This window comes from Neobacillus sp. S1227 (assembly GCF_055385255.1).
Genome location: NZ_AP038276.1, coordinates 5,327,582 through 5,385,252, shown reverse-complemented (window position 1 = coordinate 5,385,252; position 57,671 = coordinate 5,327,582). Strand labels below are relative to the sequence as shown.

Genomic DNA, 57,671 nt, shown 5'->3' with positions numbered 1-57,671 from the left:
TTATTGCCGGGAATCTTGCTGATGGCGATTGCTTCCGGTGTCGCGTATACTTCCTTGCGGCTGTTTACGGATGTAAAGAGCGGGCTGATGGCGCGTTTCATTACCATGCCCATCAAACGCTCATCGGTATTATGGGCTCACGTGTTGACTTCGCTTGTTTCCAACGTGCTTACCGTGGTGGTGGTTATCCTTGTAGCGCTCTTGATGGGCTTCCGTTCCAGCGCCGGTATCCTGGATTGGCTCGCGGTTGCTGGGATACTTGGGCTGTTTACACTGGCGCTGACATGGCTGGCGGTCATTCCCGGTTTGAGAGCAGGGTCTATGGAAGGAGCGACAGCCTACTCGTACCCTTTGATTTTCCTGCCGTTTATCAGTTCGGCCTTCGTCCCCACCGAAACCATGCCTAAACTTGTCCGTACATTCGCTGAGAACCAACCAGTAACTTCAATCGTCAATACCATTCGTGCCCTTTTGTACGAAGGGTCTGTTGGCAGCGATATCTGGACCGCACTTGCCTGGTGCGTCGGCATCATGGTCATCGCGTACTTCTTCGCAAGTAAACAATTTAAAAGCCAGGTAGGGTAAGAACCATTATCGGATTAGCCAAGAAGGATTGACGCTTTTTTCGTTGAACTTATTATACTTAAGGGGCTAATTCAAGCAACGGGCAGGTTCAAAAAGAAGGAGAAACTAGTTATTTCTCGAATATATATTATCCATATTTTTGAACGTAGAAAAATAGGCAAAGAGTAACTCATTAATGGGTGAAATGATTCGGATTTATTTGTTCAAACAAACGGGCGCAAGAATTGAACAAAAATGGACTGGAAGGTGGGTGTTTTGATGTATCAACACGAATATGGATGGGTTCGGCAGACTAGAGGAACTCTGTTAGATTTTTGTGGAAAAATAGATCCTAATCATTTTACTCATTCAAATGGTTTCGGTTGGCAGAGTGTAAGAGACACATTGGTTCATATAGCAGACTGCTATGTTGCGTGGCTTGGCTCATTTGTTTTATTAAAGACCAAAAAACCACTTACTCCAAGAGAGAAATTACAAAATCTCAGTATAGAGGAAGTAATAGCACGCTTTGAGCAAGTGGATTCAATCGTAAATGAATTATTAGAACAGCATGGACATAATTTAGACGTGCTTATTGAGAGAGAAATCCCCTGGAGAGAAGCATCCGAACTAGTATCAATTACTCCCCGTAAATTGCTCATGCACACCATCACTCACGAGTTTCATCATAAGGGACAAATAGCAGCCATGCTCCGGCAGATGGGGTATGAGCCCCCAAACACAGATGTTTTAGGAACAGAAGATTAATTTTTTTCTACAAGTATTTTGGGCGATGTTTAATTGACATTGCCTTTTTCGTTGAGTATTGTGAAGATACTCTTATAAGAAGGGCATTTTTACTAAGAAAAAGGTTAAAGAATCTTTTCATAATTAATAAGAGTTAGGTATTCATTAATTTGTTGCTCCCCTGTTTTTTTATAGCCGAATTTTTCATAAAAATGGCGATTTCTACGGTTATCCTTAGGTGTATCAAGTGACCACTTTTTAACTTTAGGAAATTGTCTTTCCAACTCCTGTAATAATTTCGATCCCAATCCTTTATTTTGGAATTCAGAGCCAAGGAAAATACGATACAAATAATGATGATCTTTTGTTTGTTTTACAAGACAAATTCCGCCTGCAAGCCTGCCATCAACGAAAATCGAATAGTGCAAAGAATTTTGCATTCTATAACAAAAGTATTCCAGTGATTCCGTTGCAGGACTTGTATGATAATCCTTATATTTGATTAAATCTGAATGAAACGCTTCTTTTTGAAGCTTTAACAATTCGTTTGCTTCGGCAAGCTTTGATGGTATGATCTTAAACTTCAATTTCCCCACCTCTAACGCCATTTCTGCCATTATATGAACATCTGTCACATTGTTTAATTAAATGATAAAGTTCGAGGATTCAACACGTATTTCACCGTGATTCCTTCTTTCTTATTCAAGTAAAGGCAAGGTTTGAAAAAAAGGATTCATCCTACAAAATGGTGCACAAATTGTCGGAGGAACATATTCAACTCCTGTTATTCTATTGTTGAAGGGAGGTCATAAAATGGATTCGCTTAAGAGCATGAATGATGCAATGAGATATATCGAAGATAATCTTACTAATGAAATAGACTTCAATGTGGTGGCAAGGATCGCTCATTGTTCGGAATATCATTTTAAGAGGATGTTTTCTTTTCTGGCAGGTATTACCTTATCAGAATACATCCGCCGCAGGCGACTTAGCTTAGCCGCATTTGAGCTTACCAATAGTGATATAAAAGTAATTGATGTTGCTATTAAATATGGATACAACTCACCGGACTCTTTTACTAGAGCCTTTCAAAATTTACATGGTGTAACACCATCAGAAGCAAGACGAATTGGGCAGCATTTAAAAGCTTATCCAATCATGACCTTTCAATTGTCAATTAGAGGAGGAATTGAAATGGATTACCGAATCGAACAAAAAGAGGCATTTAACATAGTTGGTATCATGAAAAGAGTTCCAATTATTTTTGAAGGAGAAAACCCGGAAATTACAGAAATGTGGAAATCGTTGACTATGGAAAAAATAGAGCAATTAAAGAAACTCTCCAATGTTGAGCCAAAAGGCATGATTCAAGCATCTACGAACTTTTCTGAAGGACGTATGGAAGAAAAAGGTGAGCTTGATCAGTATATAGGTGTGGCAACCACAGAAGAATGTCCTGATGACTTTGCAAAACTTGAAGTTCCGGCGTTAACATGGGCGGTATTCGAATCAACTGGACCATTTCCTAATACGCTGCAGGAAACTTGGGGGAGAATTTATTCTGAGTGGCTTCCATCCTCCAACTATCAAGTAACAGAAGGACCCGAAATTTTGTCAATTAAAACTAAAGATCTAACTTCACCTTCCGTAACATGTGAAGTTTGGCTTCCAATTTTGAAAAAGTAAATTTGGATAACCCTATTGAGGGTATTATCCAAGGGCAAATTGGGACCATTTTAGCAGTTTATGATGACAACTGTGCTCCCCTCCTTAGGGGAGTCAAGGTATCAGACAAACAATGGTTTCAGGGGTATGCAGCTGTCATTAAGGCACTCGCAAAACTGTATCAACATGCCGATTATAAGAGCGGACTGACTAAGCTTAATAGGATGCTGGCCAGGGGCACAGATTGTAATGGTGCCCGGCATCACTCGAAACGGGCTAGGTAGTTGGCTTTAGTCATTTTTGGATTCCTATACTTACCCATAGAAAATATAAAAAGAGGAAGCCAGACGCTTCCTCTTTTTTAAATTTGTATAAGATTTTATTGTTTCAATGAAGGAAAAGATTATTTCTGAAACTTCCCTTTTAAATAATCGTATATAACTTTATGGAAGAACTAAGTGATCAATTCTCCACTGGTTGTTCGAACCTAGAAATACTCAACAAATATAAATGCTTGAAATTGGGAAGTGTCAAAGTAAAAGGTGAAACAAAAAGGAGATTTTCATGATTCCAGATTGGAAACTGGCAGATGAAGCACTCAGGAACATTGAAGTGAAAGGTAATGAAAATAATCAACCGGTTAACATTATTGGGATTGCTGAAGGTCTGGAATGTATTGGAATCGGAACAGATGCAGCCGTTTTTCGTTATCAAATGACACCGAACTATGTATTTAAAGTGTATTCCCCTCAAGCATTAAAGAAAAAAGAAATGGAGAAATATGTCTATGAGCATTTAAAGGGGGCCCGATTTTTTCCACAGCTTTATGGGAGCGGAATCAACTACATCGTTTTAAGTTTCGAACAGGGAGTAACCTTTTATGATTGTCTATTGCAAGGCATTCCAATTACCGAACAAGCTGTTCAGGACGTAGAGGAGGCTCGGGAGTATGTCCGTAGTCAAGGATTGAATCCGAGAGATATTCACCTGAAAAACATCCTTTTGCAAAATGGAAGAGGAAAAGTTCTAGACGTATCAGAATATGTCAAAAAGGGAAACGACCGCCGTTGGGAACACCTTGTATGGGCATATAAAAAATTTTATCCCTTCATTTCTGGCATTCAAGTGCCTTTATGGATCCTAGAAACAATAAAGCATTGGTATTTCAGGATTGGTTTAGCGGGTTTGGTGTTAGGTGGATTTTCCAAAAGGGTAAGCCGGCTTTTATTCAAACAGCGCAAATAACCCGGGACCGGTTCTATCACAGGATACTGCTTTTCACGGTTGCAATAAAAAAACAGAATAAAAGCAAGAGATAAAAACTCTTGCTTTGTATGATTTTTAATGGCTTGTGTTAGGACTCTCTGCCATCATCAAGTCATTCTTGTAGGCGGCCATCGCCAGTTCATACCTCACCTTTTTGCCCGCTTCCACGTAATCCTCTTCCTTCACAAGACCTGATAATGAATATCGGTGTCCCCTGAACTCCACGTTCAGTTCAGTGATTTGGTTGAATTGGAAACTCTCCATAGGAACACCGTTTTCATCCTTCAACAGATATTCACCATATTTCTCGTTGCACGTTTGTGCCACTTCCTCCATTACCTTAAAGGCATCGTCCGGATTTTGCTTATAATCGAGGACAAGACTTTCGTTCACCCGGCGCCTTCCCCGGTTCCCATTCTGAAGTTCCGTGATGCTGCTATAGGAGACCGTATAAAGGTATCCGTCATACTGTCGGATATTCAAGTAGCGCATGCTGATTTCCTCGATTTCCCCCCGACGGTTTCCGTTGATGATGACATAATCCCCAAGATGGATCTGGCGCTCAAACAAATAAGTCAGCCCCATAATGTAATCGCGGATGATATGCTGAAAGATCAATGCTAAGGCACCTGCCACCACGACCGAACCAGTGACAAGTCTTTCTAGGTCAAAGAAATGGCTAAGCACATAAATAAAGAAGAACACCAGTCCCAATACCTTTGTCACCTGGTTGGCGAAATGCATCAAGGTCTCTTCCCGCTTTTCATCCAACAAGCTCGTTTTGTCAAAGAAAAGCTTGATGGATTTGCGGATCAAATAAATCGTGAATATAATCAGCAGTGCCACCGTTAAAATTTTTACAGGCAACTGCTGGAACAGTCCCAAGAAAGACATCCTATCAACCCCTGCTTTTTTTACACTATACCATAGGAATGCGGATGAGGAGAAAAATCTTCCTCTCTCAACAGACATAGTTTCGGGTGCCAGGGGAGTGAAGCATGGTGACGGTTTTTCTGAATTAATCATGGTAGCGTGACTTGGGTGAGTCGCTGCAAGTCGTACCTTTCATGTTTTTGCGAACTACGACATAAACTTTAGAATTTATAAGAGGAATTGATTACTTCTTGTTGAAATTAATATACAAAATGTGAAAAGGTGGAAATTATATGAATTCAACGATTTCTCCAATTGCCTGTAAGGTTAATAATGTATTTATTCATGTAAGTGATTTAAAAAAATCCGCGGAATGGTATAGTGATTTACTTGGGTTACCATTTAATGAGGAAGAAGTTAATTCCCCTGTTTACAATGTCCCTGTAACTTCAGAAACAGGACTTACTTTAGATGATCACACATTTGACCCCGGCTTTAACTTGAAGCCCTCAGACCACGTTTTATTTAATTTCTTCGTCAAAGATATAGATGAAGCATACGAGTTTATTAAGAAAAAAGGAATCATCGTTGTTAAAGAAATAGAGCGCATAGGTGATTTTGCTTATTTTAATTTCAAGGATTTAGATGGTAATGTTTTAATGATCTGTAATTGTTAAATGTTCTGAGCAAGGGTAAAGTTTTTTTACCTTTGCTTTTTTATTTGGCTCACCTAGTTGGGAGGAAAAATATGATTAGCTCCATGTTTTGGCTGTATCCAACCAAACGATTATGAAAACGACAATTTTTTTGCAGCATCTTGGGGATAAAGCCTTTTATGGCGGGAAGAGTGGTTCTTTTATACAAACATTTAATTGGAATTAGTTTTATAGAATTTTGTCGGACATTGTCTCTCCTTTTTTAAAACTAAACTTTAAATGTTCCGTACTCTTGTCTCACTCTTGTCGAACTAGATCAAGAAAGGGAAGTCAAGGTATCAGACAAACACCGGTTCAGGGGCAAAACAGGGTTCCTTATTCAAAAAAAAAAAGGATAAAAGTTCGGCAAAATAATAGTAAGTAGTTCAGTCTTGACGTGCAAAATGCAAAAATTGCGATGGGAATAACCATAGATTGGGGATGGTAATGTGTTGGAAAATACGAATGGAAATATAGTAGAATGCCTTGGATGTGGACTAAAGTTGAATAATCAACATATCGCTTTATTTGGTAGTTACAACGCTTCAGGTGAGTGTTATCAAAAATACAGTGAATTAAGTCATTATACAATCGGCAAACAGGATATTGATTTTATTCATCAGCACGCTATTGATACCTATTCGTCTCAACATTCGGGCAATGGTATGAAGCCCATTACGACTGCTTTCTCGTTAATTGGTTTATATTATGCCATTGAAAAGGGATTTAAAGGCAGACAGGTACAGCGTGTACACACGCTTCTCAGTCGTCAGAAATATAATTGGAAGGAATTGCAGGCACCCGATCTATCCGTTTATTCATTGACCGTTCTTGATGTTTTGAACCAACCACCGGGGGAAAGCCGGGACAAGATGATTCGAGAATGGATGTTGAATGTGTGGGAATGTTGGGGACATCAACATGATTGGGTTAAAGAAATATGTGAAACGCTCTTAAAGTAATTTATTTTGATCCTACTTTAAGTAAAATTTCCATTTATTTGGATATACTTTCCGATTTGGTGCAGTTACTTTCCTCTTTGATGAATTTACTTTCACTTTTGGGCCAAATACTTTCCAATTTTCTAGTTTTACTTTCCAAAGTTCTTCATTTACTTTCCAACCTCTTTTTTAGCAGAATTTTCCATTCTATACACCTTCTATGAAAAGAAGTGGCCATCCTATAAAGAATCCCTCACCTTCAAAGAGTGAGGGAAGAATCCATTTTTAGATAAGCTGATAATATAAACCGAGTTTCGTATCATACCATAACAGTTTGCCATGTTTGCGTTTCGGGATACGTGTTTGTAAGCCCCACTCGGGATACTGTTTGATAATTTGTACTTGTTCACCTGTAGCAAAAGCAATAAATGAAACATAATGTTCTTTTGTCATAGGGTGCTCGCTAGAAATAAACCAATCATTATCCATTTCTGAAATGGATAACTTTTCTTCGTCGGTTGCTTTCTTCGCTTCTAATGGTTCCAACTTTCTTCCGCAGCAAGATACGGTCATATTTCCGGTTGCTAATCCAATATTATGACAGGACGGGCAGACAAAATAGTGAGACTTTTTCATGTTTCCTCCTACAAATTCATTAGACGCTAATTCACCATCTAAGATATTTTCGATATTTACACCGAGGAGGATTGATAAACTAGGCAGTAGCGTGATGTCTGGACAGCCATACCCACGCTCCCATTTTGATATCGTTCGATCAGAAATATTCATTTGATCGGCTAATTGTTTCTGTGTTAGTCCCTTTTCCTTCCGCAAATTTAAAATTAACTCTCCAATTTTACGATTATCCATCTATTTCTCCTCCTGCTCTACTGCCATGATAGAACTTTACATGTTCTGAATCAACAAACGCTCCGTAGAGTTATACGAAGGACGAAGGGAGGGGCCTCCTCTTTTCCTCCGTTTACTATTGTCATTTTCTTAAGTAAAATAGTTTATAAGCGAACAGTTTATTCTTGAACTATTTAATTAAGGAGTGACTTAAATGGATTTGAATTTCAATGACCAGAAAGTTAAACAAGTACAGGAAGTTTATCAATCATTATGGGCTATTAACAAAACCACTGCTAAATTTACGAAAAAGACTGCCGAGAGTTTTGGGCTGACATTACAACAATTATCCATTCTTAATACTTTATTTGCGTTTCCTGAATTAACACAACAAGAGGTAGCTGAAAGGCTTATCTCATCAAAAAGCACCATTAGTGTCGGGGTGGATAAACTAGTTAAAATGGGTTTGGTTGAAAGAAAATTCTCCGATGAAGATCGAAGAGAGGTAAAGTTAAAGTTAACGATCAAAGGGGAAGAAGTGTCGAAGAAGTCAACTAAGAATTCAATTTCTTATAAAGCCATGCTTACTGCATTAGAAAATATGCATGATGAAGATATTCAATCCTTACTTCGTATCCAGAAAGAGCTGCTAATTCTTCTTAACGAAAGTGGATACTAAAAACAGTTGTTTAAAGAATTATGCGTGGAGGCACTTATTTGTTTCATGCTGTTTCCAGCCATTTTAAAAGTTTTTTGTATGTCTGCCATTTTGTCAGAGTTAAGTTTGTTTTGAGGCAACTGGACCTCAAAAGGTCATTCAACATTTCGAATTAAATCTTTTTAAGAGCTGGTTACATGGGAAATATAGGGCGAGAAAAGGCGCAACTAGCGGATAGATTTGCTAGTCGGGCCTCTTTTTTTGTGGCGGGAGTATTTTTCGCTTCAAAGTATCTTATGTTTTAACCGATATTGACCAAAGGTTTTTCTAATAGGGAGTAGTAAAATTCTTTTATCTCACTCTCGGATACAGGTTTACTCCAAAAGTATCCCTGACCCTCACGACAATTTTGTTGTTGAAGGTAGGATAATTGTTCTTTGTTTTCGATCCCTTCGGCTAAAACATTATAACCCAAGTGCTTCCCCATGAAGATAATCGTGTTTACTATAATCTCACTTTCATGATCTAGATCATCAATAAACGATTTATCAATTTTTACGGTATCTATTGGCAATTTCTTTAAATAATTTAGTGAGGAATATCCGGTCCCAAAGTCATCGATCGCAATTCTTACCCCTAACTCTTTTAATTCATTGATCATTTTGGATGACTTTTCGATATTCAAAAGCGTCCCTTCGGTGATTTCAATTTCGATCGAACGAGGTTCAACCTCTGTTTCTTTCAGAATTTCTCTTAATTCATTGACAAAATGTTGGTCCCTTAGCTGAACAGGAGACACATTTACTGAAACTCTTTCGAAAGCAACGCCGTCTTCTTGCCACCTTTTTATTTGTTGGCATACGGATTCTAGAACCCATCGGCCAACTGGGACGATTAGACCCTGTTCTTCCAGAATCGGAATAAACTCGTTTGGCGGCACGGGTCCTAACTTTTTACTTTTCCAACGCAATAACGCTTCCACACCAACTAGCAGGCCCTTTTTTAAATTCATTAAGGGTTGGTAGACAATGTGAAATTCACCTTCTTCGAACCCCTTTTTTATTTCTTGTTCTAGTTGATAATATCTTTCAAATTCATTATTTTGATTGTCCGTGTTAAAGCAATACGTATTACCGGCATCCTTTTTCGCGTAATACATGGCGATATCAGCCCGTTTTATTAATATGTCAAACCCCTTTTGGAACTCTTCGATTGTTCCGCACAGTTTACCCCGACTTATACCAACACTCGTTGTCAGGATGAGCTGCTTTCCGTTCACATAAAAAGGAATGCTAAGTTCATCGATGATTCTCTTTACTAAAGAAACGATCACCTTATTATCGTACGTTCCATTTAGGCAAATGATAAATTCATCTCCACCTTGACGTGAGATAAAATCCGATTCCCTAACACAGCGTTGCAATCGTCTGGCCGCCTCGATTAAAATCATATCGCCAATGTGGTGTCCAAAGTTATCGTTTATGGATTTAAAGCGGTCTAAGTCTAAAAACATAACCGTAAAAGCATCAGCATTTTCCATAAAACGTTCTTTCACCCATTTATTTAGCATGTTTCGGTTAGGCAATAGGGTTAGAGCATCATAATAAGCCATTTGTTTGATTTCTTCTTCATACTCTTTCAGTTTTGTAATATCGTGGCGGATGGCAATGTATTGATAAGGCTTCTTTTTCTCATTTAGGAATGGAACAATCGTTGTATCTACCCAGTAATAGGTCCCATCCTTCGCCTTGTTTTTAACTTCACCCCGCCAGATTTTCCCAGAGCCGATAGTCCGCCACATATCCTTAAAAAACTCCCGTGTATGAAAACCGGAATTTACAATACTTTGGTTGCTTCCTTCTAATTCCTCTCGGCTGTATTTCGAGATTTCACAAAATTTATCATTGGCAAACTGAATAATCCCCTTGCTATTCGTAATCGCAACAATCGAGGATTCATTTAAAGCTAGTTCAATATCTTTCAATTTTTTTTGTGCCGTATTCAGTTCGGTTTCATAATTCATCTTGCATCCCCCCTAGATGCTAGCTAGGTCTTAAATATCTGTAATTATATGTTATCCATTATAAACCGCCACATTACGATTAGATTAAGTGGCTTTTTTTTACAATCTGGAAAGTGAAAGTCTCTTTACACTGTTAAGACAGTGTAAATCCATCAACCTAATTTTAAAGCATTTTTTAACCTGAATCTGTGGACATATTGTGAAAGAATGACAGGGGAAATCATGACGGATGAAGGGGGGCGGTATAGGGAATTAAACTCAATCGTTGAAATACTAGCAGAGGGTAAAAAAACCTGGTATATTTAACCAAGTTTTTGTCGGTATTTCTGAAAGGCTCTGTTATTATTCATTATTGGATTTTCGTGGAGGTATGAAGATTCATAGGCGGAGAATTTCCGGCTAATGTATTAAGAGGAAGCTTAAGAAGCAGAGATAAACGGAGATATTCCGATTAACTGCTCTAAATAACACAAAATCCAAAGATTTAGATGATTTAACCGGAAAAACTGCCTTTATTCTTAGGGAAATATGAGTATCTCCCAATATAAACGGAATTTTTCCGTTTATTTTTCAAACTCAGTAAAATCAACATTCAGTTATAACAGAGCCTTCTGAAAAAAACTTATCACCAAACCAGCCGGTATTGGAATCAATGACAGTGGTAACAGTCACCTGGAAAAGTGTCCCATTTCCATTGCTTCGCGGATTCTCAGCTAACCAATATTTGATGCATGAGAACCGTCCCCATGCATCATTCTAGGAATGCACCGCTGCTTTTTCATCCTCATAGACCTCTTCTACATGTTCACGCTGCTCGATAATTTCAATAAACGGTTCGACGAATTGAGGGTCGAATTGCTTTCCGGAACAGGCTCTTAGTTCAGCAATGGCTTCCTTAAATGTTTTCGTTTTTTGATAGGGCCGTTCGGTTGTCATGGCGTCGAAGGAATCGATGATGCATAAGATCCTGGCTAATTTCGGGATGGATGCACCTTTTAGGCCATAAGGATAGCCGTTCCCATCATATCGTTCATGATGGAGTTCAATTAAAGGTATAAGCTCTTCCAGCTTCTTATTGGTTGAGATAATTTCCTTGCCCCAGGTAACATGCTTTTTCATCATTTCCCACTCATGGGACTCCAGCTTTCCTTTTTTATTTAAAATATCCCGCGGGATCTCGAGTTTGCCAATATCATGAACGAGAGCTCCAAGGATGAGGTTCTTTCTTTCACTCTCAGATAGGTTTAACTTGCGGGAGAAATCAACCGCGTACTGGTACACTCGTTTACTGTGGCGATAGGTATGCACATCTTTCGAAAGGAAAATTTTCAGCTGCTGCTCCGCTTCATTGATTTCCTTGTCAATCGAAAGGGATTGCTGAACGGTATATTCGGAATGCTCATTGAAGAGCTGGACCATATTTTTCCCTTGACCCTTTGCAGAATACATGGCCTGGTCGGCTTGATTTAGCAGCTCAGAGATACTATAGGTTTCCTTCGAGCATTCAGCAATACCGGCTGAGAAGGATAGGCAGCCATAGGCAAGTTTTTCAACCCCTTTAAAATGAGTATCATTGGTTTTCTTTCTGACTTCATTTATAAAGGAGTGGGCCTGATGAAGACTGGTTCTCGGCATGAGAATGGAGAACTCTTCTCCACCGTAGCGGGCAACCGTATATCGGTTCGATTGTGCTTCTTTTTTTAAAAGAGCACCAAACTCCTTCAGCAGCTGGTCACCCTGGATATGCCCGAAAATATCGTTATATTTTTTAAAATCATCAAGGTCAAGCAGCGCGACACTTAAAGGCTGCTCCGTGTCCTTGGCACTCTTAACTTCTTTTTCCAATAGTTCTTTAAAATATCCGTGATTATTTAAACCGGTTAAGTAATCTTTGTTGGCTTTTTCAGAGATTTTCTTAAATAATTCAAAATGCTGTTGAAAAGCTACCGATAGTAAAACGGTAATACAAGTGAATAGAAACAGACCAAAGATGGGATGGGAACTCATTAAAGTAGCCAAAACTAGCGAAAGCATAAGAGTACTAACATAAGGGGCAATCGCCTCTTTCAGCATTCCTGTTAGCACATTCATTAGATTTTCATCGGCGACTAATAAAAAGTAGATTCCCAGTAAAAGGAGATTGACTGCAAAATAAACACATAAAGAAACAGCATAAGGAATGAAATTACTCGGTTGAATTGAACCTGTTGTTCCACCCAAGTAAAGAAAGACATAATGTGCAGTTATAATCATTACGGTGTAAATCGAAAAATTAAAAACGTGTTTCCACCAAACCATTTTTCTCCGGGTGAACATAAAAATAACTGAATAGATTAGTAAGACATATAGGGTTAAATTAAGGCCGAATAAAAACAGGCTTGCCAAAAATACGGAAGAATCCATCGAAAGGGCATTGCCCTTTGGTGGAAGGAGAATATTATAATGATTAAGCAGCAGGATGGCCCCAACTAATGCATAAATGGCTGTCCAATCATGACTGCTGTAGTTTTCATAGTCAATTGATAATAAAAATACGATTATACTGCCTAATGAAGCTAGGGAAATGTATCGATTAGCTGGAGTTTTAATAAATCGCACAATACTCACTTCTCATATATAAATTTTTAAAGAGAAGTTATGCAGTATAACTTCCCCTCGGTAAACATTATTCACCAAATTTGAATCCTGATGTTAATGCAATAATAACAGAAGCAATAATAATTGCATTATAAAGTAATCCAGTAATTTTAAGGCCTTGAGCTTTTTTCATTGTGTTTCACCTCCTTTCAAAGAATTGGAGGTGATTTCACTATTTTTTTTATTTGGCTGGAGCATTAAATATTGGATAAAGAGGAACGCGCCAATATTCATCACCACATCGCCGATGCTAATGACTTGTGTACGTGGATAGGGGGGACCCAATGGGATGATATCGCCTAAAAACCCAAGTATAGTAGAGTCATTTAATAGAATATGTTTCGCGTATAAACCGTCCTTAAGGGCTTGGATATACATGGGATCCAGCACAGCGGCGGCCTCTTCCGATACCGGCATTCTTCCCCCGTTTACCACCATCACCAAAAAGTTCAAAAACACACCGATAAAAATTACGATAAACCCTTTGTGATGCCGGTTTAAGAACAAAAATAGCAAACCAATGATATATACAACCATATAAATAGATTCACTGGCTTTTCCAAGTATCTTGATGTCATTCTGATAGACAAAGGTGAAAATTTGAACAATCAACAATAAAGGAAATATCCAACCCCACTTCAGCTTTAACTGGGCCAGCCCCTTCAGATTCCCTTTCCTTATAAATCCAACAATCAAAGCCAACAAAATCCCATCATACACCATCTCGTCATGCCCACCCATATTCAATTTAATTAGCCCATTTACAGAATCTATGAAATTTAGGTAATATTTTCTTCTATTATACTAAAATATACCCACGACTAAATACAACAATTTTTTATAAATTTCAACAATTAATGTAACAGATGATGTTGGGGGCGGTCCTTTTGCCTCATTTCCCTCTTTTTGAGGGAACCTTCCCCGTGCATCATCGAAATGAAAAAGCCCGCTTTTCGACAAAGCAGGCTTTTTAGGATGAAATGTGTCACTTTACAAAATGTTTATCGCTGTCAAAGATGGGTTCGCTGGTATTGGGCAAATACCAAAGTGTTTTAAGTTTGATGCCCTTTTCCGTAAACATTGCGGTCAATTCTTCCATAAAGATGCCGCGGGTGGGATCGCAGGAAGGGCTGCTTTGGATGCCAAGAATTCCTGCCATTTCATAGCCGTTTTTCAAGTAGTCCTCAGCTTGAAACAAAACAGGCTTCAGAATTTCACGGCAGTGCTTTCGGTATTCCAGCGTATTATATTGGTCGTACGTCATCGGCGGCCGGTCCAGTCCTAGAAAGGTAAATTCGGGACAGGGAAGCTGCAGCAATCCATAGCCCTGCTTCATTGCCCATTCTACAGCTGAAATAATCGCCCCTGCAGCTCTGGCCTCATCCGGAATGACGGTATTCTGGTTTAATATACAATGGGAAACGATAAGAATCTGTTTGCTACGCTGCATTTCGGTTCTCCTTCTTTATCAGTTTTGCAAAATACGGCAGCCTGGTGATCATGAACATAACGAGCAGGCAGGTAATGATTTTATCAATAAAGTTCCCGGTAATTCTGGAAATAAACGTGGACGCAAACACACTATCACCCGCAGCCCGGAGCCAGAGCACTACTACATCCATCCCGCTGCCATTCAATCCACCGAAAACGGCCACGGCAATTGGCGTGCCGATTAATGGGGCAACAACCGATAAAATGAGTCCTGTTATTAATGCGACATACCATTTGGTGAAATCAAACCTTTTCGCAATATATCCTACCACTAATGCGATTGCTACATTCACAAGGCCGAAGAAAATAGCGGAACCGCCAGTTGTCACGCCGAGCACCACGTTCGTTAAGGCGCCCGCCAGCGCTCCCCACCAGGGACCGAATAAAACGGCAATTAATACGGTGCCGATTGTATCCAGAAATAAAAGCGGAATTTTTAAAGATGAAACGACGGTACCTAAAATCACATTTAAGGCAATCCCCATCGCCGAATAGGTTAAAATCATTGTTTTGCTGGTTTTCATAGTCTCCACTCCCTTTTAAACTATTTAAATAATAAATGGGCAAACTCTTTGATTAACGGCCGATTTTCAGCAGCTTTAAGGGTGGCAAAATAAAAGCTGCGCTGAATGGGATCAATATTTTCCACCATTTGGACACGGCCAGCTTTTACTGCCGGAAGCGCAGCCAATTTTGAAATAAAGCTGATGCCAAGCCCGGCTTCGACCGCAGCAATCACCCCCTCGGTGCTTCCGATGGATAAGCCAATTTTTAAATCAGTTAATTCCAAACCATGTCCAGCTAGAAATTCTTCCATTCTCTTTCTGGTTCCCGAACCGCTTTCTCTGACGACAAATTCATAGTGGTGTAGCCTGCTGAAATCTGCTTCCGCGGTATGGATGAGCGGGTGATGATTCGGCGTGATTAACACAATTGAATCGTTCGTAAGCTGGCGTGAGCTTAGTTTTGGGGAAGCAGGCATCATTCCCACGATGGCGATATCCACTTGCTGGTCGAGCAGTTTCTTAAGCGTGTCTTCAGAATCGTTGATATCGATGGATACCTCGACGTTTGGAAAATGATCGCGAAAAGCCTTTACCAAACTGGGAACTAGGTATGTACCGGGAATTGTGCTGGCGCCGATGGTCAGGTTTCCGGTTAGGGTGTCTTGAAGCCCATGCAGATCATCCTCAAGTTGCTGCCATCTGTGTCTTAATTCTTTCGCTGCCTGGTAAACCAGGTTGCCTGCAATCGTTGGCTGAATCCCCGACATCCCTCTGTCAAGCAGGGGGAGGCCGAGTTCCTCTTCCAAACTCTTAATCTTAAGGCTGATCGCTGGCTGGGAACTATTAAGAGCCGCTGCCGCCTCGGAAAAGCTCCCTTTCTCTACAACCAAAACAAAAGCATCCAATTTATTTAAATTCATATGCTCGCTCCACCCGTATTATCATTTTCTATATTTGATATTTAAAAATTTTATAAAGAGCTTAAAAAAATAAATCTCTATCATGAATAGAATTATATTCTAATTTTAACCAATTCAAATAGGGTTTTCTGGATAATATATGTAAATTTTGTGAACCGATAGGTGATGCATGGGGAGGGTTCTTCACACACTCTTCGCTGATGCAAGAGAATCGTCCCCGTGTTTTACTAACGGGTTTACTTTAAAAGCGCAAAAGGAGAAAAAATATGTCAATTCACTGGCTCATTCGCAAGATTTTGGACTACTAAATTCCCAAGACAATGGTTTGACGGATAGAGTAAGTTTAATAGAGCAAATTGGGTAGCCAAAGAAGGGTATTGGCGACCGAAGTGGGGAACAAGAGCAATCTGGGTAGTCAATGGTGGCTCTTGGCGACCGAAATCGAGGAACAAGAGCAATCTGGGTAGCCAAAGAAGGGTATTGGCGACCGAAGTCGGGGAACAAGAGCAATCTGGGTAGCCAATGGTGGCTCTTGGCGACCGAAATCGGAGAACAAGAGCAAATTGGGTAGCCAAAGAAGGGTATTGGCGACCGAAGTCGGGGAACAAGAGCAATCTGGGTAGCCAATGGTGGCTCTTGGCGACCGAAATCGAGGAACAAGAGCGAACTGGGTAGCCAATGGTGGCTCTTGGCGACCGAAATCGGAGAAGAAGAGCAAATTGGGTAGCCAAAGAAGGGTATTGGCGACCGAAGTAGGGGAACAAGAGCAATCTGGGTAGCCAATGGTGGCTCTTGGCGACCGAAATCGGACAACAAGAGCAAATTGGGTAGCCAATCGAGGTTATTGGCTGAAGTTTAGTATGAATTGTAGTGGATGGAAGAGGCTGATTTCGCTATGAACTCGGCCTCCCTCTCCTATAAACAATCTCATATTCAACCAAATTCGGTTCAATGACTCTCACGCCTTTTGCAAGTACATATCATCCGTTGAACGCATATCACTTTTTCCGCCGAAAAACATAATGCCGTATCATGATCTAGGGCAAGTTCTAATTTTCAATCTTGTATTGCTTGATTTTACTATAAAGGCTGACCCTCGAAATCCCTAATATTTTAGCTGCTGCACTTTTGTTGTCATAGGTTTCTTTCAGGACTTCCTCAATTCGTTCCTTCTCTAACAGGGCTTTTTCTTTTGCCAATCCTTCCTTGCCTTCTTTTTTATTTGCTGAGGCAGGGAAGATCGTGATGATATCTTCTGCATAAAGATGCATGGGGACGGTTCTCGTGCATCATTTATTAGAATTAGCTGAGATTGATTACGCTCGGGCAATTGATTAGGGGGGGATTTTGCCTATGCGACAGGGGAAGGCTGTAAAATTGCCCTTAATTGACAGAGTGGAAGGCTTTTATTCTACCTTCATATTCACTACATAACGAAGGGTTCGCCGTCACCACCAGAATTTTGCCGAAGATTGATTGAGTTTTTTATAAAAATGATAGAATGGAGTTGCAACTGGATATTGTGAGGGTGGCCAGGTTGCTGATCCTCCTTTTCCTCCATTAGGAAAGGAGGTGATGTCCCTGGAAACTTTTCTTGAAATTCTATGAAAAGTTTTGAAAAAAATTTTGCGTGAACCCAGCGATTATTTTTTCGAAGAAACGTTCTAGAAAACCACCCTGAGCCATAACAAGCGAAAAGGGTGGTGCAGGTAACTTGACTTGAAAACTTCCATCTATTCGGATTTACTTTCCAAAAGGTCGGGTTACTTTCCAATTTGATGATTTTACTTTCTTCTTTTGCCCAATTACGTTCCTAAAAGAAAAAACCACGTTTACGTTCCAATTTCCCACTTTTACGTTCCAAAGCCAATCCCGCAAATTATACTTGGGTTCTTCGCTTTTCCAGCTGATGAGATTTAGCTCCTTACTTCATCCCTTCGGATAGTTTGCCAATCGATGCTTTTATGTCATATGAAATCTCCGCCATATTGTTTCTCCCCTTCCTCTGCTGTCTATTATTATGGTCAAGCCTGTGCTGCGAAAAAACATTTTACTTTTCTATATTCATAGATTTAGGTTCTTAACCTGTGAATGACGATAAAGACCATGCATTAGCCGGGCCTCCTAGTTTGATAGGAAACAGTTCAGATTTTGAAAGCTCCCAAAACAACTTTGGGACAGAAGAATCTTCCATGCCCCCCATAAGGAAACCATGATGCATGAGAAACGTCCCCATGCTCCACCTATGATCCATGAACAAATTCTATAAATATTCTTTCAATTCGAAAAACATTGTGATATTATGTGATTACAGTATTACTTCAACAAGAGTTTAGTATAGATAAAATTTTAATGTATTACTGTAAAGGAGTTTATTATGGATGAAATTTACAAAAAGATAAAGGAATTGCGGGTCCAAAGAGGCTTGACTTTAAAGGAACTGAGTGAACGGACGGACTTGTCAATCAGCTTTTTATCTCAAGTGGAAAGAGGAGCTACTTCTTTAGCGATTACCTCGCTCAAGAAACTAGCGGATGCCTTGAATGTGAAAATCACTGAATTTTTTGAAGAAGGGAAGTCGAGTGATAATTATTTGGTGAAAAAGAATGACCAAAAGCCATTCCAATTAAAGGGCTCAGATTTTACTTATGTCAGGTTGAACGGGGAGTTTGCGGGTAGATCATTGGAACCCATTTTAGTCACGGTTGCCCCTAATCAGATACAAACCCAAAAATATGGTCATTCGGGGGAAGAATTTTACTATGTGTTAAAGGGAATGATCATTTTTCACGTTGGTGGGGAGGAATATGTAGTTCGAGAAGGAGATTCGCTTCACTTTCCATCCACTTGCCCGCATGCCCTTGAAAACCCGACAAATGAAGAAACTATTTTATTGTCTGTATTAACTCCAGTTATTTTTTAACTGAATGAATAAACCTATCAAATTTCAGAAAGGTGGAGTCAACATGCGTGTAGCGACAGATATTGGCGGAACATTCACTGACCTGGTTTATGTCAATGAAAACGGTGAAATTGGTGTGGCGAAAAGCCATACCACGCCGCCAAATTTTGAAAAGGGTGTAATTGATGTTATTGAAAAAAGCGGTATCGATCAAACATCGATCCAAACCTTTATTCATGGGACAACAGTCATCATTAATGCGCTAACAGAACGTAAAGGTGTAAAAACAGGTTTAATTACAACAAAGGGATTCCGTGATGTCCTTGAAATTGCGAGGGGGAACCGTCCCGACTTATTTAATGTCCGTTATCAAAAGCCAGTACCATTTGTAGAACGCTATTTGCGCCAGGAAGTAGAGGAGCGCCTCAATTATAAAGGAGAGGTTCTCGCTCCGCTGAACAAGGAGCAATTAAAAGAAATCATTGCTTATTTTCAAAAAGAAGAAGTAGAAGCGCTTGCGGTATCCTACTTGCACTCCTACGTCAATCCGGTACATGAAGTAGAAACAGTAGAACTTATTAAAGAGCTTTGGCCAGAAGTGGCCGTTACGGCCTCCCATGAAGTAACGAAGGAATGGCGGGAATACGAACGGACTAGCACCACTGTATTAAACTCGTATGTGAAACCGATTGCAGCTTCGTATGTAAACCGTTTACATACGAAACTACTAGAAAATGAGACAGACAGCCAAAACTACATTATGCAATCCAATGGCGGTACGACAACCTTTAATAGTGCCAAGCAAACGCCGATTAATATGGTCGAGTCCGGTCCGGTTGCAGGTATTTATGGAGCAGCGGTCCTCGGTGAAATTATCGGTGAAGAAAATATTATCGCTTTTGATATTGGTGGCACGACAGCGAAATGTTCCCTTATTAACCAAGGTGAGGTAAAGGTTTCAACGGATTATTTTATTGAAAAAAATGAACGCAATGCCGGCTACCCAATTAAGGTTCCTGTTGTTGACATTGTTGAAATCGGAAACGGCGGCGGATCGATTGCCTGGATTGATGGCGCCGGCTCATTAAAGGTTGGACCTCAATCAGCGGGTGCCCTGCCTGGCCCGGTTGCCTATGGACAAGGCGGTACCGAGCCAACCACTACCGATGCCAACCTCATTACAGGACGTCTGTCACCGGAGAATTTTGATTACAAAGTGGATTTGGATAAGGTAAAAGCAGCTATAAAGGAAAAGGTTGCAGATCATTTCGGATTATCCGTAGAAGAAGCGGCATTAGGGATTATCCGCATTGCCAACTCCAATATGTTAAATGCATTAAAGTTAATTTCTATCCGTAAAGGCCATAATCCTCGTGACTTCTCGTTAGTTGCTTTTGGCGGGGGCGGGTCTATGCATGCACCGGCACTGGCCAAAGAACTGGGGGTGAAAAAAGTCATCGTTCCAGTTGCTTCTTCGGTATTCTCTGCTTGGGGGATGCTGATGACCGACTTACGCCACGATTATATCAAGACTTATATTAGAAGATTTAATCAAGTGGAGTTATCTGAACTGAACGGCGAATGGTCTTCTCTTGAAAAACAAGCCCTTGAACAATACAAGGAAGAAGGTATTGAAGAGGGCAAGGTGCTATTCTCCAGATTCGCTGATATTCGTTACTTAGGTCAGGAACATACGGTGAAAGTGCCGGTTCCAAATGGTGACTGGACAGATGAAACCGTTCAAGAGGTAATTGAGCGATTTGGTCATCTTCATGAGCAGAACTATACCTTTAAACTTGATGGCACACCAACCGAAATCGTGAACCTGCATGTAACCGCGTTTGGCAAGGTTGTCAAACCAACGATTAATAAATTGGAATCCGGCAGCAGTGTGGCAGAGGATGCTGTAAAAGAAACGCGCCCGGTTTATTTTGAAAACCATGGCTGGGTGGATACAAATGTTTATCATCGAGGGCAGTTAGGCAAGCATGTACAAGTGGCAGGACCTGCGATTGTCGAGGAAGCTTCGGCTTCAACCGTCATCTATCCAGGTCAGTCGTTAACCGTAGATGAATATGGCAATTTAATCATTGACACGGGGGTGGAGTGAAAATGACACAGGCAGTTAAAACAAAGGTTGACCCATTTACACTCGAAATAGTAAAAGATTCATTGATTGCGATTGGTGACGAAATGTTTATCGCTTTAGCAAAAACCTCAATGAGTCCCATTATCTACGAGGTTCTTGACTATGCCAGCGGTCTATTAGATGCCAAAGGACAGTTATTGACCCAGGGTAACGGGGTGACCGGATTTATCGGGATGCTCTCCGACATGGTCAAGCAAACGTTGAAAAAATTTGGTGATGGGAAGTTAAAGGAAGGCGACATCATCATTATTAACGATTCCTATGGCGGCGGTGGCTCCCACCTGTCTGACGTAGGGCTCGTGATGCCGATTTTTTACAAAGGGGAGCTGGTTGCTTTTTCCACGAACAAAGCTCACTGGACTGAGGTTGGCGGTAAAGATCCAGGCTCTTTTAGTAACGATGCTACTGAAATTTTCCAAGAAGGCCTGCAATTCCCTTGTGTGAAGCTGTTTAACGAAGGTCAAATCAATCAAGCCATCGTCGATATCATTGAGGCAAATGTCCGCTTCCCGGAATTATCATTAGGGGATATGTGGGCCCAGGTCGCTGCCTTAAAAACAGGTGAAAAGCGAGTAATCGAATTATGTGATAAACATGGAAAAGAGACTGTGCTTTCATCGGTGGAATACCTGTTGGATCATGGTGAACAGCTGGCGCGGCAGGAGCTGGCCAAGCTGCCTAAGGGAACCTATGAAGCGGAAGGGTTCATCGATGATGATGGATTCGGTAATGGTCCCTTTAAGGTAATGGTGAAAGTTATTATTACGGACGAAAAATTTATCGCTGATTTCCGCGGCAGCCATCCGCAGGTTCCAGGGCCGATTAACTGTTCTTATACAGCGCTCGTGTCAGCTGTTCGTGCGATTTTCCTAGCGATTACAAATCCATCTCAGGATGCCAATGATGGGGTGTTTAGGCCATTAGAAATCATTACCGACAAGGGGTCTGTGCTTTCAGCTGAACGTCCGGCTCCAGTATCAATTTATTGGGAAAGCATGCAGGCGGGTGCTGACTTAATTTGGAAGGCGCTGGCTCCAGTGGTGCCGAACCGCTTAACAGCCGGCCACTTATTATCGGTCTGTGCCGTTGTTTTATCAGGACTGCATCCGGATACGAAAGAGCCGTTCCTGATTGTTGAACCATCTGTTGGCGGCTGGGGTGCAGCGGAAGGCCAGGATGGAGCAAGAGGACAATTCTGTATCGGCGATGGGGAGACCTATAACGTTCCGGTTGAGGTAGCAGAAACCAGATACGGTGTATTAGTTGACGAATATAGCCTTCATACAGATGGGGCCGGCGCTGGCGAATATATTGGCGGTGCAGGTGTCGTTCGTTCGTACAGAGCCTTGACCGATAACCAATCGGCTTCAATCACGTTTGGCCGTCATAAGTTTGTCCCGTGGGGAATTAACGAAGGTAAAGACGGGTCGGCCAATAAATTTTTTGTAGAGAAATCAAACGGTGAAGTGGATGGGCCATACGGCATTTATCCAAGATATCCGTTAAATACGGGAGATGTGGTGAAACTCGTTACGGCTACAGGCGGCGGTTATGGCGATCCGTTTAAACGCCCTGCTGACAAAGTGGCGAAGGATGTTAAGAACGGGTATATTTCAGTGGAACAGGCTAAAGAAGATTATGGTGTCATTGTTAACCCAGATACGTTTGCTGTAGAGGGATTAACTTCAGAACGAGAGCAGAGGGGGGCATAAGAAAGTGGAAGTTTTAAAGATTGAGAGATTAGATGTTGATGCCAATGCGCCAGTGCCTTTAAAAACTGTTTTTTTACAGGAGGCTCTTTCAGGAAACCTGAAGGTAGGCACCGTAACCATTCCTCCGGGGAAAAGAGTACCGCTAGCAGGTGTTTCAAACCATAAGGAAAATGAGTATTCCATCGTGGTAAAGGGTTCGATTGTGACAGAAACCAACGGGCAAACCTATCGTGTAACAAGCGGGGATGCGACATTTATTCCTGCCGGGCAGGAGCATATCGCCTACAACGAAGGGGATGAGGATTGCGAGATTGTTTGGGTATTAGTAGGTTAATAGTTTTGGAAAAGCCTTGCCGGGCAAGGCTTTTTTCTTAACGATTTTTTACAGAATATTCGGAACGTAACTGCTTTAAAAAAATATTAAAGGGGTTGAAGAGGGATGGAAGATGTTTCTTTAAGAAAAGGCGGAGGCAAGGACGAGGCCCTTGCGGCGGTGCCATTGAGTGAAAGGCAGCATTGGATTTCACCAGCTGTAATTTTTGGCGGGTTAGAGTTTACTATTCCTGTGCTGATGGTTGGCGCTTCATTAACAGCAAGCTTTGGTTTAGGGAAACTTTTTTGGATCCTAGCAATTGCGTTATTTGTTTTTCAATGGATTGGAAATGCGGTGGCAGGGTATATTGGAGCGAAAACTGGGCGATCTTCTTCAGTTATCGCTAGAACAAGTTTCGGTTCAGCCCAGGCACGGTTTATCGTGGGATTGACCATCTTTATTGTTTCGATGGGTTGGTGGGCACTGCAGACAGCTGTGGCAGGAAATGCGATTTCGGCGATGTTTGGAATTGACTACAAAACACAATGGGTGCCATGGGCGATTATCACTGTGATTGCGGGACTTCTTTTCGCACTGCCGTCCATTATTGGCTATTCTTCTATGAAATGGACCGATTACCTAGCGGTTCCGGCTGGTTTGTTGTTAATTGCAGGAGGAATCTTTTACGCGTTAAAAAATACCGGCTGGGAGAAGATCATGTCATGGACCCCGGAACCGCAAATGACGTTTTTGGCTGCTATTAGTTTGGTGATCGGTATCAATGTTTCCCAGTGGGTAATTGCTTCCGACTATACCCGCTATGCAAAACCGACCGTGAAGGATAATGTACTTATTCCTTTAGGTATAGTTGCTGTTGGTTTACCTCTGTTCTATGTAGGGGCAGTGATGTCGATTGGGGTAGGCGACGCAGATATTGTTAACGTGATGATGAATTTAGGTTTTCCGGTTTGGGGATTCATTATTTTATGGCTCGCAACCTGGACTAGTCAATTGGTTAACAATTATAGCATGGGTCTTGCCTTAGCCAATATGTTAAATGTGAATTCAAACAAAGGCCGTGCGCTATTGACGCTGGCGGGGACACTGGTTTCGATTGTCATTGCTCTTGCCGGTATTCTGGATTATTTTATGGATTTCTTATATATGACGGCTCTTGTTTACCCAGCAATCGGAGGTGTCATGATGGCAGATTTCTTTTTCATTCGGAAACAGCAATGGGTAGATAACAAAGGCTGGAACTGGATGGCAACCATTGCTTTAGTAGTAGGTACATTACTAGGCTATTATACTCAATATGTCAATCCAGTGGGACTCCCAGCTGTCCAATCTATTATCGCTTCAGGTGTGGTCTACGTCATCGCTATGAAACTTAAAGCGAGAGTCGCGCCAGACCACTTTACCGAGACAATCAAAGAACCCGAAACCGCCCATACAAAGGGAATAAAAACAGTTTAACACACTAACGCGCTGGGGGCCTGGCCCCTGGCGCGTTAAGATCAAGAACAAGAGCAAATTGGGTAGCCAATTTGCTCTTGTTCTTGGCGACCGAAATGGAGGAACAAGAGCGAACTGGGTAGGCAATGGTGGCTCTTGGCGACCGAAATCGAGGGACAAGAGCGATCAGGGTAGGCAATGGTGGCTCTTGGCGGCCGAAATCGGAGAACAAGAGCAAATTGGGTAGCCAAAGGAGGTTCTTGGCGACCGAAATGGTGGAACAAGAGCAAATTGGGTAGCCAAAGGAGGTTCTTGGCGACCGAAATGGTGGAACAAGAGCGATCTGGGTAGGCAATGGTGGCTCTTGGCGACCGAAATCGGAGAACAAGAGCGAACTGGGTAGGCAATGGTGGCTCTTGGCGACCGAAATCGGAGAAAAGGAGCAAATTGGGTAGCCAATCGAGGTTCTTGGCGACCGAAATGGAGGAACAAGAGCGAACTGGGTAGGCAATGGTGGCTCTTGGCGACCGAAATCGAGGGACAAGAGCGATCAGGGTAGCCAATGGTGGCTCTTGGCGACCGAAATCGGAGAACAAGAGCAAATTGGGTAGCCAATCGAGGTTCTTGGCGACCGAAATCGAGGAACAAGAGCAATCTGGGTAGGCAATGGTGGCTCTTGGCGACCGAAATCGAGGAACAAGAGCAATCTGGGTAGGCAATGGTGGTTCTTGGCGACCGAAATGGGGGAACAAGAGCGATCTGGGTAGCCAATGGTGGCTCTTGGCGACCGAAATCGAGGAACAAGAGCAATCTGGGTAGCCAATGGTGGCTGTTGGCGACCAAAATCAGGAAACAAGAGCATTTCGGGTAGCCAATTGAGGTTATTGGCTAGGAAGTTTATTATGAATTGTAGGGGAGTGGATGGAAGAGGCTGTTTTGCTATGAACTCGGCCTCCCTCTCCTATAAACAAAACAATCTCATATTCAACCACATTTGGTTCAATGACTCTCACGCCTTTTGCAAGTACATATCATCCGTTGAACGCATATCACTTTTTCCGCCGAAAAACATAATGCCGTATCATGATCTAGGGAAAGTTCTAACTTTCAATCTTGTATTGCTTGATTTTACTATAAAGGCTTACCCTCGAAATCCCTAATATTTTAGCTGCTGCACTTTTGTTGCCATAGGTTTCTTTCAGCGCTTCCTCAATTCGTTCCTTCTCTAACAGGGCCTTTTCCTTTGCCAATCCTTCCTTGCCTTCTTTTTTATTTGCTGAGGCAGGGAAGATCGTGATGATATCTTCTGCATAAATAGTCGTCTTATCTGTAAAAATGACGATTCTTTCTACAACGTTTCTCAATTCTCTTACATTTCCGGGCCACGGGTAGTTCATGAACATTTCCATCGCACTGTCAGCAAGAGCAGGCATTTCCTTTTGATATTTTGTCGCATATTCTTGAACAAAGTTCTTCACTAATAGCGGGAGATCGTCTTTTCTTTCGCGGAGCGGAGGAATGGTTAGGGTCACGACATTTAAACGATAGTAAAGGTCCTCGCGGAAGGTACCTTGTTTCACCATGTCCTCTAGATCGCTATTTGTGGCGGCGACAATGCGGATATTCACTTTGATAGGCTTACTTCCGCCAATGCGATAAACTTCCCGTTCTTGAAGAACTCTTAATAACTTTACCTGCATATCGAGCGGCAACATGCCGATTTCATCAAGGAATAATGTACCGCCATGGGCCATTTCCACTTTCCCCGGCCTTCCATCCCTGTGTGCACCTGTGAAAGATCCTTTTTCGTAGCCAAAAAACTCACTTTCGAAAAGGGCTTCGGGAATGGCCCCGCAATTTATCGGAATAAATGGCTGCTTATTTCTTAAGCTTGCTTCATGGATCCCTTGGGCAAACAGTTCTTTGCCTACTCCGCTTTCTCCATGAACGAGAACGGTTGCATCCGTCTTTGCTACTTTCAGCGCTAATCCTTTTGCCTGCTGGATGGCCTCACTATGCCCTTTGATTTCAGATAAAGGGCCAATTTGTTCCTGTAATTTATATTGCTGCTTTATTTTTTGTAATTGTGTCGTCTGTAAAGTGAGCTTCTCATTTAACTTTACAATGTTCGTAATATCTTGATCGATGGAGATGGCTCCTATTAACTCTCCACTGGCATCAAAGATAGGAGCAGCGCTGATTAATACATGCTTATCCGGCCTGGGCTGGTGATAGACGTTATAAACCGGTTCTTTGGTTTCCAGGATCTCCAGCAATTTTAAATCCTTTTTTTTAAAAAACTTACTAATCTTTTTCTGTTTAATTTCATCAAGCTGGATTCCGTAAATCTCTTCAGCCTGTGGATTCCAATATTCCACTTCCTCGGTGGAATTGATAATTACAATGGCATCGGAACTAGTTTCTATTAAAGTTTTTAAATAGCAGTGTGAGTGTTCAAAAGAATGATTTTTCATAGCTAGCAACCTCGGAATATAGTGTAAAGTGTAATTATAATATTTACAATATTGTAAAGTTATTGAACATTAATATTTTACAGTATTGGTAAAATAACAGCAATAGGTAAGGGACACCACCCTCATTCAAGTTGGCACGATAGTTGCATCTATACGTATATACTTGCAAATTTGTACAATGGGGGTTATCGATAATGGTTGAATTGGAAAGTTATATTGAAACGATTGATGCCCATGCCATGGGAGAGGCAGCTAGAATAGTAGTAAACGGGATACCGGAGATCCATGGTCAATCCATGATGGATAAAAAGAATTATATGATAGAAAATATGGATCACATACGAAAGCTGTTGATGCATGAACCAAGGGGGCACCTGAATATGTTTGGCGCCATCCTAACCAAGCCATCCAACCCTGAGTGCGATCTGGGCGTCTTATTTATGGACAGCGGCGGTTATTTAAACATGTGCGGTCATGGAACGATTGCCTCGGTTACAGTGGCTGTCAATAATGGCCTGATTGAAAAAAAAGATAGGGTTCTGTTGGATACACCTTCCGGAATCGTCGAATGCCATGTCCGATACGAGGGCAATCGGGCGACAGAAGTCTCATTTATCAATGTTCCGGCCTTTTTATTTAAAAAGGATGTAAGCGTTCTTGTGGAAAATGCCGGCTATGTAAAAATGGATATTGCCTTTGGCGGCAGTTTTTTTGCAATTGTGGATGCTGAGTCATTCGGCATCGAGCTTACGATTGAAGAGCAGGATAAAATTACTGAACTTGGCATGGCCATCAGGAAGGCAGCGAACGAACAATTATCTGTCTTCCATCCGAGAATACCTGAAATCAACACGATCGACCTCGTGGAGTTTAGTTTAAAGCTAGGCAAAAATTATTACCGGAATACAGTGGTTTTTGGAGACGGACAAATCGATCGATCACCTTGCGGAACCGGCACATGTGCAAAGCTTTCGACGCTGGACCTTACGCCTGGTGAGCACATCATTCAGGAAAGCATTATCGGCTCCCAATTTAAAGGAGCAGTGGTGGATTACACCGAAGTGGAAGACTTCCGTGCCATTATTCCGCAAATCACCGGCTCTGCCTGGGTAACGGGTATTCATAAATTTTCGCTGGATGCAACTGATCCATATAAGGAAGGCTTTTTGTTGAAATAGCATGATAGATGACAATCAATATATTGGAGGATGACACAATGGGACTAACTAGAGATTTTTTTATCCACCTTTCACAAAATAAAGTATTAAACAGCGGAGCAAAACGCTGGGGTTTGAAAATGGGTGCACAGTCGGTTGTAGCCGGTACAAATATTAAGGAAATGGTCGAAAGTGTCAAGGCTTTGAATGCTCAGGGCATTGCCGCCACGATTGATAATTTGGGTGAATTTGTTTTTCAGAAAGAAGAGGCATTAGAGGCAAAGGAACAAATCCTGGCGGTTATTCAAGCTATTCATGAAAATAACTTGGATGCTCATATTTCCTTGAAGCCTACTCAGCTTGGTTTGGATATCGAATATACATTTTGCGTCAATAATCTAAGGGAGATTGTTGCGCTGGCCCATGAGTATAACATCTTTATCAACTTTGATATGGAGGATTACGGCCATCTTAAACCATCCTTTGACATCATTGATGAACTATCCGTGGACTATGATAATATTGGAACCGTTATTCAGGCCTACTTCTATGAATCTGAAGAAAATATCAAAAGATACAAGGACTACCGGTTAAGAATTGTAAAAGGGGCCTATAAAGAACCTGAAAACTTGGCGTATCAGGATAAAAAGGAAATTGACCGGAACTATATCCGGCTTATCGAATACCATTTACTGCACGGAAAGTTTACGTCCATCGCCACTCACGATCATCGGGTTATTAATCATGTAAAAGCGTTTGCCAAGAAACATCAAATTCCAAAGGATAAATATGAATTTCAAATGCTGTATGGATTCAGGAAGGACTTGCAGCTGGAGCTTGCGAAAGAAGGGTTTAACTTCTGTACCTATGTGCCATTCGGGAAGGATTGGTACGGCTATTTCATGCGGCGTCTGGCTGAGCGTCCGCAGAACTTAAATCTTGTGTTTAAACAAGTGTTTAATAAGAAAACCAACACCCTATTGGGAATTGGAGCAGGTGCGTTTATAGCAGGAAGAGCCATCGGGAAAAAATCAACTAGGTAATTCGTCTTTGAAATATTAATATAGTTGTATAACTATATTTTTCATATAAAAATAGAATAAAGCTTAAAAACTATGATGGGGAATGCTCTCAGTACATTCCCCTTTTCAATAAAAAGGAGGAACCTTAATGGATAAAAAACTGCCTTTTTCACAAGTATTCGCGATCGGTTTGATGCTTTTTTCGATGTTTTTAGGTGCAGGTAACGTGATATTCGCCCCAATGGTAGGCCAGCAGGCAGGAACAAATGTCTGGTTAGCGATGGGGGGATTTTTGGTAACGGGTGTTGGCTTAGTGTTATTAGCGATTGTTGCCTTGACACGAGGAGGGGGTACAGTAGAAAAGCTTGCGGGAAGAGTAAATCCGCTTTTTGCCACCATATTTTCTGTTTTGCTTTTTCTATCACTTGGTCCCATTTACGTGATCCCGCGGACAACCTCAGTCGTATATGAAATTGCTGTCAATCCATTAGTTCAAAATAAAGCCAATACTGGTGTCTATTTATTTGTTTTCTCTTTCTTATTTATTGCCCTAACGATTTTTCTCTCATGGAATACCACCAAGTTTGTGGATCGGCTGGGGAAGTTAATCACGCCAATTTTTTCAATATTATTAATAGTATTAATTGCAAAATCAATTATTACCCCGTTGGGAAGTATTGGTGAGCCTCAAGAGAATTATCTGAGCGGGGTATTTATAAAAGGATTTACGCAGGGGTACTACACAATGGATGTTCTTGCCGCATTTGTTTTCGGGGGGATCTTCATTAAATCAATCAGCTCTTTAGGAATTAAATCGGAAAAGGAAGTGTCCAAGCTATTTATTAAGGCCGGGACGATTACGATTATTGGATTAGTTGCCTTACAAATTTCGATGGCATGGATAGGGGCTTCCAGCGTAGATGCCATAGGCTTTAAGGAGAACGGGGGAGAAGTATTAGCGCTAAGCGCCATGGCCTTGTTTGGGCAGGCGGGAATTTATATTATTGGGACCGTTATTTTCTTAACAGGAATTACCACAAATGTGGCATGTTTAGCAGCTGTTTCTGAGTATTTTGAAAGGATTGTTCCTTCCATCTCTTATAAAAAGTGGCTGATCCTGTTTTCTGTTTTAAGTTTAATTATTACCAACTTCGGTTTAACTACGATTTTAACCTTAGCATCACCTATTCTGCTGCTGCTCTATCCTTTAGCTATTGCCTTGATCGCCTTAGTATTTGCAGATGGTTTGTTCAAAGGTCATAGAGCGGTGTATGTCTCCACCATTATCGGTGTGGGAGTTGTTGCGATTCTTGATGCTTTAAAAGAAGCGAACATTGCACCGGAAACGATTAATCAAATCTTTGGATTTATTCCGTTGTTTACAAACGGAGCAGGATGGATTATCACAGGCTTGATTGGGTTCTTAATCGGTATCGTTGTAGCAAAGGTTAGGAAAGAACCCGCGGTATTAGTGAATATTGCAGGTCAGAAGGATTAATAAAGAAGTAATTTGTCAAAGGAAGTTAAATTTTTATTGAAGTATCAGTATTTTTTAAAGAGAGGAACGTAAAAAGAATGAGTAACGGAATTTTCAAAATCCCAACACCTGCAAATGAGCCGGGCAATACCTATGCGCCAGGTACCAAGGAACGGGAAACACTAAAAGCAGAATTAGAACGCCAATCCAGTATCGTAGTGGATATTCCTGTGATTATTCATGGCGAAAATATAAAGACAGATACAGTGAAGCAAGTGGTTATGCCGCATGATCATCAACATGTGTTAGCAAACTATTCGCAAGCTGGCGAAAAAGAGCTGCGTGACGCTGTTGAAGCTGCCATGGCAGCGAAAGATGGGTGGGCAAATATGGCATGGGAACACCGTGCCGCTATTTTCTTAAAAGCTGCTGATTTAATTTCCGGACCATACCGTGATGTCATGAACGCTGCGACCATGCTAGGACAATCCAAAACAGCTATTCAAGCGGAAATTGATGCTGCCCAAGAATTAGCAGATTTCTTGCGTTTTGGCGTTGATTACGCGAATCAGGTTTATCAAATTCAACCAGATAGTATGAAGAATGTTTGGAATCGTTTAGATTACCGTCCATTAGATGGCTTCGTCTTGGCGATTTCTCCATTTAACTTCACAGCCATTGGCGGAAACTTGCCAGCAGCTCCTGCGATGATGGGGAACGTGGTCGTGTGGAAGCCAGCCACAACTTCTATTCTGGCAAACTATTACTTTATGCGAATTTTAGAAGAAGCTGGATTACCAAAAGGGGTCATCAACTTTGTACCATCCCGTGGTTCACAAGTATCAGAAGTAGTATTAACAGACCCTCGGATGTCTGGATTCCATTTCACTGGATCTACAAGCACGTTCCAAACGATTTGGAAAACAGTCGGAGAAAACATTGCAAACTATCAATCATATCCTCGTTTAATCGGGGAAACAGGCGGTAAAGACTTTGTATTTGCTCACGAGACTGCACAAGTAGATAAATTAGTCGCTAGTTTAGTTCGTGGTGCGTTTGAATACCAAGGCCAAAAATGTTCAGCAGCTTCCCGTGCCTACATTCCAGCAAGTATGTGGGAAGAAGTAAAAGCTGGTTTAGTAGAAGAAACGGCAAAGCTTAAAGTTGGGGATGTTAGAGACTTTAGAAATTTTATGGGTGCAGTTATTGATAAGGCGGCTTTTGATTCTATTACTAGTTATATCGACTATGCTGCAGATTCTGAAGAAGCAGAAATTATTGCAGGCGGCACTTATGATGATTCTGTTGGATATTTTGTTCAACCAACCATCATTGTGACAAAGAATCCAAACTTCAAGACCATGGTGGAAGAAATCTTCGGACCAGTATTAACTATTTATGTATACGAAAATGATCAATTAGAAGAAACGTTGGAGGCAGTCGATACAGCGTCTATATATGCTTTAACAGGTTCGATTTTTGCACAAGACCGCGGGGCCATTCTTCATTTAGAACGACGCTTATCGGGTGCAGCCGGAAACTTCTATATCAACGATAAGCCGACTGGTGCGATGATTAATCAACAGCCATTTGGCGGTTCTCGTGGTTCTGGTACAAACGATAAAGCTGGTTCGGTATTTAACATGATCCGCTGGACAAGCCCTCGTGTCATCAAAGAAAACTTTGCACCAACTGCAGTAGTGGCCTATCCTTTTATGGATGCAGAATAAAAAATAATGTAAAAAAAGAGGTTGAACTTTTGGTTCATCCTCTTTTTGTGTTACCAGATTTGTGAAGAGGGAAACTGTTTTTGAGATCTGTTCTTCATTTTTGCTTTGACGATAAAGTCTTCATGAGAGCTCCATGAGAACACTTTCAGAGGAGAATTCGATAAATCAGTCCTCATGAGAGCTCCATGAGGACACTTTCAGAGGAGATTTCGATAAATCAGTCCTCATGAGAGTTCCATGAGGACCAGATAGTACTAGTCAGGAAAACCAGGTGAACAGCTTTCTAATAGTGTGAGAATTGGAAATTATATGGTATAATAAACTCTATTCATAATAAGGGCATATTTTTCAATACTTGAAGGATGATGATTAGCTTTGGGGTATAAAGGAAGAATTGTAACGTTCTTACTTGTTTTTCTTATCAACTCTATCTATATAATTCATTATTATTTAAGTGATGGTTTTTTAAGCTCGATAGAGTATATCGGATTTCCTATCTTGCTTGCGCTTGCCTGGCGGTTTGGATTGCAGTATGATAAAGCGAAATTTTATTCTGAGAAAGATATTCTTACAGGAATTTATAATAGAAGATTTGTAGAAGAGTTATTTCCCAAAATCAAAGCATCGGCAGACCGGAAGAGTCAAAGTGCCGCGGTTTTTCTCATCGATGTCAATAATTTTAAAGCCATTAACGATAATTTTGGACATAAAGCTGGGGATGAATTATTAAAGGCCCTTTCTCACCATTTAGAGAATAGTGTTAGCAATACCGATATCGTGGCACGATGGGGAGGAGACGAATTTATCATTGTTTCTTTAGATATTGGAAAAAAAGAAAACGTGGATGAAATCATTATGCGCATACATGCGAATCTGAAAATGATTTCAAACCCTAATCAAGAAATAAGTGTATCAGTTGGCTGTGCCATCTATCCAAATGAAGGAAGTTCTCTCGATGATTTACTGAGAGTAGCCGATAAAAAAATGTATAATATGAAAATTCAAAAAAGAGCGGAATGATGGTAGTTAGAAGCATTGGGGAAGGTTCTCTTGGTTCAAAAAATGATTCACAAGAACCGCCCCTTAAATATTCCAAAAAGTTTGACAATCGAAATATATTGTCCTACCTTTTAATAATAGGATAAAAAGAGAGGACAAGTGGGTAGGCAGATGGGATTACCAGGAAAACTAGAAGAAAATGTTCGTTTACAGCCCAATAGAAAAAGGAAATCTTTTTTTCACGATATTAATAGTCAAAATCTATCTTCAGGTCTTATTTCCAGCACATTGCTTATGACGGGACCGGCGTTAATTATTCTGCAGGCCGCAGCGGCCGGCGATTTTACTAATCAGCAAACAATTACCTGGATGTTTGCCGCCAATTTTTTTCCGGGGGTATTTGGCGTGTTGATGGCCCTGCTTACTCGAAGGCCGATTACCGGAGGCCATTCCATCACGGGAGCAGCGTTCGTTGCAACGGTTACGGCCCATTTTACTTTTCCGGAGCTCATCGGCGGCTATGTGTTGTCGGGGCTGACGATCTTGCTTGTAGGCGTGTCGGGACTATTTACAAAAATCATCAAATGGGTGCCGAAGGAAGTGATATCGGCGATGCTGGCAGGATTGGTCACTGGATATGTGGTGAAACTGATCCCGGCCATTAAAGAAATGCCGTTGGCCGGGGGAGCGGCCCTGGTCAGCTTTTTCCTGTGCACCAAATTTAGCAGGCGGATTCCTGCCGTGATGGCGGCGGTCGTTGCGGCGTTTGCAGCCCTATTATTAACACAACATCTCGACTTGAGTTCAACGGAAATCCCTTTTTCCTTGCCATCATTGCATGCTCCGGACTTCTCGTGGATGGGAGTACTGACCTTGGCACTGCCGCTTGCGATGTTAATCCTTAGCAATGATGCAGCACCGGGAATTGGCGCCTTGGAAAGTGAGGACTATGACCCGCCGATTCGGAAAATTGTCACCATGAGCGGTGTGTTTGCAAGCATCACAGGTTTTTTTGGCGGCCATTGTGCGAACATCGCGGGAATGATGACAGCCATCAACGCAGGGCCTGATTCCGGCGAAAAATCAAAACGATATGCAGGATCGGTGATGTGCGGGATTTTCGTGATGTTATTCGGTATTTTCGCATGGAAAATCGTCCCCTTCATTCAATCCCTGCCCCAGGCATTTGTCTCGCTGCTGGCCGGATTTGCCTTAATTGGCGTGCTGCATTCCAGTTTGCAGCAGGGGTTTTCTGATAACCGCTACCGCTTCAGTGCATTAGCAGCCTTTCTCATCGCACTGTCGCAAGTCACCTTTCTCCACATCAGTGCGCCTGTATGGGCACTCATATTTGGCGCTGTAATTGCTAAGACTGTTGAGAAATAAAAAGAGGGGCTTGCGTGTTGTCCCCTGATGAGGCAGAAGGTCGGTCCCCCATGCCTCATTTCTATTTGAATTCCGAAAGAATGATGCACTAGAACCGTCCCCATGCCTTAGCCGCTTAATTCCGCCTTCTTCCAAGCTTCATTTCTTATTTTGCGGCGGGCCTTTCACAGGTGCCCTTTTGGAGTATTTTCCGTTTATTTGGATATACTTTCCGGTTTGATATAGTTACTTTCCCATTTGCTGATTTTACTTTCACTTTTTAGCCAAATACTTACCTAATTCACACTTTTACTTTCCAAAATCCCCAATATACTTTCCTACCAATTTTATCGCCCTTTAGAAGGACCCGATAATTGGCTTTTCCCCAAACTTTCCCCAATTTTCAAGATTTGCGGAATGTTTTCAGGTAATATGATTATTAAGAATAGTAGCTATATGCTTAAAATGAAGTGGGTATGATGATAAAGGAAGGAAGTGCAAAACAATGGATTTCGAATCGGTTATGCAGGAACTGGAGGCGCTCGGCAAGGAGCGTTTGAAAAAGATGTACATAAATAATGGTGCACACGAGCCGGTTTTTGGCGTCGCTACAGGCGCGATGAAGCCGATGGCGAAGAAAATCAAGAAGGATCAGGCTTTGGCCGAGCAGCTTTACGCTACTGGGAACTACGATGCCATGTATTTTGCCGGCGTCATTGCGGATCCAAAGGCCATGACGGAGGAGGATTTTGATCGCTGGATAGATGGTGCGTATTTTTATATGCTGTCTGATTATGTGGTGGCGGTCACTTTAGCAGAAGCCGATATTGCACAGGCAGTTGCCGATAAATGGATTGCCAGCGGGGAAGAACTGAGAATGTCGGCAGGCTGGAGCTGTTACTGTTGGCTGTTGGGTAATCGCAAGGACAGTGAATTTGACACAAGCAAGCTTGCAAGTATGCTCGATCAGGTGGAAAAAACGATTCATGATGCTCCGGATCGAACAAAATCTGCGATGAATAATTTTATCTACACTGTCGCGATTTCCTATGTGCCGCTCCACGATAAGGCGGTTGAAACCGCAAAGGCAGTAGGCCCAGTCGAAATCAAGCGGGACAAGAAAAAAAGCAGTATCCTGAATGCATCTGAAAATATTCAAAAGGAATTAGATAGAGGGAAGCTTGGTTTTAAACGTAAATATGTCAGGTGTTAGCATCGGCTTTTGTAAATAAGCTCCGGATTTGTTATAGGTTCCGTTCCCTATCGGTAAACTCAAAAATGCATTATTTGTACGGAAAAGCAAACGGCTCAGTCACAAAATACAACAGGTTTACTTGTGAGGTGCAAAACGGTAATTCACAACCCTAACCACATAGCAAATCACATAACCTTTCACAACACAAATCACAGTATATTGCACAGTCCATAAGGCTTTGAGATGAAAATATCTCTATTGGACTAATGCAACCGTAAGTGTACAAGTTCATTAGACAGAGTTTGATAAATAAGGGGAGAAATTTCCCTTAATTAGCAATTAAGATCAAGAATAACTTAAATAAGCGGAGAAATTTCCCCTATTGACTCAAAAAACTTCAGTATTGGGGATTTTGCTTTGTTTAAGCGAAAAACCTTCCCTTATTTACGCCGGACTGAGCCCTATTCTCCATTTAGCGGAAAAATTTTCGCTTATTTTATTACCACTAGTTACTCAATTAAGGATAAGACTTCTTATGTTTCAAAGCGTTGGGGGAGTTTAAAAATTCACACACCCTCCATACCTTGTGAATTAGAAAATGATAAGCAATTAAAATTCTCTAAAATGGTGATAAATGAATAAAAATCGCACTGTGAATCATATTGTGAATTCAAGTGTGTTTTGCTGCACCTCTAAAGTGAACCCGTTATCACAAAATACCGAGCCGTTTATTTTTGTCTATTCAGGTTTCTTTTTCAACAAATTTCACCTACAGGATCACGCGCGCTGTTTCGGCAGCGTTGCCATCATCGGATAAAATTCGGTTTTCATTATACCTGCCATTACCGCTGGGTCCTCTTCGATCAGTTTTGGTACTTGAGCTTCGTTTTCGACTTCAATGATGGCAAGTCCGTGCGGGGCCGTGGGATTTAAAACAGGGCCGAAGACCAGGGCAATCCCCTGGTTTTGCTTGTCCGTCCAATAGGCAATATGGTTTAACATAATGTTCCGTTCTTCTGCTGTCATATCCTGATGAAAAGTCGTTCTAGGCGGAGTAGCATGCAGCATAAAGTGCAATTTACCTGTAGCTTTACTTACGGTGTTTTCTGACATTCGAACGTACCTCCATCAAATTAAATTTCTTTTTCTTCGTTACGACACTTAACGCTAATTTTTCCATAAATCCCTTTCAAATTCAATGAACTGCCTTTTGTTTCACTAAACTCCGACCCTATCAGGGGGGATGAAAAAAGAATATCAGACCATCAGAATTCTCCTCGTGGAATCTTATGTGAGATTTCGACATTCTTCTGCTTGCAAAATTAATGGGAAATCAGCAGCACCAAAGGTTCAGACTACTACTATACAATTGTTTGATTAAATGACAAAATTTTTGGTGGAAAAGGGAGAGGAAATCGATTAGATCAATAGTTTATTAGATTTATACAAACGATTAAGTAGGAAAAGTGAAGGTGGATTTTAGTGTAAATTAGCGGATTCACGAGCGGGCGTATCACCTGCCAGAAATGATTCGCCTTAATCTGGCAGCATTCATCAAAATTTCCACGGAAATAAGGAGCAAAACGTTGATATACCAACATTTTGAGGAGATTTACTTAAACGTTTGTCTGAACGACAAGCATTATTGAAATAGTGGAAAGGAAAATCCGCCAGTGGCAAGGCATTGAATCCATTTACTTAAACGTTTGATTGGGTTGCCTATGGGCAACAATTTGTTGGAATACAGCGAACGATAATAGTTGTGAATCTGATTGAAAGGGGGCTGTTGATTCAAGCTGTGGCAGCTTTTTTTGTTTCAGGAAAGGGCAGGTTGGTGGAGAAACTTCACAAATAACAAAAAGAGTTGCCTTAACTAGCAACTCTTATAAGTCAACCCTTGGACCGTGTTGTATTTCTTATAATTGAGAGATCGCTTGTTGGGTTGACCATGTAGCACTGCTGAATGCATGATAGTTTGTAACTGCTGCCTGAAAATCCTTCTCACTTATGGTCGCTGTGGCATCATAAACAACGGCTGTTTGGAATCCATTCTCGATTAAGTCTCTCATATGTGATTCTACACAAATGTTTGATAAGACACCTGCCAAAATCACCTTTTCTTTCCTATGCTGTCGTAATTGGTAGACAAGATCATTTGTCTGGGGACTGGCAATCTTATGGGCGGTTGCAATGACAGTTTGGTTAGATAAAATGTATGGCTTAAGGGAAGGAACCCAGTCAGCTCCTACTGAAGTGTAGTCATTATGTTTTTGATACACTCTAAGCTTTAATAACATTTCTTGTTCAGCCCCAGTCAATTGCCAACTATAATCATGAGGATATATATAATGGGGAGATACAAAAAGTTGATAACCTTTACTCATCGCTGTACTTATTAGAACTACAAGGTTACCTAGTGTGTTGTATTGTTCCATAATTTTTTTTGTTAAATGGTATCCCTTACCTCCGGGGGACATAAAGTCATTTTGCGGGTCCGTTATGACAATAGCAGTGTTAGCAGGATTAGGTGTAAACATTTTTTTCCTTCCTCCCATTGCATTCAACTTATGTTCTTTATTGAATATATTTTGAGAGTTGCTGGGACAAATTCAATTTTTATTAGAGCTTTGATAGAGTCCCTCATAAACAATGTGCGACAGGGGGACGGTTCTATTGCCTCACAAAATGAGGCAGAACCGCCCCCCTGCATCATTTCACTCCGCTCAAGTCAATAAACGGAGTGGCTCCGCCAGTTACGCTTGGGAGGCGGCCATCCCATTTTGCTAAGGCTTTTTCTTGGACTTCGATTTGTTTGAGTTGGATTAGCTCCGGGGTTACTTCTTCTTTTTTCAATTTTAATGACTCTGCTTCGGCTTGAGCTTGTGTGACCTGCTGTTCGGCTTCAATTTTGATTCGCTCTAAATCCCTTTGGGCCTTTAATGCATTTTGTTCGGCTGTTTGCTTCAATTCAATCGCTTTGTTGAATTCTTCACTAAAAGCAAATTCTTTAATATTGATATCTTCTAAGAGCATATAATACTTGGTTAACTTCTTGTCCAGCATTTCCTTCACTTTAGCGGATACTTCCGGGCGTTTTGATATCAGCTCTTCTGCTGTATATTGGGCGGTAATCGCCTTTAATGATTCGGCGATGGCAGGCTCCACGATGCGGACACGATAATCAAGACCGATTTCTTGGTAGAGCTTATTGACCGCTCCTGGATCAACCGAGTAATTGACGGCCACCTTGGTCGTGACCATTTGTAAATCCTTTGAAGCAGCACTTTGTGAGCTTTCTTCTTTTTGGACCCGTACCTCTATCTGTTCCACATTTTGAATGAATGGAATTTTGAAATGAAAGCCCTCCGTCAAGATTGTTGGCTTTACTGCCCCTAATTGCAGCAGAACACCTCGGTGACCAGACTCCACCTTCGTGCTAGAAAAAACAAAAACCACGATAACCAAGACTAAAATCACGCCACTGACAATAAATTTCCCGTATTTCAAAGCGATCCCCCTCTCCTTCTCATTAGAATATATGAATGATAGGGTTGGTCTCATGCGGAAGCGTGGGTATAAGTTCCCGTTATACTTGAATATAAATAGGTGAAATCTGTAGATGGAGGACTTTGTATGGCTTTCGTTGCAATCTATACTGTGGGCAGGCTTAATCATCCGTACAACCACCCGGCATCAATTGAATTTTTCGAAGTGGGTAATGAAATCATTCATGAGGCTGTTAAAACTGGACAGCTTATTGAGGTGTTTTCTCCTGAGGGAGTCCCTATACCTGAAGAAGCCAAAAAGGGGGAGGGTTTCCCTGTGCTTACCCTAACGGTATGGAGAAGCCTTCAAGGCTTATATCGGTTTACCTATTCAGGTCTCCATAAGCAAGCATTGCGAGATCGGAACAAATGGATGGAGCCTTATCCAGATAAACACCTTTCATATGTAGTGTGGTGGACGGAGAAGCAATGGGATGTGTCATGGAAGGAGGCGTTCAAGCGTTACAGTCATTATATTCAGAATGGACCCACTCCTTATGCGTTTGATTTTAAGCAGGCGTTTGATGAAAATGGGGAGACGTGTTTGGTAAAGTAGCAGTTGATGTATGGGGACGGTTCTTCTTCCTCAGTTTACGAGGCAGAGGAACCGTCCTTATGTTTTACACGAGGTAATAATTCGGGTTAATTACCATTTATTTGGATATACTTTCCGGATTGGTCTGGTTACTTTCCAATTTGCTGATTTTACTTTCCATTTGTGGCCGAATACTTTCTGATTTTCCGCTTTTTCTTTCTTATTTTTCAAATATACTTTCCAAACCCCTGATGGATCCCTTAATCAGGCCCAGCTGATGCACGAGAACCGTCCCCATGCATCACGCAATAAAATATGAAACTACTGAAAGGATTACAGACGTAATCAGCATCGCGATTAGTGGCCGTGCTGCTTTGGTCCGGAGGTCGCGGAGGCTGACGTTTAGTCCGAGTCCGACCATGGCGGATGTTAGGATCAAGGTGGTGGCGGTTGAAACGCCATCCATGGCAGCTTTTGAAACAGGGATGGAATGGCCAAGGATATAGCTTCCGAACAAGCTCATCAAGATAAAACCGATGAGAAACCAAGGGAACTCAATTTTGGTATCTCCAGCACTTCCTAAACTGCGTCGTTTCACCCAATACATAAGAAAAAAGCACAATGGTACGAGCAGGAGTACCCGGCCTAGTTTGGCCAGAAGGGCAATGGCCAGGCCATCTGGACCTGCGGGTGCCCCAGCTAAGGCAACATGGGCAATTTCGTGAAGGCTGATTCCGCTCCATATGCCATAATCCATTGCCGATAACGGGAGAATTGGTCTTAAGATGGTATAGGTTATCGAAAAAATCGTCCCCACCAACGCAATAATTCCGACCCCGATGGCCGTATCTTCATCCTTTACCTTGAGAATAGGCGAAACAGCAGCAATTGCGGCAGCCCCGCATACACCGGTACCGACGCCAAGCAGAAGTACGAGGGAGGACTCCGCCTTTAGCCATTTTCCAAGCCATACAGTTAATAATATTGCAAAAGCAATGACACCGATATCACGTGCAATTAACCCCAATCCTTGTTGAATCACTACATCTATGTTTGATTTGAGCCCATATAATATAATCGCGAAACGTAAAAAGCGCTTGGCGGAAAATTGAATCCCTGCGCGGATCATTTCTGGATAACCGAATAATTGCCGGTAGATTACCGCAATCAAAATCGCACAGGCAAGCGGTCCGACACGATCAATCCCAGGAACTTTTGCTAACGCAAAGCCGAATGCTGCAATGACAATGGTAAAAGCAATTCCCCCCAGCCATAAATAAGCGGCAGGTTTTGTTGCGGGCTTTTGAAGAGGATGTTCGTTCTGTTCGTCTTGAGGTAAAATTCTTGCACTTTGGCTTCCCAATCCAATCACCTCAATTACTTTCATTTTGTAATTTAAGCATACTCGCGATTCGTGTATAAGAAAAATAATGATATATAATAGGGATAATAAGTAAATCTATATACATGGGTTATTTTTGAATAAGGGGGCAGAGGATGGACCAGCATTTAGAGGTGTTTATTAAAGTGGTGGAAAAGGAGAATTTTTCAAAAGCGGCAGAGGATCTGCATATGACCCAGCCGGCGGTGAGCCAATATATCCGATCGTTGGAACAATCGATTGGCACAAGGCTCTTGGAGAGAAGTAATAAGTATGTTCGCTTAAATCAGGCTGGTGAGATCGTTTATCACCATGCAAAGGAAATCACTGCGCTTTATACCAAAATGCAGTCCTTGGTCGATGATCTGACCAATAAGGCAAGCGGTCCGATTGCGATTGGGGCGAGCTACACGTTTGGCGAGTACATCCTGCCGCATATTATTGCCAAAATGAAGGAGCGATACCCCGACATTCATCCGTCGATTCGGATTCAAAATACAAAGGAAATCATTGAGCTGGTGAAAAAACATCAATTGGACATTGGTATCATTGAAGGGTTTTTTGAACAAAATGTCCTTAATTCGGAAGTGGTTTCTAAAGATCGAATGGTCATTGTTGCTTCGCCTCGTCATCCTCTTTTGAGCAAAAAGGGGGAAATCAATTTGGATGATTTGGAGGAAGAAGTGTGGATTCTGAGGGAAGAGGGCTCTGGGACAAGGGAGGCTGCGGAAAATCTGTTTCGGCGATACGGCTTCACCCCGAAAAAAGTCATGGAATTCGGCAGCACCCAGGTCATCAAGGAATCGGTTGAAGCAGGTCTTGGCATCAGTTTGTTATCAAGTTGGGCCATTAAGAAGGAGCTCACAAACGGCTACATTGACATCATTCACGTAAAAGGGCTCCCGTTTAAACGCAACTTCACCATCCTAACCCACGCCACCTACCAAACAAAAGCCTTACAAACATTCATAGAAACACTAAAAATATACCTGGGCGACCCGAAAAAGAGCAGATTTTGGTGATGCATAGGGACGGTTCCCGTGCATCACTCCAGCTAACTGAGCAAGAGAACCATCCCCGTGCAACACCCATGCATACCATTCCCCTTTTTTAAATTTTAAAAATATTGTCATTTTTCAATCGTGACAAAACTATGACATCTATTGAGTGTTTCGGTATAGCCCTACTGTTAGAATGGATTTGTAAGCGTAATCAATATACCAGATTAATAGGGGAGGATTTCAATGAAAAGGTTTTTAAGTATAGTTCTTGCAGTAGCCTTACTTTCTTCAATAGTGTTGGCTGGATGCAGTAAGTCATCTAGTTCGGAATCAAAAGGAAATTCTAAGGGCGGTAAGAAGCTAACTATCGCAACAGTGAATAATCCGGACATGAAAATTATGCAAAAAATGACTGAAAAATACTTCGAAAAAGAAACAGGAATCGATGTTGAATTTGTTGTTTTACCTGAAAACGACCTGCGTAAAAAGGTCACAGAGGACGTTGCGCTTGGAGCTGGGAAATTTGACATTGCCACCATTGGTACATATGACGCGCCAATTTGGGCAAAGAACGGCTGGATTGATCCTTTAACTCCAAAGTTTGACAAAATGAAAGATGCGGATAAGACAGCTTATGATCTTGAGGATGTTTTCCCTTCTTTAAAGAATGCCCTTTCTTATGATAAACAGCTATATGCACTTCCTTTCTATGGCGAAAGCAGTCTGCTTTTCTACAACAAAGAAATTTTTGCAAAAGCAGGAGTGGAATTGCCGGTAAACCCAACATGGGACGAGGTTGCACAAGTGGCTAGAACCATTAAAGAAAAGACAGGCCAGCCGGGTATCATTATTCGGGGACTCCCTGGCTGGGGAGAAATGTTTGCACCGTTAAACACCATTATTAATGCTTATGGCGGTTCTTGGTATGACATGGACTGGAATGCACAGCTTGATAGTCCAAATACGAAAAAAGCGGTTCAATTCTATGTAGACCTTCTGCACGATGCTGGCGAGCCAGGTGCAACTAGCACAGGTTTCACTGAAGCCTTGACGCTAATGTCAACTGGTAAAGCCGCAATGTGGTACGATGCATCCGTTGCAGCCGGGTTCCTGAATTCAAAGGATTCTCAAGTTGCTGGAAAAATTGGTTATACATTTGCTCCAAAGCAAGCTAAGGATAATAATGGCTGGTTATGGGCTTGGTCTTTAGCGATTGAAAAATCAAGTAAAAATAAAGATGCTGCCTTTCAATTTATTACATGGGCAACAAGCAAAGAGTACATTGAAAAAGTGGGAGAAACGGAAGGCTGGGTAGTAGCTCCTTCAGGAACACGCCAATCCACCTATGAAAAAGCTGAGTATAAAGAGGCAGCTCCTTTCTCTGATATGGTGTTAGAAGCAATGAAAAAAGCAGACTATGAACATCCAACCGTAGATCCAGTACCTTATAAAGGTATTCAGTACGTAGCTATTCCTGAGTTCCAACAGCTCGGAACAGATGTCAGCCAACAAATTGCTGCAGCCATTGCAGGGCAAAAAACAGTGGATGAAGCGATGAAAGAAGCTCAGAAATTGGCTGAAAAAGTGGCTAAAGAAGGCGGATATAAAAAGTAATTGAATGTTGTCTTGAGAAGAGGGTGAAGTCAGACCCTCTTCTCATTAAAAAATTGGATGAACCATGTGTACCGCTGCAGTTTCTGCACTGTGCTTGGAGAATGGCTTTTTGCAAAATTGCATCGGTATTCATGAAAAATGAGGAGGGAAAGGATGAAACAAGAAGGGGTTATCCAGCCTAATACAAATGTCAACACAAGAACAAGTCCGAAAAGGAAGGCCCTTAATAAGCCTCCGATTAAAAGGTTGTTATTGCCAAGTATTATTTACCTTGCTGTCATCACACAGGTGCCGTTTGTTATAACGCTCTACTATAGTTTACATGAATGGAATATTATGAGGCCAGACCGAGGCATCAAATTTACTGGACTTTCCAATTTTGCAAAGGTATTATCTGAGCCTGCTTTCTATCAAGTCTTAAAAAATACGTTTCTATTAACAATATCTGTTCTTATTATATGTTTTGTCCTTGGATTACTTATAGCCCTATTAATGAATCGTCAGTTCTTCGCAAAAGGTCTGGTTCGGACGATGCTGGTGTCACCGTTTTTCGTTATGCCAACGGTATCTGCGATTATCTGGAAGACGATGATGTATAATCCGAACTTTGGTTTCTCTGCTTATTTTGCAAATGTACTGGGAACAAAACCGGTAGACTGGCTGTCACAGCATCCGCTAGCAGCCATCATCATGATTGTATCATGGCAGTGGATTCCATTCTTTATGCTTATTTTGTTAGCAGGTTTGCAGTCCCTGCCGCACGAATTGATAGAAGCTGCTCAATTGGATGGAGCCAATAAAATCCAGCAATTCTTTCATGTAACGATTCCGCATTTAGTTAGATATATTGAAGTTGTTGTTTTATTAGGGCTCATGTTCATTCTGCAGGTATTTGGTGAAATCTATGTGACGACCTCCGGGGGGCCCGGTTATAGCTCAACGAACCTTTCATTCTTTGTTTACAGAATTGGTTTCCAAAGCTGGAATGTTGGGGAAGCAACAGCGGTTGGTGTCATTACTGTTCTTCTAACAATCATTATGATGACATTAATGATTAAGGTATTACGTCGTACGTTCAAGGGGGAACTATCATGAAAAAGCTTGTTTCAGGTGGGCTAACACTGATCACTTATTTGATTGCCTTTCTATTTTTCTTTCCGATTTTATGGATTTTCATCACCGGTTTTAAAAGTGAAGGGGAAGCGGTCAAGGTCCCGCCTTCGTTCTCCTTTACTCCAACTTTAGAAAACTATGAGTTGGTTTGGAGTTTAGGTGTTGGTGATTTTATCATTAATTCAGCAGTAGTAACAATCATTTCTACGTTGATTGCGTTAGCATTAGGAGTTCCTGCAGCGTACGCTCTAGCGATGTATAAAGTGAAAAAGGGGGATGACATTTTATTCTGGTTCATTTCCACCCGCTTTTTACCTGTCGCGGGAGTGATTATTCCCTTATATTTAATCTTTAAAAATACCAATTTATTGGACTCTTTAACGGGTTTAATTATCTTATATTCAGCTATGAATATTCCTTTAATCATTTGGATGATGCGTTCATTCTTTCACGACGTTTCATATGAAATTATTGAGGCAACTCAAATTGATGGTGCAACCGGATTACAATGCTTCTTTCAGGTGGTCCTTCCACTGGTAAAACCAGGCTTGATTTCGACCGCACTTTTATCGATGGTATTTGCTTGGAATGAATTTTTCTTCGCCGTCAGCATGAGTTATACAAACGCTGCGACGCTTCCGGTTTACATGTCATCGTTTATGACGCAAGAGGGACTGTTCTGGGCAAAAATGGCGGCTGCAGCTACAATCTCTATCCTGCCAGTCTTAATTTTAGGATGGTTTACTCAAAAGCAATTGGTTAGAGGATTAACAATGGGTGCGGTAAAAGGGTAAAAAAACGATTGAAAACCAAACCCAGATTTTTATCAAAAAATGTCGTAACAGAGCAGGAAAGAGAGGGAGAGAACCTATGCCATCGATGAAAGCAGCAGTATTGGAAAAGCCATTTGTAATGGAGGTAAAAAATGTAGGGATTCCTGAGCCGAAAGACAATGAAGCCCTCATTAAGGTTCATTGCATTGGGATTTGCGGATCAGACGTGCATTATTATGAGCATGGGAAAATTGGACGCTATGAGGTAAAAGAGCCCATCATCCTAGGACACGAATTAGCGGGAGTAGTCGTAAGCGTAGGAAAGGATGTTACAGAGGTAGCAATAGGCGACCGTGTCGCCGTTGAACCTGGTGTGACGTGCGGAACATGTGAGTATTGCAAATCCGGCCGCTATAACCTTTGTCCTGACGTCGTCTTCATGGCCACGCCTCCTGTTGACGGGGCATGGGCTGAATATGTAAGTGTTCGAAGTGATTTCTTATTCAAGCTGCCAGATGAAATGAGCTTTGAAGAAGGGGCATTATTGGAGCCGTTGTCGGTTGGCTTTCATGCGATGAAACGCGGCAAGGTACGCCCGGAGGATCGGGTATTTGTTACAGGTCTAGGTCCGATTGGACTTTTGGCCATTCAGGCGGCGAAGATGTTTGGGGTAACGGAGATTTATGCCAGTGATGTTGTCGCTTATCGCCAAGCATTGGCGCTCGAAATGGGGGTAACGGCTGTTATCGATCCAATGAAAGAGAATGTGAATAAAAGATTAGAAGAATTAACGAATGGTAAGGGAATTGATGTCATCATTGAAACCTCCGGAAACCAGAGGGCGGTATCGGATACGGTCAAACAGGTTAATCGGGGAGGGAGAATAGTTTTGGTCGGGCTGCCGGTTACAAGTGATATCCCGATTGATATTCCTCATTTGATTGATTCCGAGATTGATCTATATGGTGTATTCCGCTATGCCAATACTTATCCGGCTGCGATTCAAGCGCTCCGTCGTTCTGACCTAAAAATTGAGAAAATCATTACACATAAATTTTCTTTGGATGATATCAAGGAAGCCGTTGAAGTAGCAAGAACGCAAAAAGATATAAGTTTAAAAGTAATGATCTATCCAGATGGAGGCGAAAGGTAATGAAAGCATTAGTCATTGAAAAACCTTATACAGCTGTGGTAAAAGAAGTTCCGTATCCAAAACCAGGTCCTGATGAAGTAACGATTAAAGTTGAAAATGTAGGAATTTGCGGGACAGATGTTCATATTTTTAAAGGAGAATTTCTTTCTCCCTATCCGATTATTCCGGGACACGAATTTTCTGGTGTCATCCACGAGCTTGGAGAAAATGTTGCAGCTTTTAATGTAGGCGACCGGGTAACGGCAGATCCTTCCCTATTTTGCGGACATTGTGAGTTTTGCTTAACGAACAGAGGAAACCAATGTGAAAATTGGGGAGCATTAGGCAACACCTGTGATGGAAGTATGGCGGAATACGTTAAAGTCCCTAGTAGGAATTGTTTAAAGGTCCCTGATTCCATGACTTTCGCCGAAGCTGCTTTTATTGAACCGATGGCCTGTGTCGTCCACGGCATGAATCGCTTGCAGCTTCAGGTTGGCGACCGTGTTCTTTTGTTCGGAGCAGGCGCAATGGGCCAGCAATTGGTTCAATCCGTCAAAATGGCCGGAGCATCTGAGCTTGTGGTTGTCGATGTATCACAGGATAAATTAAACCTGGCGCTTGAATGGGGTGCAACAAAAGGCGTTTTAAGTCAAAACATTGAAGAAGAATTAGGTGTTGAACACTATCCTAACGGATTCGATGTAGTCATTGATGCAACAGGAATCCCGCAGGTAATTGAACAGGCCTTCAATTATATGGGCAAGACGGCAAAGTATTTACAGTTTGGAGTAACAGCCCAGGATGCACAAGTGAATGTAAGTCCATTTAAGCTTTATAATAAAGATTGGACGCTGATTGGTTCCATGGCCATCAATCATACCTTTATTCCTGCTTTTCATTGGGTAAAAGAAGGACGTGTGAAGCTCGATCATTTAATTTCAAAAGAGATTTCGTTAGAAGAAACAATCGAATTTTTCAAAGGGCCGAGAGACCCCAATACATTAAAGGTTCAAATCAAATTGTAGTCATGCTGATTCTCCCCGCATAAATAGGAGGGGGGAATCAACCTAAAGCCACAGGAGTGGCTTTTTATTTTAGTCATTAAATGGAGGAGTACAAGATGGAGTCCGGATTATTACTTGGAATTGATATTGGAACGCAAGGGGCCAAGGTATTAGTCGTTGACGCTAATGGCAAGGTTTTAGGAGCAGGCCATCATGCCTATGATTTCAAGGTTTTACAAACGGGGTGGGCTGAACAGGATCCACTTCAATGGTGGGATGGTGTGATCAAGGCATTGCAACAAATTTGGGAAACGGGAATCAACCCGAAGGATATTCAGGCCATTGGTGTATCAGGACAAATGCATAGCCTTGTCCTACTAAATAAAGAGAAGCAGGAATTAGGCACCGCCATTTTATGGAATGATGTGCGAACCGCAGGCGAATGTAAAGAGATCGAACAGATTCTTGGGAAAGACAAAATTCTTTCCATTACACGGAATTCTGTACTCCCAGGTTTCACAGCCCCTAAACTGCTATGGATAAAAAAGCACGAGCCTGAAAGATATGCACTTATCCAACATATAATGCAGCCGAAAGATTATATCGTGTTTAAACTGAGCGGGGAGTTATCAAGTGATGTCACAGATGCAAGCGGTACATCCCTTTTTGATGTACAAAAGCGGGAATGGTCAAGGGAGATCATTGAGGCACTGGAAATCCCATTTGAATGGCTGCCGGATGTTCATGAAAGCCAGACCGTTGTCGGTCATGTCACGCAAGAAGCTTCATCACTAACGGGACTGCCAGCGGGAATCCCGATTGCAGCCGGTGCCGGCGATAATGCAGCAGCTGCTCTTGGAAACGGCATTTACGAAGAGGGGACGGGGGTTGTTAGCGTAGGAACATCGGGAACGGTCTTTGCTCCGCTTAAAAGCATTCCAGCCATCTCGAATGACCAATTAAGTACCTTGCATTTGTTTTGCCACTGCCTGCCGAATACCTGGCATGCCATGGGTGTGACACTTTCAGCAGGAATGTCTCTTAAATGGTTCAAGGATACATTCACAAACACTTCCTATGATGAGTTTTTATCTAATGTTAGTGAAGTTCCGGCAGGGTCAGATGGTCTCATTTATCTTCCCTATTTGAACGGGGAACGGACCCCCCATAATGACCCGCATGCAAAGGGTGTCTTTTTTGGGATGAATTATCGTCATTCACGTGATTATTTTACCCGGGCTGTTTTAGAAGGAGTCTCCTATAGCTTGAAGGACTGTCTGGAGCTGATTAAGAAATTAAATGTTCCGATTGAACATTTATATGTAACAGGCGGAGCTAGTAAAAGCCCAATTTGGAGACAAATCCTCTCCGATGTGCTCAATCAGCCATTATTGGCATTTGATGAGAGAGAAGGACCTGCTTACGGGGCGGCATTGCTTGCGGGACTGGGGACAAGTGTTTGGAGGACTCCAGCTGATTTCCCATCGTTTTTTGAAAAGGGAACAGAGACGAAAATCAATCAGGAACATGTAAAAATATATGAAAAGGGCCATGAAATGTACCGTGAGCTTTACTCGCATTTAAAACCGCTGTATGCAAAACAGCTATGATATAATCTGATGTAAACAGGGTCCTTTCTAAAAGGAACATCATTAATCGGGAGGGTTCACTTGTGCCGAAACAGCCTATTCATTTCACGCCTATTGTTATCATCATCTCGATGATTTTGTCGGGTTGTTCGTCCCGATTGGGTTATGAAGCTAACAAGAGTAACAATGAGGAACAAGTGAACCCCAATCATTTGGTTCAAGCCCCTTTTGAAGGATGGGTAGACGGTCTTCCAAAAATTGAAGCGCCTGAAGGATTTAATTGGCGGCAATTTGAAGGGGTAGAACTAAACATGATCTCTGAAAACACCCCTCCATCTGCGGCACTGGCTGCTAATATAAAAAAATTTGAAGAAGTAACCGGGATTAAAGTAAACATTGAGCAAAGAGATCTTCCTACCGTTATTGAAATGACAGGACTGGATTTTAATGCAAGAGCTGGTAAATACCAGATTATTTATGCAGATCCCTTCCAAATACTTGCGAAATATCCAGAATATTTTTCTGATTTAAATCGTTTTAATCGGGAGCCAACATTGCCCCATGTCCCAGGAGGCCTAAAGGATTTCTTCCAAAATCAGCTGAATGTCGTCGGCTACATTGAAAATAAAGACAAGCTCTTGACGTTGCCTTATGACGCTCCGACGATGTTGCTTGCCTATCGTAAGGATATATTTAGTAAGTACAAAGCTGAATTTATAAGCGAAAACGGGTATGATTGGACCCCGGGACCTGACCTTACATGGCAGAAATATTACGAAATTGGGAAGTGGATCAATGAAAAGGTCAAGGAAGGGATGATTAAAGAAGTAAAGTACGGTATCGGTCATGAAGCAAAAAGGCATGACTCTTTGATGAATGATTTCAGTAATCTTCTTGCCGCAAATGGCGGGGACTATCTCACCATTCAAGATCCCAATTTCCTTGGAACGACGAAACCTGGAAAATCCGCGATGAACACGGATATAGCCATAAAATCTGCCGAATTTTATGATCGATTGCTTGCGATTGCTGATCCTGAAAGCGCCTCCTATGATTGGTACGATGCTGCGGAAGCTTTTGCAGCAGGGAGATTTGCCCTTTCACCGCAGTGGCATGAGTATTCAGCACTATTTGAAAATAAAAGCGAATCTAAAATAGCGGGGAAGGTGGGATGGACCATCCTGCCGAAAGGAAAGGTCCGGCATGCCAATGCCTTTGGGGGAACCGGGATAGGAATTAACCATTTTGCAACGGAGCAAGAGAAAAAAGCAGCTTGGCTTTTTTTGGTGTGGGCAACCTCCCCGCAGTTGCAATATATGATTTTAAAGTCGGACCTGGGCGGATCCACACCGACACGGCATTCCGTTTACCAGTTGCCCGATGTAAAAAAAGGGATGGAATATGGAACACCTGAATCAAAGCAAATGCCAAACCTATTGCCAATGAACGCTACATTTGAAGCATGGAAAAAGGAAAATACCTATATGCGGCCAAAGATCCCAGAGTGGCAGCAGGTCGATACGTTTATTTTTACCGAACTAGCACGAATGCTTACGGGAAAGCAAAGTCCTAAAGAAGCAGTCAAAAAGATTGCTGAAAAAAGTAACCAGGCAACTGGGAATGATTAAGCCTAAAGAGGATGAAACATGAAACAGCCTATTCTAAATTCACGCGAAAAAGAGCTATTGAGAACATTACTGAACGCCAATAAACCTGTTTCTTATAAAGAGCTTTCGGAATTGTTTAAGTTAAGTACCAGGACCATTCAGAGAGAAATAAATGCACTTAAGACCATTCTCAATGATTATGGAATAAAAATCGGGAAGAAAATTGGTTCTGGACTTGAGCTAAAGGGACCGCAAGATGCAAAGGATCAGTTAAAAAAGCTTGTCGAACAGGCAAAAACCCTGTCGGCCTATACCCCTGAAGAGCGTCAGGAAGGCATAACCTATGATTTATTGCTATCGAAAGAGCCAATCAAGCAATTTGTCTTTAGCAAAAAATATGGTGTGACGGAAACGACGGTTAGCAGTGACTTGGACAAAGTGGATACGTGGCTATCAAAAGGCGGGATCACCCTCATGCGTTCACCGGGAATTGGTGTATATATTGATGGAACGGAACAGCATCGGAGAACACTTTTGTCCCGCCTGCTTCATAAGGATATAAAGTTTGAAGAATGGCTGGAGCTTTTTCATGGAAAGAAAGAAGAGGAAGCCTTGCAAGGGAAATTGGGAGTTGTTATTCGCAATCGCCTATTAAAGTTTGTTCGGACGGACAAAATCCTCGAGGTTGAGCGGGTTGTCCATCAGGCTTTACATGAACAAGATGAAGTTGATTTGACTGACCGAAACTATGTGAATCTTATTGTCCATATCATGCTCGCAGTCGAAAGGATTCAAAGCGGCGAGGTCATTGAGGAACCAACATTCATCCAGGGAGGAGTAATGGATACGGAAGTCTACTCACTGGCTGAACGAATGGTTTCCCAGCTGGAAAAAGTCCTTTTGATCCATATTCCAAAAGTCGAAGTGGGTTATATAGCCCTTCATTTGGCGGGGGCAAGGTTCGTGAATGAAGAAAAAGTGATGAACGATGGGAGTGAAGAGTTTACCTGGATTGAATTAACGCAAAGCTTTATCAGGGGAATGGAATATTATCTTGGGGAATCATTTGGAGGAGATGAACTTCTTTCAGAAGGTCTAGTTTCACATTTTGCTCCAGCCTTTAACCGGCTCAAACATGGTTTGCAAATCCATAATCCCATGCTTGAAAAAATACAAGAACGGTATCCTGACATTTATACTGCCTGTCAAAGGGTGTGTGAACGATTATCAGAAAAAACTGGATATGTGATTCCCGATGATGAGGTAGGATACTTAGCCATGCACATAGGGGCTGCCCTTATTCGAAAGAAGGATTTGTTGAAGAAAGCATATAAAGCAATTGTGGTTTGTGCAAGCGGGCTTGGAACCTCCACCTACCTGGCATCAAGAATTCGAACTGAAATGCCCGATGTTCATGTGGAGGCAGTTATCTCAGTAAATAAGCTCGAAGGATGGCTGGATTCCGATATCGATCTTGTGATTTCAACGGTGAATCTTCCTGCTGTTCCTCTTCAAAATATCGTGATTGTAACCCCCTTTTTGCAAGAGGAAGATCTTGCGAGAATACAAATTGCCCTGACCAAGGTGGGGGATGTAAGGCTTTCGCAAAAAGCCCCTGATGTTCCCGCTGTTGAGTCTCCATCCCTTATAACCCTTGCCAAATATGGAGAAGGAATGATCCAGATTTTACGGAATTTGCACATCTGCCATCAGGTGAAAACAAGACCGCCCTTACTTGCAGAAATTTTGAATCAGATTAGGGATTCGGAGCCCGTAACGGACTATGAGAAACTTCTCTACAGCTTGGAACAACGGGAAAAGCAGGGCGGTTTTGTGCTGGGGGATTTGGCGATGATCCATGCCAAGTCAGAAGGAGTCAAACAGTTGCTGGTCAGTATTTTTCGGATGGAAAAACCGGTTTTATGGCAGAATGATGATGAAGAAGAGCAATGGATCAAAACGGTCCTATTATTAGCCGTACCCAAAAGTGCGCCAAAGGAACATATTGAAATGATCAGCGAAATCAGCGCCATGCTTATTGATGAAGGATTTGTCAGCGTGCTGACAGAGGCAGCGAATGATGTTGTACAAACTAAACTAGAGGAAGTTTTATCAACAGCATATAAAGTTCAAGCCGCACGTGCCCTAAAAGGAGTCTAGGGGCAATGAAGAAATTAGGTCAATTGCTAAGCGCAATCATATACAAAAATATCACTGTCATTATAGCTGTTGGTATCATTCATGAAATCTTTGGGATCTATGGATGGTGGTATAATGACCGTATTTTACTTTTAGTGAATCCTATCTATAACACGCTCCTGCCTGTTTTATTTGGTTATACAGGCGGGAAATTAATAGGCGGGCCACGTGGAGCAGTGGTTGCGGCGGTTGTGACATATGGGTTAACCCTGTCTAGCTCCACTCCCGCCATCCTCGGTGCGATTGTGATCGGTCCATTGATGGGGTGGATGATAAATAAGCTTGATGAGATTGTAAAAAAGAAGCTGCCTGGTGTTGGCTATGAATTACTCCTAGGAAATGTTCTGGCAGCAGGCATTGCGATTGTCTTTACGATTATTTGCTTTCTTTACGTAGGACAAACCCTTTCGATGGGGATGGAGTGGTCTACTAAATTATTAGAAACAGTCATTAATTCCGGCTGGCTTCCATTAGCTTCCGCCATCATTGAACCAGCCAAGGTGCTATTTTTTAATAATATTATCAATTTCGGCATTTTGGGCCCTTTAGGAATTCAGCAGGTGAGGGAGTTAGGAAAGTCTATCTTCTTCTTGTTAGAAAGCAATCCAGGACCTGGTCTAGGGATTCTTCTAGCGTATTGGTTAAAAACAAAAACTGAACAAAGAAAAGGGGCAAAACTTGCCGCTGTTATTCACTTTTTTGGCGGGATTCATGAAGTCTATTTTCCGTATGTGCTAATGAAACCACTGCTCATCCTGCCGCTGATCTTAGGCGGAATGGCCGGAGTGTTCACTTTTCAGCTGTTTGATGTCGGCCTAGTAGCTCTTCCATCACCGGGAAGTATCTTATTATTTGTTGGGCTCGCACCAAGGGAAGATATGTTTTTTATCCTATTAGGTGTGATTCTTTCAGCCCTTATTTCCTTTTTATTTAGTATCCTTCTTTTAAAACAGGTGTCCGATTCACCGACTGAAATGGATAATCGGGAAACCATTTTAGAGTTTTACCATTTAGAGAGGGATGAGCAGCTAATTAAAAGTGAGATGAAGGATTCTTCTTTAAAAAGGGAAATAGCTGAACCGGAGGATTCCTTCATAGGCAGGAGAAAGGTTGAAACCATTTTCTTTGTTTGTGAAGCAGGGATTGGCTCAAGTGCCATGGGGGCTTCCATGTTAAGGAAGAAACTTGTACAGGCGAATCTGGCCATTGAAGTGGGAAATGCATCTATAGATGAAATTCCTTCAGATGCAGATCTTGTTATTTGCCATCAGAAGTTATTTTCCACTGTTCAAAAGGCGGCACCTGAAAAGATCTGCTATCCACTTAAATCTTTTACAGATATGAAAGGGTACAACGAGTTGCTGAAGCAATTACAAGATGGGGCGGGGGTTAGCCGCGGATAGGTGGGATTTACTCGCGGATATCTCAATATTATCCGCGCGCCCCAATTCATTCATGACATATTTCCTTTTTGACAAAACTTTGCCATCTCAAGCCGCTTAATTAGTCTAAATATTGCTAAAATTGAGGTGTGGAAAAAAATAAAAAAGGGGAAATAATCATTAACATCGCTCAAGAAAAACTAAAATACACAAAAATAAATTCCATTACCTTCGTATGCGAAGCTGGCATGGGGACAAGTGTTATTGGCGCCGTATTGTTTCGAAAAAGATTGAAAGCAAATGGATTAACCGTTCCGGTTCATTTTTCCGCTATAGAGGATGTTCCGAATTACACTGGTCTCATTGTGACCCATAAGCGAATGAGCGAAAAATGCCGTGAATACTATCCAAGCATCCCTCTCTTTTCTCTAGAATCCTATACTGACCAAAATGCTTATGGACAATTAGTCAAACTATTAGATGGGAAAAAGGGACAAGCGGTCAGAAAAGAGCAAATCATGCTAGCATGCCAGGCTGAAACGAGGGAGGAAGCCATCAGGATTGTGGGGCATCGAATGGCTGGGTTAGGTTTCATTGAACAAGGCTATTTTGATGAAATGCTCCAAAGGGAAAAAATCTATCCTACCTATCTCGCAAATGGTGTTGCGATTCCACATGGATTCAATAGTAAAAGCAACTTTGTAAAACAGGCCGGGCTGGTCATCGCCCAGTTTCCCCAGGGTGTGGATTTCAATGAAGAAAAGGCCTATTTATTAATTGGAATCGCTGGGAGTGGCAAGATCCAAGTCAGATTACTTTCGGCTATTGCTGAAATGATTGACGATCCACTCCTAATCAATAAATTGAGAGAAGAAAGTTCCAGTGAGAAATTTATTTCAGTTTTACAGATTCTATACGATCAGGTGGAACTAGAATAAAGAGGGGGCTGAAAAATGGTGCAGAGGGATTTCATTATGAAGCGAAAATTCGGGTTCCATTTAAGGCCAGCTGTTTCATTTGTTCATATCGTTGAAAAACATGAAAGCAAGGTATCCGTTCTATATAACGATAAAATGGCTTTAGGAAACAGCGTTCTTGATCTATTGAAGCTTGGCTTAGAAGAGGAAGCACGCTTCACAATAATAGTGGACGGTCCTGACGAAGAAATGGTGATGGAACTCTTGAAAAATGAATTTTCTTAAAAAAGCAGAAATCCTGCATTGAGGGGAAGGGTAACATGAAAAAAGGTATTATTAGTTTAGGAGAAGCATTGATTGATTTTATTCCTTTAGATGATTCCAATTCGACTTACCAGAAAAGTCCAGGCGGTGCTCCTGCGAATGTTTCAGTTGGGGTTTCCAAGCTGGGTGCAAAATCTACTTTTCTTGGAAAAGTAGGAAATGATGTATTAGGGATATTTTTAAAAGAAACATTGCTAGATTACGGTGTCGATGTGACGAATATGATTTTTTCAAATGAAGCCCGTACAGGAGTTGTTTTCGTCACGCTAGCTGAAAATGGAGAACGGAGTTTTGAATTTTATATTAATCCAAGTGCGGATCGGTTTTTATCCGAAGCAGAAATAGATCCTTGTTTTTTCAAAGAACATAAAATCCTTCACTTCGGTTCTATTTCATTAATTAGTGAACCATCAAAAAGTGCAACTATCAAGGCTGTTGATCTTGCAAGACAGGAAGGGCTTTTCGTTTCCTATGATCCTAATTTGCGTTTAGGTTTATGGAAGGATAAAGCTGTAGCAAGGGAAACAATCATTTCGATGCTAGATAAGGTAGACATCTTAAAAATTTCCGAAGAAGAACTCGTTTTTATCACAGAATGCGAGGGGATTGAAGAAGGGATAAAATGGCTTTCCCAGTATGAAATCCCGCTGATTCTTGTTACTTTAGGTGAAAAAGGAAGCATCGCCCTTGCAAAGCATGTGTACATTGAGACCCAGGCAATGAAAGTCGAGGCAGTCGATACCACCGGTGCCGGCGATGCCTTTGTATCGGGAATACTGTATGGGATTAATGAGTGGGTGGAGGATCTTGCCACCCTCCCGGAGGACACATTGAAGAAAATCGTTCACTTCGCTACAATATCCGGCGGCCTCGCCGCATCCAAAAAAGGAGCAATGACCGCACTCCCGAATTTGAAAGAAGTTAAAGTATTGGGTGAAGCGTCACTTGACAGAATCTTTACCAAATAGTAATATTTAGTACGTGATTATAGTGTTTAGGTGATTTCTTTCAATATAGAACTTTAGCATATGGTTAATAATGATCTATTGGCTTTTATGAAAAAGGAATCCTATAGAAGTAGAAATCAAAAATACGTAATGAATAATATACGATTAAGGTAGACTATTTAAAAGCCCGATTGGGAAGTTAAAGGTAAACCGGCAATCTTCAAAGTTTAATGGTTGTAGTATGACCATTAAATTTAGAGACTGCCGGTTTTTTTGTTTTTTAAAAACTAGAAGATTTATATTATCAAAATCTGAGAGGGAGAGAGCGAGGATGTCCGATTATTTGGAGCTCATTTCATTACCGGCTGCATTTTTTATTATCCTAGCCGTTTCCATGGTAAGCGCCATTTTCCTGCTGTGGGAAAAGGTCCCCGTACATTTTGTTCGATATCATATAGCCATCATTTCGGTGCCGCCAATCGCCGCCATGTGGGGGCTGTTCTCTAGCAAACACGACGGAAGTGTGATGTATGGGCCTTGGCGTTTCGATTCTCTCTCATTACTTCTGGCCCTTTTTGTCCTGACGATTGGTGTCATTGTGCAGCGCTATTCACTTCGGTATTTGTTCGGTGATCGCGCTTACCGAAAATATTTTACGCTGCTGACACTCACTACGTTTGCCGACACCCTTGTTTGGCTCAGCAATGATCTGCGCATTCTGCTGGTCTGCTGGGGAGTGACCCTTTTAGGCTTGACCCAGCTGATCCGACTAAATAAGGAGTGGCGGGTGGCCAGAAAAGCAGCTGCCTCATCAGGCCGG

The 57,671-nt window shown here is 41.7% G+C and carries 50 protein-coding genes (2 of these 50 running past the window's edge); 35 read left to right on the top strand and 15 right to left on the bottom strand.

The genetic code is table 11. The features are described from left to right. Both ACZ5AE_RS26820 and ACZ5AE_RS26815 read left to right on the top strand, forming a co-directional pair. Positions 1–585 carry the 3' portion of an ABC transporter permease gene (locus ACZ5AE_RS26820; protein ID WP_464567742.1) on the top strand. It extends 165 nt beyond the left edge of the window, so the window shows 585 of its 750 coding nt (coding positions 166–750); the start codon falls outside the window, past its left edge; it ends in the stop codon at positions 583–585. Positions 586–843: 258 nt separating this feature from the next. Then, positions 844–1,332, top strand: coding sequence for a DinB family protein (locus ACZ5AE_RS26815; RefSeq protein WP_464567740.1), 489 nt, complete (start codon positions 844–846; stop codon positions 1,330–1,332). A 104-nt stretch (positions 1,333–1,436) separates the two neighbouring features. On the opposite strand, the gene ACZ5AE_RS26810 is transcribed toward ACZ5AE_RS26815, so the two are convergent. Then, entirely contained in the window at positions 1,437–1,898 is a 462-nt protein-coding gene (locus ACZ5AE_RS26810; protein WP_464567738.1) for a GNAT family N-acetyltransferase, read from the bottom strand. A gap of 226 nt (positions 1,899–2,124) precedes the next feature. On the opposite strand from ACZ5AE_RS26810, the gene ACZ5AE_RS26805 reads away from it, so the two are divergent. The 3 genes from ACZ5AE_RS26805 to ACZ5AE_RS26795 all read left to right on the top strand — a co-directional run bounded on the left by ACZ5AE_RS26805 (position 2,125) and on the right by ACZ5AE_RS26795 (position 4,221). Further along, the gene (locus ACZ5AE_RS26805; protein WP_464567736.1) at positions 2,125–2,997 is read left to right on the top strand and encodes an AraC family transcriptional regulator; all 873 of its coding nucleotides are present in this window, start codon (positions 2,125–2,127) and stop codon (positions 2,995–2,997) included. A gap of 2 nt (positions 2,998–2,999) precedes the next feature. Continuing rightward, positions 3,000–3,260 (top strand): hypothetical protein, encoded by a 261-nt coding sequence (locus tag ACZ5AE_RS26800; RefSeq protein ID WP_464567734.1) that lies wholly within the window; start codon positions 3,000–3,002, stop codon positions 3,258–3,260. 280 nt (positions 3,261–3,540) lie between these two features. After that, a complete protein-coding gene (locus ACZ5AE_RS26795; protein WP_464567732.1) occupies positions 3,541–4,221 on the top strand; it encodes a serine/threonine protein kinase in 681 nt (226 codons plus the stop codon). 96 nt (positions 4,222–4,317) lie between these two features. On the opposite strand, the gene ACZ5AE_RS26790 is transcribed toward ACZ5AE_RS26795, so the two are convergent. Further along, positions 4,318–5,136 (bottom strand): mechanosensitive ion channel family protein, encoded by an 819-nt coding sequence (locus ACZ5AE_RS26790; RefSeq protein WP_464567730.1) that lies wholly within the window; start codon positions 5,134–5,136, stop codon positions 4,318–4,320. A gap of 272 nt (positions 5,137–5,408) precedes the next feature. Between ACZ5AE_RS26790 and ACZ5AE_RS26785 the strand changes: the two genes are divergently transcribed. Both ACZ5AE_RS26785 and ACZ5AE_RS26780 read left to right on the top strand, forming a co-directional pair. Further along, the gene (locus ACZ5AE_RS26785; RefSeq protein WP_464567728.1) at positions 5,409–5,792 is read left to right on the top strand and encodes a VOC family protein; all 384 of its coding nucleotides are present in this window, start codon (positions 5,409–5,411) and stop codon (positions 5,790–5,792) included. Between the two features lie 470 nt (positions 5,793–6,262). Next, on the top strand, positions 6,263–6,772 hold the full coding sequence (locus ACZ5AE_RS26780; RefSeq protein ID WP_464567726.1) for a DUF5946 family protein: 510 nt from the start codon (positions 6,263–6,265) through the stop codon (positions 6,770–6,772). Positions 6,773–7,036: 264 nt separating this feature from the next. On the opposite strand, the gene ACZ5AE_RS26775 is transcribed toward ACZ5AE_RS26780, so the two are convergent. Next, positions 7,037–7,621, bottom strand: coding sequence for a helix-turn-helix domain-containing protein (locus ACZ5AE_RS26775; RefSeq protein WP_464567724.1), 585 nt, complete (start codon positions 7,619–7,621; stop codon positions 7,037–7,039). Positions 7,622–7,820: 199 nt separating this feature from the next. Between ACZ5AE_RS26775 and ACZ5AE_RS26770 the strand changes: the two genes are divergently transcribed. Continuing rightward, positions 7,821–8,279: a MarR family winged helix-turn-helix transcriptional regulator gene (locus ACZ5AE_RS26770; protein ID WP_464573743.1), complete on the top strand. Its 459-nt coding sequence runs from the start codon at positions 7,821–7,823 to the stop codon at positions 8,277–8,279. A 280-nt stretch (positions 8,280–8,559) separates the two neighbouring features. Here the strand turns inward: ACZ5AE_RS26770 and ACZ5AE_RS26765 are convergent, their stop codons facing one another. The 7 genes from ACZ5AE_RS26765 to ACZ5AE_RS26735 all read right to left on the bottom strand — a co-directional run bounded on the left by ACZ5AE_RS26765 (position 8,560) and on the right by ACZ5AE_RS26735 (position 17,106). Further along, positions 8,560–10,281 carry a sensor domain-containing protein gene (locus tag ACZ5AE_RS26765; protein ID WP_464567722.1) on the bottom strand — a complete coding sequence of 574 codons (1,722 nt, stop codon included), beginning with the start codon at positions 10,279–10,281 and terminating at the stop codon, positions 8,560–8,562. 756 nt (positions 10,282–11,037) lie between these two features. Beyond that, the gene (locus ACZ5AE_RS26760) at positions 11,038–12,879 is read right to left on the bottom strand and encodes a bifunctional diguanylate cyclase/phosphohydrolase (RefSeq protein WP_464567720.1); all 1,842 of its coding nucleotides are present in this window, start codon (positions 12,877–12,879) and stop codon (positions 11,038–11,040) included. A 168-nt stretch (positions 12,880–13,047) separates the two neighbouring features. Further along, positions 13,048–13,641: a DUF5317 domain-containing protein gene (locus ACZ5AE_RS26755; RefSeq protein WP_464567718.1), complete on the bottom strand. Its 594-nt coding sequence runs from the start codon at positions 13,639–13,641 to the stop codon at positions 13,048–13,050. A 262-nt stretch (positions 13,642–13,903) separates the two neighbouring features. Then, on the bottom strand, positions 13,904–14,368 hold the full coding sequence (locus tag ACZ5AE_RS26750) for a CD3072 family TudS-related putative desulfidase (protein ID WP_464567716.1): 465 nt from the start codon (positions 14,366–14,368) through the stop codon (positions 13,904–13,906). Continuing rightward, entirely contained in the window at positions 14,358–14,933 is a 576-nt protein-coding gene (locus ACZ5AE_RS26745) for a CD3073 family putative ECF transporter S component (protein ID WP_464567714.1), read from the bottom strand. The genes ACZ5AE_RS26750 and ACZ5AE_RS26745 overlap by 11 nt, the downstream gene beginning before the upstream one ends. A gap of 20 nt (positions 14,934–14,953) precedes the next feature. Beyond that, a complete protein-coding gene (locus ACZ5AE_RS26740) occupies positions 14,954–15,835 on the bottom strand; it encodes a selenium metabolism-associated LysR family transcriptional regulator (RefSeq protein WP_464567712.1) in 882 nt (293 codons plus the stop codon). A gap of 1,049 nt (positions 15,836–16,884) precedes the next feature. Beyond that, on the bottom strand, positions 16,885–17,106 hold the full coding sequence (locus ACZ5AE_RS26735) for a helix-turn-helix domain-containing protein (protein WP_464567710.1): 222 nt from the start codon (positions 17,104–17,106) through the stop codon (positions 16,885–16,887). Between the two features lie 1,106 nt (positions 17,107–18,212). Here ACZ5AE_RS26735 and ACZ5AE_RS26730 point away from each other — a divergent pair. The 5 genes from ACZ5AE_RS26730 (at position 18,213) to ACZ5AE_RS26710 (ending at position 24,387) form a co-directional block, all read left to right on the top strand. Beyond that, the gene (locus ACZ5AE_RS26730; RefSeq protein ID WP_464567708.1) at positions 18,213–18,758 is read left to right on the top strand and encodes a helix-turn-helix domain-containing protein; all 546 of its coding nucleotides are present in this window, start codon (positions 18,213–18,215) and stop codon (positions 18,756–18,758) included. Positions 18,759–18,801: 43 nt separating this feature from the next. Further along, complete coding sequence (locus ACZ5AE_RS26725) at positions 18,802–20,847, top strand: hydantoinase/oxoprolinase family protein (RefSeq protein WP_464567706.1); 2,046 nt, start codon at positions 18,802–18,804, stop codon at positions 20,845–20,847. Between the two features lie 2 nt (positions 20,848–20,849). Then, the gene (locus ACZ5AE_RS26720) at positions 20,850–22,598 is read left to right on the top strand and encodes a hydantoinase B/oxoprolinase family protein (protein WP_464567704.1); all 1,749 of its coding nucleotides are present in this window, start codon (positions 20,850–20,852) and stop codon (positions 22,596–22,598) included. Positions 22,599–22,602: 4 nt separating this feature from the next. Continuing rightward, positions 22,603–22,932: a cupin domain-containing protein gene (locus ACZ5AE_RS26715; protein ID WP_464567702.1), complete on the top strand. Its 330-nt coding sequence runs from the start codon at positions 22,603–22,605 to the stop codon at positions 22,930–22,932. 105 nt (positions 22,933–23,037) lie between these two features. Continuing rightward, on the top strand, positions 23,038–24,387 hold the full coding sequence (locus ACZ5AE_RS26710) for a purine-cytosine permease family protein (protein ID WP_464567700.1): 1,350 nt from the start codon (positions 23,038–23,040) through the stop codon (positions 24,385–24,387). 1,079 nt (positions 24,388–25,466) lie between these two features. Here the strand turns inward: ACZ5AE_RS26710 and ACZ5AE_RS26705 are convergent. After that, positions 25,467–26,840 (bottom strand): sigma-54 interaction domain-containing protein, encoded by a 1,374-nt coding sequence (locus ACZ5AE_RS26705; RefSeq protein WP_464567698.1) that lies wholly within the window; start codon positions 26,838–26,840, stop codon positions 25,467–25,469. 194 nt (positions 26,841–27,034) lie between these two features. Between ACZ5AE_RS26705 and ACZ5AE_RS26700 the strand changes: the two genes are divergently transcribed. The 7 genes from ACZ5AE_RS26700 (at position 27,035) to ACZ5AE_RS26670 (ending at position 35,803) form a co-directional block, all read left to right on the top strand. Next, positions 27,035–28,018, top strand: coding sequence for a proline racemase family protein (locus tag ACZ5AE_RS26700; RefSeq protein ID WP_464567696.1), 984 nt, complete (start codon positions 27,035–27,037; stop codon positions 28,016–28,018). Positions 28,019–28,056: 38 nt separating this feature from the next. Then, complete coding sequence (locus ACZ5AE_RS26695; RefSeq protein ID WP_464567694.1) at positions 28,057–29,040, top strand: proline dehydrogenase family protein; 984 nt, start codon at positions 28,057–28,059, stop codon at positions 29,038–29,040. 127 nt (positions 29,041–29,167) lie between these two features. Beyond that, positions 29,168–30,517, top strand: a complete 1,350-nt coding sequence (gene brnQ, locus ACZ5AE_RS26690; RefSeq protein WP_464567692.1) for a branched-chain amino acid transport system II carrier protein — start codon at positions 29,168–29,170, stop codon at positions 30,515–30,517. Between the two features lie 77 nt (positions 30,518–30,594). After that, on the top strand, positions 30,595–32,226 hold the full coding sequence (gene pruA, locus ACZ5AE_RS26685) for an L-glutamate gamma-semialdehyde dehydrogenase (protein ID WP_464567690.1): 1,632 nt from the start codon (positions 30,595–30,597) through the stop codon (positions 32,224–32,226). Positions 32,227–32,601: 375 nt separating this feature from the next. Further along, a complete protein-coding gene (locus ACZ5AE_RS26680) occupies positions 32,602–33,246 on the top strand; it encodes a GGDEF domain-containing protein (protein ID WP_464567688.1) in 645 nt (214 codons plus the stop codon). Positions 33,247–33,396: 150 nt separating this feature from the next. Continuing rightward, the gene (locus ACZ5AE_RS26675) at positions 33,397–34,611 is read left to right on the top strand and encodes a benzoate/H(+) symporter BenE family transporter (protein WP_464567686.1); all 1,215 of its coding nucleotides are present in this window, start codon (positions 33,397–33,399) and stop codon (positions 34,609–34,611) included. 484 nt (positions 34,612–35,095) lie between these two features. Beyond that, on the top strand, positions 35,096–35,803 hold the full coding sequence (locus ACZ5AE_RS26670; protein ID WP_464567684.1) for a DNA alkylation repair protein: 708 nt from the start codon (positions 35,096–35,098) through the stop codon (positions 35,801–35,803). Between the two features lie 759 nt (positions 35,804–36,562). Here the strand turns inward: ACZ5AE_RS26670 and ACZ5AE_RS26665 are convergent. The 3 genes from ACZ5AE_RS26665 to ACZ5AE_RS26655 form a co-directional block, all read right to left on the bottom strand. Continuing rightward, positions 36,563–36,898, bottom strand: a complete 336-nt coding sequence (locus tag ACZ5AE_RS26665) for a YciI family protein (protein WP_464567682.1) — start codon at positions 36,896–36,898, stop codon at positions 36,563–36,565. A gap of 803 nt (positions 36,899–37,701) precedes the next feature. Continuing rightward, positions 37,702–38,322, bottom strand: coding sequence for a cysteine hydrolase family protein (locus ACZ5AE_RS26660; RefSeq protein WP_464567680.1), 621 nt, complete (start codon positions 38,320–38,322; stop codon positions 37,702–37,704). Between the two features lie 172 nt (positions 38,323–38,494). Next, on the bottom strand, positions 38,495–39,292 hold the full coding sequence (locus ACZ5AE_RS26655; RefSeq protein WP_464567678.1) for a prohibitin family protein: 798 nt from the start codon (positions 39,290–39,292) through the stop codon (positions 38,495–38,497). A 126-nt stretch (positions 39,293–39,418) separates the two neighbouring features. On the opposite strand from ACZ5AE_RS26655, the gene ACZ5AE_RS26650 reads away from it, so the two are divergent. Beyond that, the gene (locus ACZ5AE_RS26650) at positions 39,419–39,886 is read left to right on the top strand and encodes a DUF3291 domain-containing protein (protein ID WP_464567676.1); all 468 of its coding nucleotides are present in this window, start codon (positions 39,419–39,421) and stop codon (positions 39,884–39,886) included. Positions 39,887–40,166: 280 nt separating this feature from the next. On the opposite strand, the gene ACZ5AE_RS26645 is transcribed toward ACZ5AE_RS26650, so the two are convergent. After that, complete coding sequence (locus ACZ5AE_RS26645; RefSeq protein WP_464567674.1) at positions 40,167–41,252, bottom strand: YeiH family protein; 1,086 nt, start codon at positions 41,250–41,252, stop codon at positions 40,167–40,169. A 110-nt stretch (positions 41,253–41,362) separates the two neighbouring features. Here ACZ5AE_RS26645 and ACZ5AE_RS26640 point away from each other — a divergent pair, with 110 nt between their 5' ends. From ACZ5AE_RS26640 to ACZ5AE_RS26575, 14 genes are all read left to right on the top strand, one after another. Next, complete coding sequence (locus tag ACZ5AE_RS26640) at positions 41,363–42,268, top strand: LysR family transcriptional regulator (RefSeq protein ID WP_464567672.1); 906 nt, start codon at positions 41,363–41,365, stop codon at positions 42,266–42,268. A 222-nt stretch (positions 42,269–42,490) separates the two neighbouring features. Beyond that, positions 42,491–43,861 carry an ABC transporter substrate-binding protein gene (locus tag ACZ5AE_RS26635; RefSeq protein ID WP_464567670.1) on the top strand — a complete coding sequence of 457 codons (1,371 nt, stop codon included), beginning with the start codon at positions 42,491–42,493 and terminating at the stop codon, positions 43,859–43,861. Positions 43,862–44,014: 153 nt separating this feature from the next. Then, a complete protein-coding gene (locus ACZ5AE_RS26630; protein ID WP_464567668.1) occupies positions 44,015–44,956 on the top strand; it encodes a carbohydrate ABC transporter permease in 942 nt (313 codons plus the stop codon). Further along, the gene (locus ACZ5AE_RS26625) at positions 44,953–45,768 is read left to right on the top strand and encodes a carbohydrate ABC transporter permease (RefSeq protein WP_464567666.1); all 816 of its coding nucleotides are present in this window, start codon (positions 44,953–44,955) and stop codon (positions 45,766–45,768) included. The genes ACZ5AE_RS26630 and ACZ5AE_RS26625 overlap by 4 nt, the downstream gene beginning before the upstream one ends. Positions 45,769–45,844: 76 nt before the next feature. Then, on the top strand, positions 45,845–46,900 hold the full coding sequence (locus ACZ5AE_RS26620; protein ID WP_464567664.1) for an NAD(P)-dependent alcohol dehydrogenase: 1,056 nt from the start codon (positions 45,845–45,847) through the stop codon (positions 46,898–46,900). Further along, positions 46,900–47,907, top strand: coding sequence for a zinc-dependent alcohol dehydrogenase family protein (locus ACZ5AE_RS26615; protein ID WP_464567662.1), 1,008 nt, complete (start codon positions 46,900–46,902; stop codon positions 47,905–47,907). The genes ACZ5AE_RS26620 and ACZ5AE_RS26615 overlap by 1 nt, the downstream gene beginning before the upstream one ends. Before the next feature lie 95 nt (positions 47,908–48,002). Further along, positions 48,003–49,496: a xylulokinase gene (xylB, locus tag ACZ5AE_RS26610; RefSeq protein ID WP_464567660.1), complete on the top strand. Its 1,494-nt coding sequence runs from the start codon at positions 48,003–48,005 to the stop codon at positions 49,494–49,496. 62 nt (positions 49,497–49,558) lie between these two features. Then, positions 49,559–51,103, top strand: coding sequence for an extracellular solute-binding protein (locus tag ACZ5AE_RS26605; protein WP_464567658.1), 1,545 nt, complete (start codon positions 49,559–49,561; stop codon positions 51,101–51,103). 18 nt (positions 51,104–51,121) lie between these two features. Beyond that, positions 51,122–53,242, top strand: coding sequence for a BglG family transcription antiterminator (locus tag ACZ5AE_RS26600; RefSeq protein WP_464567656.1), 2,121 nt, complete (start codon positions 51,122–51,124; stop codon positions 53,240–53,242). Positions 53,243–53,247: 5 nt separating this feature from the next. Then, positions 53,248–54,684 carry a PTS transporter subunit EIIC gene (locus ACZ5AE_RS26595; protein ID WP_464567654.1) on the top strand — a complete coding sequence of 479 codons (1,437 nt, stop codon included), beginning with the start codon at positions 53,248–53,250 and terminating at the stop codon, positions 54,682–54,684. 128 nt (positions 54,685–54,812) lie between these two features. Beyond that, positions 54,813–55,601, top strand: a complete 789-nt coding sequence (locus ACZ5AE_RS26590; protein ID WP_464567652.1) for a PTS sugar transporter subunit IIA — start codon at positions 54,813–54,815, stop codon at positions 55,599–55,601. 15 nt (positions 55,602–55,616) lie between these two features. After that, positions 55,617–55,865, top strand: a complete 249-nt coding sequence (locus ACZ5AE_RS26585; protein ID WP_464567650.1) for an HPr family phosphocarrier protein — start codon at positions 55,617–55,619, stop codon at positions 55,863–55,865. Between the two features lie 35 nt (positions 55,866–55,900). Beyond that, positions 55,901–56,872, top strand: a complete 972-nt coding sequence (locus ACZ5AE_RS26580) for an aminoimidazole riboside kinase (protein WP_464567648.1) — start codon at positions 55,901–55,903, stop codon at positions 56,870–56,872. Between the two features lie 310 nt (positions 56,873–57,182). Further along, a protein-coding gene (locus tag ACZ5AE_RS26575) for an NADH dehydrogenase subunit 5 (RefSeq protein WP_464567646.1) crosses the window boundary here: on the top strand, positions 57,183–57,671 show its 5' portion. Its footprint extends 1,056 nt past the window's final position; 489 of the gene's 1,545 nt are visible here — the first part of the coding sequence; it begins with the start codon at positions 57,183–57,185; the stop codon falls past the right edge of the window.

Excerpts from the sequence above, each read along its gene's own strand:
- ACZ5AE_RS26695 (WP_464567694.1), top strand. The coding sequence starts at position 28,057 with ATGGGACTAACTAGAGATTTTTTTATCCACCTTTCACAAAATAAAGTA.
- brnQ (WP_464567692.1), top strand. The coding sequence starts at position 29,168 with ATGGATAAAAAACTGCCTTTTTCACAAGTATTCGCGATCGGTTTGATG.
- ACZ5AE_RS26775 (WP_464567724.1), bottom strand. The coding sequence starts at position 7,621 with ATGGATAATCGTAAAATTGGAGAGTTAATTTTAAATTTGCGGAAGGAA.
- ACZ5AE_RS26640 (WP_464567672.1), top strand. The coding sequence starts at position 41,363 with ATGGACCAGCATTTAGAGGTGTTTATTAAAGTGGTGGAAAAGGAGAAT.
- ACZ5AE_RS26805 (WP_464567736.1), top strand. The coding sequence starts at position 2,125 with ATGGATTCGCTTAAGAGCATGAATGATGCAATGAGATATATCGAAGAT.
- xylB (WP_464567660.1), top strand. The coding sequence starts at position 48,003 with ATGGAGTCCGGATTATTACTTGGAATTGATATTGGAACGCAAGGGGCC.
- ACZ5AE_RS26710 (WP_464567700.1), top strand. The coding sequence starts at position 23,038 with ATGGAAGATGTTTCTTTAAGAAAAGGCGGAGGCAAGGACGAGGCCCTT.
- ACZ5AE_RS26740 (WP_464567712.1), bottom strand. The coding sequence starts at position 15,835 with ATGAATTTAAATAAATTGGATGCTTTTGTTTTGGTTGTAGAGAAAGGG.
- ACZ5AE_RS26580 (WP_464567648.1), top strand. The coding sequence starts at position 55,901 with ATGAAAAAAGGTATTATTAGTTTAGGAGAAGCATTGATTGATTTTATT.
- pruA (WP_464567690.1), top strand. The coding sequence starts at position 30,595 with ATGAGTAACGGAATTTTCAAAATCCCAACACCTGCAAATGAGCCGGGC.
- ACZ5AE_RS26725 (WP_464567706.1), top strand. The coding sequence starts at position 18,802 with ATGCGTGTAGCGACAGATATTGGCGGAACATTCACTGACCTGGTTTAT.
- ACZ5AE_RS26745 (WP_464567714.1), bottom strand. The coding sequence starts at position 14,933 with ATGAAAACCAGCAAAACAATGATTTTAACCTATTCGGCGATGGGGATT.
- ACZ5AE_RS26670 (WP_464567684.1), top strand. The coding sequence starts at position 35,096 with ATGGATTTCGAATCGGTTATGCAGGAACTGGAGGCGCTCGGCAAGGAG.
- ACZ5AE_RS26625 (WP_464567666.1), top strand. The coding sequence starts at position 44,953 with ATGAAAAAGCTTGTTTCAGGTGGGCTAACACTGATCACTTATTTGATT.
- ACZ5AE_RS26700 (WP_464567696.1), top strand. The coding sequence starts at position 27,035 with ATGGTTGAATTGGAAAGTTATATTGAAACGATTGATGCCCATGCCATG.
- ACZ5AE_RS26730 (WP_464567708.1), top strand. The coding sequence starts at position 18,213 with ATGGATGAAATTTACAAAAAGATAAAGGAATTGCGGGTCCAAAGAGGC.
- ACZ5AE_RS26620 (WP_464567664.1), top strand. The coding sequence starts at position 45,845 with ATGCCATCGATGAAAGCAGCAGTATTGGAAAAGCCATTTGTAATGGAG.
- ACZ5AE_RS26665 (WP_464567682.1), bottom strand. The coding sequence starts at position 36,898 with ATGTCAGAAAACACCGTAAGTAAAGCTACAGGTAAATTGCACTTTATG.
- ACZ5AE_RS26815 (WP_464567740.1), top strand. The coding sequence starts at position 844 with ATGTATCAACACGAATATGGATGGGTTCGGCAGACTAGAGGAACTCTG.
- ACZ5AE_RS26600 (WP_464567656.1), top strand. The coding sequence starts at position 51,122 with ATGAAACAGCCTATTCTAAATTCACGCGAAAAAGAGCTATTGAGAACA.
- ACZ5AE_RS26645 (WP_464567674.1), bottom strand. The coding sequence starts at position 41,252 with ATGAAAGTAATTGAGGTGATTGGATTGGGAAGCCAAAGTGCAAGAATT.
- ACZ5AE_RS26755 (WP_464567718.1), bottom strand. The coding sequence starts at position 13,641 with ATGGTGTATGATGGGATTTTGTTGGCTTTGATTGTTGGATTTATAAGG.
- ACZ5AE_RS26660 (WP_464567680.1), bottom strand. The coding sequence starts at position 38,322 with ATGTTTACACCTAATCCTGCTAACACTGCTATTGTCATAACGGACCCG.
- ACZ5AE_RS26630 (WP_464567668.1), top strand. The coding sequence starts at position 44,015 with ATGAAACAAGAAGGGGTTATCCAGCCTAATACAAATGTCAACACAAGA.
- ACZ5AE_RS26785 (WP_464567728.1), top strand. The coding sequence starts at position 5,409 with ATGAATTCAACGATTTCTCCAATTGCCTGTAAGGTTAATAATGTATTT.
- ACZ5AE_RS26635 (WP_464567670.1), top strand. The coding sequence starts at position 42,491 with ATGAAAAGGTTTTTAAGTATAGTTCTTGCAGTAGCCTTACTTTCTTCA.
- ACZ5AE_RS26675 (WP_464567686.1), top strand. The coding sequence starts at position 33,397 with ATGGGATTACCAGGAAAACTAGAAGAAAATGTTCGTTTACAGCCCAAT.
- ACZ5AE_RS26750 (WP_464567716.1), bottom strand. The coding sequence starts at position 14,368 with ATGCAGCGTAGCAAACAGATTCTTATCGTTTCCCATTGTATATTAAAC.
- ACZ5AE_RS26650 (WP_464567676.1), top strand. The coding sequence starts at position 39,419 with ATGGCTTTCGTTGCAATCTATACTGTGGGCAGGCTTAATCATCCGTAC.
- ACZ5AE_RS26595 (WP_464567654.1), top strand. The coding sequence starts at position 53,248 with ATGAAGAAATTAGGTCAATTGCTAAGCGCAATCATATACAAAAATATC.
- ACZ5AE_RS26585 (WP_464567650.1), top strand. The coding sequence starts at position 55,617 with ATGGTGCAGAGGGATTTCATTATGAAGCGAAAATTCGGGTTCCATTTA.
- ACZ5AE_RS26735 (WP_464567710.1), bottom strand. The coding sequence starts at position 17,106 with ATGCATCTTTATGCAGAAGATATCATCACGATCTTCCCTGCCTCAGCA.
- ACZ5AE_RS26795 (WP_464567732.1), top strand. The coding sequence starts at position 3,541 with ATGATTCCAGATTGGAAACTGGCAGATGAAGCACTCAGGAACATTGAA.
- ACZ5AE_RS26720 (WP_464567704.1), top strand. The coding sequence starts at position 20,850 with ATGACACAGGCAGTTAAAACAAAGGTTGACCCATTTACACTCGAAATA.
- ACZ5AE_RS26790 (WP_464567730.1), bottom strand. The coding sequence starts at position 5,136 with ATGTCTTTCTTGGGACTGTTCCAGCAGTTGCCTGTAAAAATTTTAACG.
- ACZ5AE_RS26765 (WP_464567722.1), bottom strand. The coding sequence starts at position 10,281 with ATGAATTATGAAACCGAACTGAATACGGCACAAAAAAAATTGAAAGAT.
- ACZ5AE_RS26615 (WP_464567662.1), top strand. The coding sequence starts at position 46,900 with ATGAAAGCATTAGTCATTGAAAAACCTTATACAGCTGTGGTAAAAGAA.
- ACZ5AE_RS26705 (WP_464567698.1), bottom strand. The coding sequence starts at position 26,840 with ATGAAAAATCATTCTTTTGAACACTCACACTGCTATTTAAAAACTTTA.